This is a genomic window from Brevibacterium sp. RIT 803 (assembly GCF_016892625.1).
Lineage (GTDB): Bacteria > Actinomycetota > Actinomycetes > Actinomycetales > Brevibacteriaceae > Brevibacterium.
In genome coordinates, this window is sequence record NZ_JAFEMW010000001.1 from 1,548,597 (window position 1) to 1,605,566 (window position 56,970).

The window sequence follows — 56,970 nt, forward strand, 5'->3', positions numbered from 1 at the left end:
GACACCTCCGTCATTTATAAGATTTGCCAGAATGTAGTGCTCAACAGTATTTTCTCACGACACCCCGCGTATCTCCCAATCAATGAGGCCGTTCGCAGTAGTCATGATGAACACATTCTGTTCAGATTCCACGCCCACTCCACACAGGTTCTGCGCAAACCTGCTCGCATCAGCCCCTTCACCGCCGGCGAAGTCGACGTGGCAGAGAGCTGGGGCCTGGAAATTTCCACAACCGCCTGAGGCCTCGTCAGTTTCGCAACGGCCTGGGGGCGGCGGCCCGGGGACCGGAACCTGCGTCAGCTGCGGAGCTGGCTGCTCGTGACCAGGAAGCCGGTCTCATCCAGGCCGGTGCCGTCACAGCCGATGAGCAGTTCTGCTCCGATGCTGTCGACAAGGCCGGCCACCGTGTTGCGCATTCGCCGGAAACGACGGGTCTGGACCGGCTGGTAGCGCTTCGAGTCGGTATCCATCCAGTGCACGTGGTACTCGATCAGCGGCATCTGAAGATGCTTGCCGATGATCGGCGGCACCCAGTCGGACTCCGATACGCGAATCTCAATCATGCCTGCCTTCTCGCTGATCTCCCCGAGAGGAACGAGGAGCGAGTAGCCGTCGAGGATGACCGGTGCCGAGGGGTCGAAGAGCGGATCGTCGATCGTGGCCTGGGCCAGGACAGCCTCGTCGGGTGTCGGCAGCGCCTGCTGGAAGGCATGCGGAGCGTGCTTGCGGACTAGCGACAGCGCCACGTCGGGCTCGAGCCAATAGGACGAGTAGAGGTAGAGGTCGATCTTCGCTTCCGGGTCGGGCACGATGACCCGAGTCGGCAGGCCCGCTTCGTCCGCGAGGCGGACACCGGTGTGCAGGCGTGATGCGACACCCAGGATGAGGCTGAGCATCCGCTCCTCCTCCCGGTCGGGCAGCCCTTCTGGGAACGCCTCATGAAGTCCGTCTGCGTCACTGAACCAGTCCGGCGGCGGGACCGGTTCGCGGTCTCGGGGGCAGTCGATGACAACCGCGTGATGAGCCCAGTCGGGAACCTCGAGCGCGGCGATCGCGGCAGCATCGAGGTCGACTCCCTCGCTCAGACGCGAATGTCGGCTCAGCTTCAGCTGACCTCTTTCATCCAGGCGGGGAGCGAGGTCGGGAAGCCTGTTGTGCACGAGCGCGAGCACATCGGAGACCTCGACCCCTTCGTCGAGGAGAAGCAGATGGAAGCCACGCAGGTCCGCCGAGACATCCGTGTCACTGACACGCTCGGCGGCCTCACGCTGCATCCGCAGCTCTCGGCGAGTGGTCACATGCCCCTCCGATAGAAGTTGAGGTGAGAACGGGAGGCTGTGGGACCCTGCTGCCCCTGATAGCGATTGCCGGTGGCCTGCGAACCGTAGGGGTTGAGCGCAGCCGAGCTGAGGCGGAAGAAGCAGAGCTGACCGATCTTCATTCCCGGCCACAGGGTGATGGGCAGAGTCGCGACATTCGAAAGCTCGAGAGTCACATGACCGTTGAACCCGGGATCGATGAAGCCTGCCGTGGAGTGGGTCAGCAGCCCAAGGCGCCCCAGCGACGACTTGCCTTCCAGCCGCGCGGCCACATCATCGGGCAGGGTGACGAGCTCGTGCGTTGAGGCGAGCACGAATTCGCCCGGGTGCAGCACGAACGGCTCTCCCGGTGCCGCCTCGACGAAGCGGGTGAGCTCGGGCTGATCGAGACTCGGGTCGATGACCGGGTATTTGTGGTTGTCGAACAGACGGAAGTAGCGATCCAGGCACACGTCAACGCTGGCCGGCTGGATCAGAGAAGGGTCATAGGGGTCGAGGGCGATGCGTCCGGAGTCGAGCTCGGCGCGAATGTCGCGATCGGAAAGGAGAGTCACGTAACCGATGGTAGTCGCCCAGGCCCCAGGAGTGCAGTGAGCAGCACTCACGAGGGGGCGAAATTGCTCACAGACTCCGCGACACACCGGTATTTGGTAACGACTCTATAACGATCAGTGGTGTTTTTGCTGGTTTTCTCCCGTGTGTCTCCCCACAGTCGATCGTGAATGCCTTAGAGTTAGGAGCTGTACGAACCCGCGCACGATGGTGCCTTCCTCTTCTTAAGCCAAGGAATGCCGGGAGTCCATCGTCTTTCGTGGGTTGACAACGAACGAAAGGCATTACTGTGAAGACCTCGCGTCTTGTGCTTGCCCCCGCAGTAGCCGTTGCATTGACAGGTCTTGCTGGCGCTCCCGCGTTCGCAGCGACAGCGTCCGCTCCGGTGCCGGCAGGCCCGCTCTGTGCACATGAAGATGCACAGCAGTCAACCGACCCAGATTCCAAGGTTCCCGACAGCTCGGACCCACAGGCGACACTGTCTGATGCACAGGTCACCCGGGCCGATATCGCGGACCGCAAAAAGGGCATCGGGTTCTCCGGTACCGGATTCACCCCCGACAGCAAGGCGACCGTCACGGTCGTCGGCACCGACGGGTCCAAGTACTCGCCGGAGACCAAGCTGACCGTGGACGAGAAGGGCAAGGTGTCCGGCACCTACTTCTTCTCCGTCACGGACAACGCCAAGGTTCCCTCTGGCGAATACTCGCTCTACCTCACCGATGAGAAGACCGAGAAGGACTCCTCGAAGGTCTCCTTCGAGGTCGTGGCCAGTGACTCGGACATCGACGAGGACGCCAAGGGCTCCGATTGCTCGCCCGCAACCGGAGCGGCCCCGGCGCCGTCCGAGACCGCCACTGATGAGCCATCCGCGACATCGACTCCGACCGAGACCAAATCGGAAGAGCCGAGCGAAGAGCCCACGGAAACCAAGGAAGCCCAGCAGCCCGCTGCTCCTAAGCCGACCGAGACTGAGACGAAGACTCCGGAACCGACGGAGACCGAAACTCAGACTCCCGAGCCGACCGAGACGGAATCCGAGACTCCCGAGCCGACGAAGACCGACGATAAGTCGGAGGCCCCTGCTCCCACCGAGGCCGAGTCCGAAGCTCCAGAGTCGGACGCTCCGAAGGCAGAACCGTCGGAGACGACCGCTCCGGCCAGCCCCGGCACCGATGACGGTGAGAAGAAGGCCGCGGCAACTGCGACCCAGGCGCTCATCATCGACCCGACCGAGATCAGCTCCGAGGACTTCCTCAACGAGGGCATCAAGCTCGGCATCACCGGCGCACAGCCAGGTGAGAAGATCACGATCACAGTCGAGCACGCTCAGGGCAAGGTCGATCGCTACACGATGACCAAGGAAGCCGACTCCGAGGGCAAAGCCACCTTCGGCGTGCAGGCGAAGGTGAAGGCTGTGCTGGGAACGTACAACGTCACCGCCCAGGCCGACAGCTTCGACAAGGCACAGGGCGGCAGCTTCACGGTCGTCACCAACGGCACCTCGGTCGATGAGGGCGGACAGAACGGCAGCGACAGCGGCAGTGACCTGCCCCGCACCGGTGCGGAGATGACCGGACTGGCGCTCGGAGTCGGACTCCTCGTCGTCGGTGCCGCAGCAGTCGTCATCACTCGTCGGCGGATGACCGCCTCCGACGATCCTGCGGAGTTCTAAGATCCGTTGAACGATGAATTGTCCCTAGCGGGGCTGCACCTCGGCAGACACCAGATCGATCTCGGTCGTCTCCGAGCAGGGACAATGCTCGGTCTCATGGGCAGCACGGACAGCACCACTGAGGTGGTGCTGTCCGTTGCTGCGCGCTCCGACGTCGCTCCTCCGCCGCAGTTCCCGACCGGACTCCGGTCGGGTCTCACACGTGTGCGCAGGTGGGTCAGAACATATCTTCGCGAAGCCGATGCCGGATCTGGGGAGGCGGCATTGGCTCTGGCGTGCACGGAGTTCGGGGTCAACCCTGACGTCCTGAGGCGCCGGATCGGTGAACTTGATGCCGGTGAGCGTGCGCGACTCGGCCTGGCTGTGGCTTGGGCGAGCGGCTTGCCCTGGCTGACCTTCATCGACCCCTTCGCAACCGTCCCCGGACACGTGCGCGCTGGACTGCGCGGTCGTCTGGCCGATCTGGCCGCAGCGCACGGCCGTGGGATCGTCTTCACCTCGAACACGCTGACCGACTTCACCGTCGCCGAGGCGGGGGTGGCCGATATCGAAAAAGGCGAGCTCGTATCGTTGGGCACTGTGGAACAGGTCGTCACGGAGCCCAGGGGTTCCCTTCCGGCCGAACTCAGCAGGGTCAACGTCTACTCCGGGCTGGCACGCAAAGGCTGGCTGTCCATCGGCCACTCTGCGGTGAAGGCTCGGACCGAACTCGATGGGAAGGTCTTCGTCACTCTCGGGTGGCGCAGCGCTCTCCTGTCGTTGGACGAACACGACCCGGCGTTCACCTCGGCGACGGTGTTCGAGGCAGTCGTCATCGGACTGCGCGATCACGGCTCCTGCCTGCAGGCGAAGCTGTCGCCGGTGGACACCGAGATGGGACTCGCTCTCGACGTGGACCTGGCCGACCTGGCCGGCGTGCCCGGCAGCGAGAGCGGATTCGGCGTGCTCCACCCCGGCCTCGGCGACTCGATATCTGCCCTGCGTGCCAACGTCAAGGTCGGCACGCACGTCTTCGTCGAGGTCGACACTCAGGCACTGCACGCATACTCGGTGGAATAGACCCCACCGGCACGCATCTGGATCCCCTTCCCGCGCGTCCTCGCCGTTCATAGAGCCACGTGCCGGGCAATTGGCATTACACTGAAATTCCTTCATCCCCCACCGAATCAGGAGAAGCAATGCGAACGTCGCGCAAGCTTCTGATTTCGGCGCTCCTGGTCATCGTCCTCACCGTGGCAGCAGTTCCCCTCCTCAACCTGACCGTCTACACTCCTGCCCGCGCCGCTGAAGCCTATATCTCCGCGATCGAGGACGGCAACGCCGAGCGTGCGTTCTCCTATCTCGCCTCCCCCACCCCATCGTCGACTCTGGCGCTCAATCATGATGTGCTCTCTGCTGCCCCTGACCTGCCGCGCGATGCTGAGGCGACGACGGTATCGATGGACGGCGACCATGCGAAGGTCTCGCTGAGCTATGTTCTGTCCTCGCAGACGCAGACCGTGGATCTGTCGATGGTGAAGCTGCCGGCGACTGCCGGGCTGTTCGACCGCTGGGCGATCGAACAGGAGGAGTGGCCGACTCTCGACCTGCAAGTCGAAGGGTCGTCAACTGCCACGGTCAACGGCTACGGAGTCGCCGCCGGAGAGGTTCCCGTGCTGTTCCCGGCCACCTACCTCGTCGGCTTCGATGCGACCTACCTCAAGTCGAAGCCCGAACGCGCCGAGGTGATCGCCCCGACCGACACCGCCCAGATCGCGCTCTCGCCCGAGCCCACGGCGAAGTTGGAGGAGTCGGTCGGTGAGCAGGTCAACGAGCATCTGGCGAAATGTGTGAAGTCGACGACCCTCTACCCCTCGGACTGCGTGTTCGGCTATGAGACGGACAACGAGATCCTCGGCGATGTGAAGTGGTCGCTGGCTCGCGAGCCAGAGGTCAGCCTGACCGCCTCGGGCAACGATCTCGAGCTCACCCCGTCCACGGTCGAGGTGCGCATCCAGGGACGCTATCGCGACATCGTCACGGCGGCCGAGCACGACTTCGACGAGACGCTCTCATTCGACATGGGCGGCTCCGTCATCGTCAAGTCCTCACAGGTCCGCTTCGATCCGCGCCGCCTCGGCGACGTGACCGTGAAATAACTCCTCCGAGGCCGGTTGCAACGACAGTTTGTCGAGCGTCCAGGGCTACGACGGCCGCCGAGCTTCAGGCACTGCGAAGGCCGAGTCAGGCTCCGCGGAGGTCGAGGGTGAGTTCGGCCGGAGCGGTGGCGACGAGGTCGACCGGAATGCCCCAGTCCTGCTGGTAGAGATGGCAAGCGGCGTGCAGGGGGATCTCTCCGCCTGGTTCGCCGTCGCAGGCGGCGGCTCGTGCGGTCACGTGCAGGACCCCTGACTCGAATTCGGGGTTGATGACGATGTCGCGCTTCAGTCCTTCTGCGCCGCCGTCCCCGGAGACGATCAGCTCTGGCGGTGTCGACGAGACCTGCAGATACGTGGGGTCTCCCCACCGGTCATCGAGTTTCTGACCTGCTGGAACAGTGAAGCTCACGGACACTGCCACTGGGCCCGAGGAGATCTCGGTCGAGGGGCGCTTGCTGGTCAGCGCACCCTCGTCGATTCTCTGAGCGTCTTTGGGCAGTTTCACTCGGGTCAGGGCGTGCGAGGCCGATTCGACGATGAGGAGCTCGGCCGGCGCGGAGTCGGCAGCTTCGAGGACGTAGATGTCGGATGGTTCGCGCAGTCCGCGGGCCAGGGTCGAAACCTCGTTCGTGGTGAAGTCATAGCGGCGGATCGCCCCGTTGTAGGTATCGGCGATCGCGATCGATCCGTCCGGCAGGCTCCGCACTCCCAGAGGGTGCTGCAGTCTGGCTTCTGCGGCGGGACCGTCACGGAAGCCGAAGTCGAAGAGACCTTCACCGATGAGCGTGGACACAGCTCCGGTGTTCGGGTCGAGACGTCGGATCGCCGAGGTCTCCGAGTCCGCGATGAGCACGTCTCCATCGGAGGTGAGGTCGAGGCCCGATGTCTGCGCGAACCATGCGCTGTCCGCATCACCGTCGGCCAGACCTTCGTTCATGGTGCCCGAAAGCAAGCGGATCGATCCGGCTTCGGGGTTGAACGACCAGATGGTGTGATTGCCCGCCATCGCCACAACAACCTCGGCGGTGGAGGAGACGTAGAGGACATCCCACGGTGAGGACAGCTTCACGTCGAGGGCGGGGCCGTCGTAGCGGCCGAGTTCGCCGTGCGTGCCGACCACGTTGTCGATCGCGCCGACCATGTGCTGTGCTCCGGTGCCGGCGACCGTCGTCACGGTTTCGGTCTCGAGGTTGATGCCGCGCAGGGTGTGGTTGACGGTGTCGGCGACGACGAGATGGTAGCCGGCCTTCGCTGCCACGTCCCCGGGAAGGACGGTGATGCCGCCGGGTTCGCTGAAGGACGCCTGGGAGAAATCGCCGTCACCCGCACCGCGTTCGCCGGTGCCGATTCGCCGGATGATGGTCTGGCCCGAGGGGTCGTACTCGACGAGGCTGTGGTGTCCCGAATCGGCGACGAGGAGATTGCCCGATGGCAGTTCGGTGACCTTGCCGGGGTAGAACAGCTCAGTCTCCGGTGCTGGCGGCGGCACGTAAGGTCCGTCGCCGGAGTGCAGTGTGCCCTTCGCCGAGTGCTCCTCGATGAGTCCTTCGATGATCTCACCGAGGCCGGCACCGTGACCTTCGCCCGACAGGGTCGCGACCAGGTAGCCCTCTGGGTCGATGACGGCCAGCGTCGGCCAGGCACGGGCGGTGTATGCCTGCCAGGTGACGAGGTCGGGATCGTCGAGGACGAGGTGTTCGACCTGGTAGCGTTCGACCGCCTGGTCGACGGCCTCGACGGTGCGTTCGAACTCGAACTTCGGAGAGTGGACGCCGATGATGACAAGCTCCTGTGCGTACTTCTCCTCGAGCGGACGCAGCTCGTCGAGCACGTGGAGGCAGTTGATGCAGCAGAAGGTCCAGAAATCGAGGAGGATCACCTTGCCTCGCAGATCGGCCAGGCTCAGCTCCTTGCCGCCGGAGTTCATCCACCTGCGGCCGATGAGTTCAGGTGCACGCACCTTGACCTGGTGGGACGGCGCGGCGGCAGGCGCTGCGGACGCTTGGGAATCCTGCGGACTGGTGTTCATAGCTCCATCTTCACAGATTCACCGCCGCGGCGGGAGGCCCGGTGTCATCATGTGACCAATGCCCCAGTCCTCGAACGTGAGTGTCGCCTGCGGACGTCTCAGGTGCGGCTACGGCTTGGCTCAGGTGTGGTCGCGGCTTGAGTCAGGAGTAGTCGCGGCTTGGCTCAGGTGCGGTCGCGCGCGCCGAACACAGTGGAACCGACGCGGACCATGGTCGCGCCTTCGGCGATAGCGAGCTCGAAGTCGCTGCTCATACCCATGGACAGCTCAGTGGCGTCGGGCGACATGACTCCCGAGGCGATGAGCTTCTCGCTGAGTTCTCGCAGGTCAGCATAGCTGGGACGGATCTCTTCCGGTGTGCGTCCGGGCAGACCGATCGTCATCAGACCACGCAGCGTCATCCGTGTGTGATCGTGCAGCGCCGCGATGAGCGCCTCGGTCTCCTCGGGCGCGATCCCGGACTTCGAGTCTTCCCTGGAGGTGTTGACCTGCACGAAGAATTCCACAGTCTGGTCGAGTACTTCGAGACGGTTGTTGATCTTCGTCGCCAGTTCCAGATTGTCGACGGACTGGATGCAGTGTGCATGGCGCAGGGTGTGATTGACCTTGTTCTTCTGCAGAGGGCCGATGAGATGGGCCTCGTGATCGAGATCAGCGAGATCGTCCGCCTTGCCGACCAGCTCCTGCACCTTGTTCTCCCCGATGAGGGTGAATCCATGTTCGAGGGCCACTCGGATCTTCGCGGCCGGTTGAGTCTTGGTCGCGAGCAGAACCTTCACATCAGCACTCGTCCGACCGCTCGCCTCGGCGGCGGTTGCCGCACGAGTGGCCACCTCATCGAGATTGCTTCTGATGGAGGCGATGACCTCCGGCGAAAGCGCTTCAGGAGTGTTCTGGGGCTCGGACGTATTCTGTGGTTCAGGAGTGTCTGGGGAACTCATGCTTCCAGTCTTACACGGACCCTCTGAAGTTGCAGGTCTTCCCCTCCGAAGCTGCAGGACCCACTCGACGAAGCTGCAGGGCCTACTCGACGAAGTCGTATGTCGTGCCCCAGGGCGACCTGGGGCACGGCGACCTGGGGCAGGGCGACCTGGGGCAGGGCGACCTGGGGCACGACGACCTGGGGCACGGCTAACGGTTGGTCAGTTCTCTTCGAAATTCGTTCGTGGATCGAAGAGAACTGACCAACCGTTAGCCGTCTGTCCGGCGGGACGAGGCTGCCAGCAACCGCGCTCATCACTGCACCTGGCTGCAACGGCGCTCGTCACTGCAGTTGGCTGCAACGGCACTCATCGCAGCCAGGTTGCCTCAGACCAGCTCGCTCGTCCTTATTCGGGCAGGCCCTTGGCCTTGGCGTCGATGTTCTTGATCAGCGCCGAGGTGTCGAGCCCTTCGAGGCCCGAGTCGACGAGCTTCTGGAGCTGAGCGTGGACGAGCTGCGCTGCCGGCAGGTCGAGACCCTGCGTTTCTGCGCCTGCAAGGGCGAGGCCGACGTCTTTGTGCATGAGAGCCGTGGCGAATCCGGGCTTGAACGAGTTGTTCGAAGCCGCTGTCTCTGTCACGCCAGGAACTGGGTACCAGGTGCGCAGCGGCCAGGAATCCCCGGAGGAGACCGTCGCGATGTCATAGAAGACCTTCGGGTCGAGCCCGAAGCGATCGGCGAGTACGGCCCCTTCGACGACGCCCTGCAGGCTGATCGAGAGCATCATGTTGTTGACGATCTTGGCGGCCTGACCAGCGGCCTCGCCACCGGCGTGGAACATGTTGCCGGCCATGGGTTCGATGAACGTCTTCGCTTCGGCCACGTCCTCTTCGGTGCCGCCGAGCATGAACGTCAGTGTGCCTGCCTCGGCACCGGTGACGCCGCCGGACACGGGGCCGTCGACGAACCGGAAGCCGGCCTTGGCCGCTTCTGCATGCAGTGCACGGGCGGAATCGAAGTCGATCGTCGAAGAGTCCACCAGGAGTGTCTTGGTGTCTGCATGGGCCAACACACCGTCGGCCTCGAGGTAGACAGCCCGGGCGTGCTCACCTTTGGGCAGCATCGTGAAGACGATGTCGGCTCCGGCGACCGCCTCGGCGATGGACTTCACAGGGTTCACCCCGTGCTTGGCTGCCTCTTCGACGGCGATCTCGACGAGATCGAAGCCATTCACAGTGTGACCGGCCTTGACCAGGTTCGCTGTCATCGGACGACCCATATTTCCCAGGCCGACCCATCCAATTGTCGACATAAAATGCCTCCTCGCATCATGTTCTTCAGGTGGTGCAGTGTTCCCACTCACATTACGCCAGTCGCTCGGCCAACACCTGTCGCGCAGAATCACATATTCCGCACCAGATATGTGCGTGCACGCAGATAGTATGGAAGCACTATGGCTTCATATGCACCAGGCGGTTCCGGTTCGCAGATCTCACCCGAAGATCTGCTGACGCTGCTTGCCGTGGCTCGACTGGGCAAGTTCACCGCCGCCGCGCACAGCCTGGGCCTCAACCACACGACGGTCTCCCGACGTATCTCCGCCCTGGAGAAGGCCTATGGCGAGCGTATGCTCGTGGCCTCACCCGACGGCTGGGAACTCAGTGCTGCCGGACGTCACCTGCTTCCGGTGGCCGAGGACATCGAGTCCGCCCTGGGGCGCATCGACGCCCACGCCAGCTCCACTCTGTCGGGAACGATCCGTTTGGCCTGCCCGCAGGCCTTCGCACTTGAGTTCGCGGTCCCAGCCCTGACCCAGCTGCAGCGCAGCCATCCCGGCCTGCAGTTCGAACTCATCACTGCCACTCAGCGAGCCCGGCAGTACCGCTCGGGGGTCGATATCGAGGTCGTCGTCGGCAGGCCGGACGCACCACGCAGCGTCGCAAAGCACATCCGCGACTATCGGCTCCAGCTCTACGCCTCCCGTGAGTACCTGGGGTCCCACACGATACCGACGACGCTTGAGGATCTTGCCGAGCACCGGCTCATCTACTACATCGAGAACTCGCTGCAGGTCGATGACCTCGACGAGGCGGGCAATGCGCTGCCGCGCGGCAAGGGATTCTTCCGCTCCACCTCGGTGCATGCGCACGTGCTCGCCACGTCGAACGGAGTCGGGATCGGTATCTTGCCCGACTTCCTCGCCGCGGGCAACAGCCGCCTCGTACAGGTGCTGCCCGAGGAATTCTCGAAACCGGTCTCCTACTGGGCCTCGGTCCGCCACGAATCCCTGCGCAACGCAGGAGTCCGCAGCGTCCTCGAGGTCCTCTGAGTCAGACCCGGACGATCCCTCCATCAGGCCTCGGCCGACCTGGCACGTCTGGCCTCGGACGGCGCTGTACGCCTAGCCTCAGGCGGCGGACCAGCCGCCGTCGACACTGTGTGCGCTGCCGTTGATGACGGCGGCAGCATCGCTGGCCAGGAACAGTGCCAGAGCGGCGATGTCGCCGGGTTCAGCAAGCTTCGGCACGGCAGAATGTCCGAGGAAGACCTGTTCGAGGACCTCGTCCTCGCTGATGCCGTTCGTCTTCGCCTGATCGGCGATCTGACCCTTGACCATCGGTGTCATCACATAGCCGGGATTGATCGCGTTGCAGGTCACACCGTGAGGACCGGCTTCCAAGGCGGTCGTCTTCGTCAATCCCATGAGCCCATGCTTGGCCGCCACATAGGCTGACTTGTTCGCCGAGGCGCGCAGCCCGTGGATCGAGGAGAGGTTGATGACCCGGCCCCATCCCTTGGCGAACATCGCTGGCAGCGCTGCCTTGGTGAGCACGAACGGTGCTTCGAGCATGAGCGTGTTGATGAGTCGCCATTCCTCGAGCGGGAATTCCGTGATCGGGTGGATCCGCTGGATGCCGGCGTTGTTGACGAGGATGTCGACGTCAAGGTCGACTCCATCCAGCGCCGAGGTGTCCGCGAGGTTGACCGTCCACGCCTCTCCTCCGATGTCGCTGGCTACGGCTTCCGCCGATTCCGCGTTGACGTCGGCGACGATGACGTGTGCTCCGGCTGCGGCGAAGGCTTCGCTCATCGCCTTGCCGAGGCCGGAGGCTCCCCCCGTGACCAGGGCGCGCTTCTTGTTGAGATCGACCATTGCAGTCCCTTCGATCGTGTCATAGTTCGGCGGTGTTGTCCGCTGTCGTGATGTCCGCTGTCATGTCATCAGGCGGTGCCGACGATCATCGGCACCGCCCGATTGCCGAACTCACTGTTGTGCATTCGAGTGCTGAGGTGTGAGTATCAGCGCTTCGCCGCGTGACGGCGGTCCTTGTCCACCTGGTCCAGTGAACGCAGATCGATGCCCTTCGTCTCCTTTGTGAACAGAAGCGCGACCATCGAGATGATGGCGGCAGCCAGGAGATAGAACGCGATCGGCACCGAGGAGTCGAACTTCTGCAGCAGCGCAGTTGCGATGATCGGAGCGAACGATCCGGCCACGATCGCCGTGACCTGGTATCCGGTCGAGACACCCGAGTTGCGCATGCGGGTGGGGAACATCTCTGACATGATCGCCGGCTGTCCGGCATACATCAGTGCATGGAAGATGAGCCCCAGCAGCAAGGCGAGGAAGATCATCGCACCGCTGCCGGTGTCGTACATCGGGAAGGCGAAGAAGCCCCAAGAAGCGGTGAGCACGATTCCGATGCCGTAGGGCAGCTTGCGCCCGACCTTGTCCGCCATCGCCCCGACGAAGGGCACGAGCACAGCGTGGATCGCGTGGGCGCCGAGTAGGAGCCCGAGGATCTCTGCGGCTTCGATCTTGACCGCGATCGCCAGATAGGTGATCGAGAAGGTCACCACGAGATAGTAGTGGATGTTCTCGACGAAGCGCAGCCCCATCGCGGCGAAGACTTCACGCGGGTAGCGCTTGAAGACGGCCTTGATTCCGTAGTCCACGCCCTCTTCGATCTCCTCAGCCTGGACCTGTTCGAAGATCGGAGCGTCGGAGACACGGGTGCGGATGTAGTAGCCGATGAGCACGATGACGGCTGAGAGCCAGAAGGCCACACGCCAACCCCACGACAGGAAGTGCTCTTCGGTCAGTGTTGCGGTGAGGACGAAGAGCACGCCAGTGGCAAGCAGGTTGCCCAAGGGCACGCCCGACTGCGGGAATGACGACCAGAAGCCGCGTTCCTTGTTCGGTGCGTGTTCGGCGACGAGGAGAACCGCTCCGCCCCATTCGCCGCCGACTGCGAACCCTTGGACGACTCGCAGAAGTACCAGAAGGATCGGGGCGAAGGGCCCGATCTGGTCGAAGGTCGGCAGACATCCCATGAGGAATGTGGCCACGCCGACCAGGACGATCGACAGCTGCAGCAGCTTCTTGCGTCCGTATTTGTCACCGAAGTGGCCGAAGACGATTCCGCCGATGGGTCGGGCGATGAAGCCGACCGCGTAGGTGGCGAAGCCCGCCAGGATCGGTGTCAGTGGGTCGTCCGACGGTGGGAACAGAATGTGGTTGAACACCAGGGTGGCGGCCGAACCGTAGAGGAAGAACTCGTACCACTCGACGACGGTTCCGGCCATCGAAGCGGCGACGACCTTGCGCAGCTGTGCGCGTATCGTCTTCTTCTCCGCATTGTTCGAAGAACTCATGACTCTCCTTGATTTCCACGATCCGCATCACCGTTGAATGCGCGGATCGACTCGCTGTGGCGTCTCGGCCCGAGCGGAGGTGAGCCTGCATGCCCCTGCAATGCGGCTTCAGGTCCACGTCATCGGCGCGGGTCGCGTGACGCTGTGGATAAAAATGATCCATGCAACAGTCTGCGCCATCCGGCACACGATTGGGTGCAGAAAGGGCTCGAATCCGGGAATTACCTGTGCACATTACCGCACACGAGGTGTGCAGTCATCTGCTTCTCTGACCACTGTTCGCGTCGCGCTGGGCCATGTTGGCGAGCATGTCGTTGTAGGCGCGAAGTTCCGCGTCGTCGGTGCGCGCTTCACTGCGGTCGATGCGCTTAGCCTCTCGATCCGAGGATTTCGACCATTGGAAGGCCACCATGATTGCAATGAACAGGGTGGGGAATTCGCCGATGCCCCAGGCGATTCCTCCGCCCATCTGTTGGTCTTCGATCGCCGAATAGCCCCAGTCGGCGCCGATGTTGCCGAACCAGTCGCCCTCAATGAGGACTTCCGAACTCATAATCGAGATTCCGAAGAACGCATGGAAGGCCATCGTGATGAGAAGCATGAGCAGGCGCAGCGGATATCCCGGTCGCTCCACGCCGGGATCGATGCCGATGAGGGCCTGCGCGAACAGATAGCCCGCGCCGAGGAAGTGGATGATCATCAGCTCGTGTCCGAGGTGCCATTCAAGCGCGTACTTCATCACGCCCGAGTAGTAGAAGATGACGAGGGAACCGGCGAAATTCACGCTGGCGAAGATCGGGTTCGCGAAGAAACGCATGTACGGAGTGTGGACGAGCCAGAGCACCCACTCGCGGATCCCGCGCGAACCGTCCGTGCGAGCTTTCGTTCCACGCATGAGCATGGTGATAGGTGCGCCGAGAACCATCGGCAGGGGCACCACCATGATCAGGAGCATGTGCTGGATCATGTGCCCGGAGAACTGGATCTCACCGTAGACCCTGGCGCCGCCGGACGTGACGTAGACGAGGAAGATCATGCCGAGCAGCCAGCAGATCAGGCGATGGACCGGCCAGGAATCACCTCGACGCCGGAGATTGACGAAGCCGACGGTGTAGGCCGTGGCCAGACCGACGGCCACGACGACCCACAGCGGGTCCAAGGACCATTCAGTGAAGTATCGGGCAAAGCTCGGCGGCGGCGGAAGCGGCTCGCCGGTGAGGATCTCAGCCGGGGACGGGTCACCCACAGGCTCCTGCGAAACCGGGGGCTGGGACCGCGAGAGTGCGACCGCGAGACCCATCGTGGCACCGAAGATGACGAACTCGACGATGATGAGCCGCCAGAACTCCCTGGTCACTGAGGCTGCGGTGCCCAGACGGCGAATGACGAACTGCCGGTGCCAGAACCCGATGAGACCGAGCAGAATCGTCGCGAAAGCCTTCGCCACGATCACCTGCCCGTAGGGAGTCATGACGTCAGCGAGGCTGTGGACGCGCAACAGCGAGTTCACCACACCGGAGAAGGCAACGAGGGCAAAGGCGATGAGTGCGAACGAGGAATAACGTTCGATCGTGGTGCGCAGCTGGTTGGAGCGGGCAAGGTCCGAGCCCAGGAGGGCGATGACGAAAAGGCCGCCCAGCCAGATGGTGACGCCCAGCAGATGCAGACCGATGCTGTTGACGGCTTGGGTGTGTCCGGAGGCTTCGGCGGAGTGTCCCATCAGTGCCAGCGGGATCATCACGCCGACGCCGAGCACGCCTGCCACCGCGATGCCGAGGTAGCTGCGTGTGCCGAAGCACAGAGTCGAGGCGACGGCGATGAGGACGACGATGAGCGTCCAGAGCTGACCGAAGGCGATCTGGGTCAGAAACACGCCGAGCTGATTGGAGAAGTCGAGATAGGCCTGTGCGCCGACAGTATCGGCGAAGGTGAGGACAAGGACGGCCACTGCAGAGATCGTCCAGACCACCGATGCCACCTCGGCGATCTTCAGGGTCTTCTCCCAGAGCGCATTGAACGGGATCTCATCGGTCGTGCCCGACTTCGCGCCTGCAGGACTCGTCTTCCTGTTCCGGTCTCGCCCCTGGGTGCGGGGCAGGATGAGGAGGGCGAACATCAGTGCGCCCAGAGTCAGTGCCATCGAAATGTTGAAGACGAATTTCGCGGCCGGAAGACCGAATCGCACGTAGGGGCCGGGGTCGTTGAGGAGTGTCGCCTCCGCCGCTCCGGTGAAGAGCATCGCGGCCATACCCACACCGAGTCCGCCGATGACGACTAGGGGAACGGCCGCGCGAGACGTGAATCGGGTGACCGATTCGAAGACTTGAGTGCTCACTGGTGGCAGACCGCCGCTTCATTCATGGTTCAAGGGTATCGCCGGAGTCTGAGACCGAGCCAACTGCGAGGCCCGGACGTGGTCGAGATCTCGGCGAGCAGACAAGAAATGACCCGGACCAAAAGGCCCGGGTCATTCCATGCTGATGCGCGAGGCTCAGTTAGGGCTGCCAGCGGCAGCTTTCAGCTTCGAACCAGCGGACAGCTTCACGGAGTAGCCGGCCTTGATCTGGATCTCTTCACCGGTCTGCGGGTTGCGTCCCTTGCGAGCGGCACGTTCGGTGCGCTCGACAGACAGCCATCCGGGGATGGTGAGCTTTTCGCCCTTGCCGACGACGTCTGAGAAGACATCGAAGACACCGTCAAGAACGTCCGAGACCTGCTTCTGGGTCAGTCCGGAATTCTCTGCAACTTCTGCTACGAGCTCACTGCGGTTCTTAGCCATAAAAGTGTCCTCCTTAGGACAAGTCGGTCGGTTACCGGTCCGTTTTTCCGATAACGAACTTCCTCGAGATTACCAGCTTGACTTCGTGATGCCGGGCAACTCGCCGTTATGTGCCATTTCGCGGAAGCGAACACGGGAGAGACCGAACTTGCGGAGGTAGCCGCGTGGACGGCCATCCACCTGGTCGCGGTTGCGCACACGCACTGGTGAGGCATCGCGAGGAAGCTTCTGCAGTCCGAGGCGTGCTTCTTCACGCTGCTCGTCGGTGCTGTCTGGGTGTGTCAGCTGGCGCTTGAGCGTCGCACGACGCTCCGCGTAACGCTCAACAATGACGCGACGCTGCTTGTCGCGTGCGATCTTTGACTTCTTAGCCATATGCGCTCAGCGCTCCTCTCGGAAATCGACGTGCTTGCGGACAACTGGATCGTACTTCTTGAGCACCATGCGATCCGGGTTGTTGCGGCGGTTCTTGCGGGTCACATAGGTGAACCCGGAACCAGCGGTCGACTTGAGCTTGATGATGGGACGAATGTCCTGTGCTTTAGCCATCAGAGCTTCACTCCCTTGGCAATGAGTTCGCCGACGACGGCGTCAATTCCGCGCACGTCGATCACCTTGATGCCCTTGGCGGACAGGTTAAGGGTGATGCTGCGACGCAGAGACGGAACGTAGTAGCGCTTTTTCTGAATATTCGGGTTGAAACGACGCTTGGTGGTTCGTTTCGAGTGGGACACATTGTGTCCGAAACCAGGGACGGCCCCGGTTACTTGGCAGTTTGCTGCCATGACTCTCCTCCAGTTCACAAGTTACCGACTCTCGAAACAAGCGGGTCTGCGTGGGATCCACGCTCGCTTGCGCCGATGTCGGAAGACATCAACAAATTTTCACGAATGCTGCTCGGTCGGACTGGTGTCCGACCGCTGACCAGGCTGCTGCCCGGCATGAGGCGTTCGCAATGAAAATTGTGTACGCCAAAACAGGTTTGCCCGTTCGGGCGAGATGTCTCACCAGCGCTGAAGCCGTAGCCTGTGAGAGATTGGCCGAAGCTGGAGTGCAGCGGTGGGTGAGCACCATGTTGGCCTGAGCAGATCAATCAGTGATCGAACTGCTACGACACAACAGATAACAATCTTAGAGAGAAACAGGCCTTCAGAGCAAATTCACTGAAACAGTGTCGCAGAACCTCGTTGGACGTGCTGCCGCTGAGGGCCTCAGAACGCCCCGCGCCCGGATTCGCGGGCCCAACACCACTTCCCCACTGATACTCATCTCGCACGCATCTTCGCGCGCGCAATGCACACACCATCCAGCAGACAACGCGTCCTGCTCTGACTCGTGTTGAAGACGTGCCGATGACGTGCCAAGGTAAGAAGATGATTGCCACCACATCTGGCACTCAGGAGGACCGATGAGCGACGTTCCACCGAGGCCGCGAATCCGTCCAGCGACCAGTGATGACTGGCAGAAGGGCCAACCGGATCGCGCCGGTCCGACCCCGTCGCCGGGCCACGAGTCCACCCAGAGTGCTGCCGACTTCGACAACTCGACCTATTACGAATACCTCGAGAAGCACACTGGCGACGTACCCGTATCCAAAAGTCGCACGCGCAATGTCTTCGCCCCCGTAGGCGCCTCCCCGTTCCAAGAACAACCTCAGAACTCCACCGGAGCATCACTGACAGGACAACGGGGGCAAACCAGTACCCGCGGTCAGACAGAGTCCTCCGGCCACATGGGCGATCAGCCCGCACATTCGGCACACACCGAACACGGCTCCGATGGTCCAGCTTCGGGGCAGGTCCCGCTCCAACCGGCTCCGGCCCCGAAGAAGGGCAACGGGGCCAAGATCACCGTCGTCATCATCGCCATCGTCATGATTCTCGCGCTCCTGGCCTTCTTCGGAGTGCGCTGGCTGGCACCGTCGACGGGAACGGTGCCCGTCGACTTCGGCGGCGATGAAACCGGATCTGCCTCTCCCTCCCCTTCCGAGCCCCTGGTGCAGCCGACAGCGAGTCCGCAGGAGGCACTGTCGACCTACACGAACGAAGGCAGCGCGGAGGCCGAGGACCTCGAGGGGCAGTGGGTCACGCAGGTCAGTGCGAAAAACGTCGGCCTGGAGGCCGACGGTCAGACGTGGAGTGCTCAGGACATCGTCGATGAGTACGAGACCAACCGCGTCAAGTACCCGGGTGCGATCCTCATCCACAGCGGCGATTGGGACTCCTACAAGGACGACAACTACTGGGTAACCGTCATCGACACCCCCTACAGCGATCCCGAGCCCGCACTCGATCAGTGTCGCTCCTGGGGCTTGGACCGCAACCACTGCCTCGCCAAGCGTCTGGTCACAGACGGAAGCCCCACCGACAACAGCGCCTACCTCGACAAGTAGCTGCTCTTCGCCCTCACCGCGACAACACCAAAGCACGGCGCCAGCACCCGGGCGCAGCGCTGAGCCAACGACGGAGCTCCGAGACACTTATGTGCGCACAGGTGTCTCGGAGCTCCGTCGTCGTCTCGAAGTCAGGGCGACGCCTACGGTGACTTCTTCTGGGGAAGTCTGAGCCAGCCTCAGGCCAGCAGCAGCGTCGGATCCTCGAGTCCACGACCGACATCGGCGAGGAACTTCGAAATGATCTCGCCATCGACGACACGATGGTCAGCGCTCACCGACAGCGTCGTGATATCACGTGGAACGATCTCGTCGCCGACGACCCATGGCTTCTTCCTGATCTGCCCGAAGGCCAGGATCGCGGCCTCGCCGGGATTGATGATCGGAGTACCCGCATCGACGCCGAAGACGCCGACGTTCGTGATGGTGATCGTTCCACCCGACTGGTCGGCTGGAGGCGTCTTGCCTGAACGAGCCAGCGCAGTCAGATCCTGAATTCCCTGAGCCAGGTCGGTCAGGCCCATCGCGTGGGCACCCTTGATGTTCGGCACGATCAGACCACGCGGAGTGGCTGCGGCGATGCCGAGGTTGACGTACTTCTTGACGATGATCTCTTCGCCCTCGAGGCACGAGTTGATCCGCGGGTTGCGGGCAACAGCCCAGGCCACAGCCTTGGCCACGAGCAGCAAGGGAGACACCTTGATGTCCTCGCCCAGGAACTTCGTGGACTTGAGCTTACGCACAAAGGCCATCGTCTCGGTCACGTCTACGTCGAGGAACTCGGTGACGTGGGGCATCGTGAACGCGGATTCGACCATGGCCTTGGCCATCATCTTTGCCACGCCCTTGAACGGGATTCGCTCTTCGAGTTCGTCAGCGGTTACGGCCCCCGCCGAGGCGGTTGCGGCCCCGACGCTCGAGCCTGTCGCTGCGGTGGCTGCCGCGCCGGTGCCGCTGGCCGCGGCCTTGACGTCGTCTCGGGTGACTTCACCGCGGGAACCGGTCGGAACCACCGCAGCCAGGTCGATGCCGAGATCCTTTGCGAGCTTGCGCACGGGAGGCTTGGCCAAGGGTTTGTTCGTCGAGGCGGCTGCCGGTGCCGTGGAGTCAGCCGATGCCGAGGCTTCAGACGGTGCCGCTGCAACTGGTGCAGCAGGAGCCGTTGGCACGCCAGGGGCAGCCGGCGTCGGGGCCGCAGGCGCTGGAGCTTCTGGTGCGGTGGCCGAGGTTGTCGGCGCCGGAACGCCTGCACCCTTGCGGGGACGGCGTTTCGACGACGCCGCTTTGGCGCCGTAGCCGACCAAGGTGGCGCCGCCTTCGGCTTCGCCTGCACTTTCGGTCGAGGCCTGTGCATCTCCTGCCGCAGGCGACGATGTTCCTGCGGACTCGGAGGTGCCGGTAGGATCGCCGCCGCCGAAGCGGATGATCGGTGTTCCGACTTCGATGGTCTGGCCCTCATCGACCAGCAGAGCCTCGACCGGTCCGGCCTGTGGGCTCGGCAGTTCGACCAGAGACTTAGCCGTCTCGATCTCGACGAGGATCTGGTTGACGGTGACTGTGTCGCCGACGGCGACCTTCCATGACACGAGGTCGGCCTCTGTCAGACCCTCACCGACGTCAGGAAGAGAAAATTCAAAAGACATATCAACTCTCCTTGAGTCAGTAGGCCAGGGCCTGGTCGACACCATCGAAGATGCGATCCAGATCAGGCAGATAGTGCTCTTCCATCCGCGAGCCAGGGTACGGCGTGTGATAGCCGCCGACTCGGATGACCGGAGCCTCGAGGTTGAAGAAGCAGCGCTCAGACAGGCGTGCCGCGATCTCGGAGCCGAGTCCCAGGAACTTCGGCGCCTCGTGCGCCACGACCAGCCGACCGGTTTTCTGCACGGACTTCTCGATCGTTGCGAAGTCGATCGGGCTCAGGCTGCGCAGGTCGATGAGCTCGACGCTCTTCCCTTCGTCGGCCGCGGCGGCGGCGACGTCCTTGGCCGTGGGCACCAGCGGGCCGTAGGCCACCAGGGTGACGTCGGTGCCCTCGGAGACGACGCGGGCGTCGTGCATTCCCAAGCTGCCTCGGTTCGCGGTGTCGACGTCTCCGCGCAGCCAGTAGCGGCGCTTGGGTTCGAAGAACATCACCGGGTCGTCGCTCTTGATCGCTTCCTGCATCATCCAGTAGGCGTCGTGGGCGTTCGACGGTGAGACCAGTCGCAGTCCTGCGTGGTGAGCGAAGACCGTCTCGGGGCTCTCCGAGTGGTGTTCGGGCGAACCGATGCCGCCGCCGTAGGGCACGCGGATGACGATCGGCATTCTCTCCTTGCCCAGGGTGCGGTTGTAGAGCTTGGCCACCTGGGTCACGATCTGGTCGTAGGCAGGGAAGATGAATGCGTCGAACTGGATTTCGATGACCGGGCGGTAGCCGCGCAGCGTCATGCCGATCGAGGTTCCCACGATTCCGGATTCGGCCAGCGGCGCGTCGATGACCCGCTGCGGACCGAAGTCCTTCTGCAGACCCTCGGTGACGCGGAAGACGCCGCCGAGCTTTCCGATGTCCTCACCGATGAGGACGACCTTCGGGTCGTCCTCCATGGCTTTGCGCATTCCGGCCGTGATGGCTTTTGACAGGGGAAGTTTCTCCATCAGGCCTCACCTGCATCGGCGAATGAGGCCTGGTATGCGAGGAATTCCGCACGTTCCTCATCGACGAGGGGGTGAGGTTCGGAGGTGACATGGGCGAACATCTCGACGGGATCGGGATCTTCCATGGTCATGCAGTTGTGCCGGATGCGCGCGGCGAGAGTATCGGCCTCAGCGTCCACCTCGGCGAAGAATTCGTCTGCGGTCTCGGTATGGTTGTCGAGGTAGGCCTTGAGCCGTTTGAGCGGGTCGCGATCCTCCCAGATCTCTTCTTCTGCCCGATCACGGTACTTCGTCGGGTCATCGGCCGTGGTGTGGGCACCGCGACGGTAGGTGAAGGCTTCGATGAGCATTGGGCCGTTGCCGGCGCGAACCGAGTCCAGGCTGGCTCGGGCCACCGCGTACATCGCGATGATGTCGTTGCCGTCGACGCGCAGGCCGGGAACGCCGAATCCCTCTCCGCGCTTGCACAGTGGTGCTGCCGACTGGACGTGGGTGGGTTCGGAGATCGCCCACTGGTTGTTCTGGCAGAAGAACAGCACGGGTGCGTGGAAGGCTCCAGCGAAGGTCAGCGCCTCTGAGACGTCGCCCTGCGAGGTGGCCCCGTCGCCGAAGCAGGCGATGGCCACGGTGTCGCGTTCCAGGTCACCGGTGCCGACGTCGCCGTCCATGGACACACCCATGGCGTAGCCGGTGGCGTGCAGCGTCTGCGAACCGATGACGATCGTGTACGTGTGGAAACGGTGTTCCTGAGGGTCCCAGCCGCCGTGGTCCTGGCCGCGGAACATGCCGAGGAGGGTTTCGGGTTCGACACCGCGAGTGTAGGCGAGGCCGTGTTCGCGATAGGTGGGGAAGACGAAGTCTTGGGGGCGAGCCGCCCGTCCCATTCCGATCTGGGCTGCTTCCTGGCCGAACATCGGCGCCCAGAGGCCGAGCTGTCCTTGGCGCTGCAGGGCCGCACCCTCAGCATCGATGCGACGCACCAGGACCATATCCCGGTAGAAGCCGCGCAGATCCTCATCGGTGAGTTCTGCCGCAAAAGCGTCATATTCACCGGATTCGACGCGATTGCCGTCTTCGGTGAGCATCTGGATCATCCGAGGTTCCGATGACTGACTGTGGGCAGTCCCGGTTCCCACTGAAATGTTGGAAGTCATTCCAGTTCTCCTTTGTTCAAGGTCCAAGCGCACCGGAGGTGACCAGTGGCGGACGGTGTCCTGAGGACGGGACCTCTGGTGTGAGTTCTCGCCCTCGAGTGATGTGATTCACAGGTGATACCACGATACCGAATCCACTGACCGCATGCCACATCGGCAACGTGCGTCGAGCGCCAATTGTTATGGTCGGAATCAGCCTAGGATGCGAAGTTCGGGCGTGTGGTTCACGTCCAAAGGCGTCCACGTCGAATTGTCGATGGTCGCAGAGTTGCTCCACCGTCCGACAAACGCACGTCCGAGCACTTCAGAGCGTTACCGCGCCGAGGAAAGGCTCGGGTTTCGCCGAGGCGGCCCCGGGTTCCGTGCCCAACCTTCATCGCCGCCGGCCCCGTCCCGGTCAGCGGCATCTTCATCTGCGTTTGCCCTGGTAGTCCCTCGTCTGCTTGATATCCCCGGTGAAGAATCCCGAGTTCTTCGCAGTGAATCGGTTGAGACCGGCATGGCCGCCTGCGAGCATCAGCCCGATCGAGGCGGAGTAGGCGGCCGAAGAATGCGCCGCCCCGGCGGAGGAGAACAGGTCGTCGAGTTCGGCATCGGTCTTGTCCTTCAGGTTCGGAGCCTGGCGCAGCTGCTCGGGATCGTAGTCGACTGTGATCGTGGACCAATGGTCTTCGGCTGGATTCTCGTTGCCGTCGAGGTCGGGAACCAGGTCCTGTTCATGCTCGATCGAGAGCACGTCGATTCCCTCGTCAACCGGGAAGTCTGAAATCGGTGCGCCCACGGTCACCAGCGCGGTGACATTCACATCGGCCAAGAACGCCGGGTCGGCCGCCAGGGAGCCGGCAGTGATTCCACCCTGTGAGTACCCCACCAGCATGACCTCGGCATCAGAGCCGATATTCGCATCGGCAATGGCCCGGCGGACCATCTCGGCCATAACAGTGTCGTTGCCGGCCATCGCCTGCACGTTCGTCGTCAGATCGGTGGTGTTCTGCCCGGGTTCAGGCGACCAGTCGGTCGTTGCGGGAACGTAGACGATGTAGCGGGTAGTGCCGTCGGGCGAGGTGATCTCCTCAATCCGCACCTGCCCGGAGTCGGCTCCGCGGTGGCGGTCTGCCTCTCTGCCGTAGAGGTCCTCGATGTCGCGCGGCGGTTGGTCATCGGCCGGAGTGATTCCCTTGGCCCTCCACACCTCCACGTCCGAGGGCAGGAGCAGTCCGAACATGTTCGCACCTCCTAGGATCCACGCCGTCATCGATGACGAGTCGTGTGGCCACAGCGCGTGGTCCCCCTCTGCGGCCAGTACCATCGGCGGCAATCCCACGAAGCCGACGACGATTCCAGGCAGCACGTGTTCGATGATGGCCCCGGAGACATCGGAGTTCTCGAACACCAGGGCCACGAAGGCTTCCTTGGCCGCCGCCTTCGTCTGCGCCAAGTCGATGCCGAAATGCTTGGCCACGACATCGTCAAGGCCTGTGGCGTCGAGAAATTTCACTCCCAGGCAGATCGGTGCACCGACCGCGATTCCGATCGGGATGGATACGGGCAGAGTGATCGCGATGACGCGACCGGTGACGTATCCGAAATAGTCGAGAAGTCCGCCGAATGTGTCGCTGATGCCCTTCTCAGCCTGCCGGTAGGCAAGGGCTGCGGCTCTGACTGCGAGGACGGTAGCTTCGAGTTCGATGAGCGCGCGCGCCGACTGATGGAGGTAGGCGATCCGGGCGGCGTCGAGATTGAGCGCCGTGAGAGGAGCGGGGACCTGGGTCAGGAGCGTGGCCAGGTCGAAGTCGGCCAGTGATCCTTCCGCGGTCAGATCACCGATGGTGCCGCAGATGCGCTGCAGATCGTCTCCGCTGGAATCTGCCCGGTCATCGATCTTCAGCTGCGGGCCGCCAGCGGTTCGGGTCGCGATCACGGCCGGCTGCCAGTCGTCGTCTGGAGGCGAGTCAGAGTCGCCGCAAGCAGGACTCGCACAGCATTGGCGTCGAGGCTGCTTTCGGTCCCCACGGTGATCGTGTCACCATCGCGCTCCAGCGTCGGTCGGGTCCAGGTACCGTCAACCCTGTGCAGGAACTCCATCCCGGCGACTTCGGCCTCGCTCAGATAGGTCAGGGTGAGCACGCAGTCCTTCTCCACCAGAGAACACAGCTCCTCGGTGGCCCGCCCGAGCTCGGAAGGCTTGAGGCGCCTGAGGAGTTCGAAGCCTTCGAACTCCTCGAATCCCTCACCATGCAGCACCAGAATGGCCAGGCAGATGTCATCGCACAGGGATACCTCGAGATGGGCAGCCTCATCCCCGGAGCTGATGACGATGGCGATCCGGGAACGGGTGAGATTGAGCTCGGCCGTGAACCCGGTCAGCCAGGCCGTGAGCACATCGGGCCCACGTTTTGAGTCCCTGCCTGCGGATTCCCCCAGCATCACCGTCTCCGTGATCCCCCTTCCGATATCCGACTTCACGCCCATTGCCCTCACCCCCGCCGAGGTGGTTTCAGATTCCGTACGTGGCATCAGCTCATGGGGCCAGAGAGTTCTCAACCGCTCGGGAAGGCCCATGATCCGTGCGATGTCGACAGCAAACCACGTGCTGCCCGATCCGACGGCAGAATCGCCTGGCCTCGCGGTCGACCCGACGGCAGACTCGCCCGGACCCGCGGCAGCCCCGCCCGACTCGGCGACAGACCTGCCCGCCCGTGCCGCTGCCTTCGCCCTGCCTCTCATATCTGGATCCGACCTCCCACTGAGACGACCTGCAGATGCAGGTCATAGGCTTCGGCAAGCTTGTCGGCCCTCTCCGCGAGGATGCCGATCGAGCCCGAACATGTCAGCAGACGATCAGCGAGCATCCGCCCTGCGGGGGAGTCCCAGCCCTCTACCTGCCGACAGGTCTGCGCCAGGCTGCGCAGCTCGTCTGCTCGCCGCCTCCACCCGTCCCTGTTGAGTGCCAGCTCATCGGTGATCACTGCCATCCTCCCCTTTCGAATCGGTGTCGGCTCTCACCGTACGAATCGGCATCTGCCACCGGAAGCGCCTCAGTTCGTCCTGTGGAAACCGGTCGTCGCTCCACAGGGTTCCGACGTCGAAGTCACGACCGAATCCACAGTGGCAGTAGCACGAGTCTCGCTGCGGATCTCGGGCCATAGCACGACCGCCTGGTGGTCAGTTCCGCGTCCTTGCCCGGCTCATGAGAAAATGAGGCCATGCCGACCGTTTCGCTTGCTGACATCTCGCCCGCCATTGCTCTCGGACCACTCGATGGCCGCTACCGCAAAGACACCGCTGACCTCGTCGATCACCTCTCCGAGGCGGCCCTGAACCGCAACCGGATCACCGTCGAGGTCGAGTGGTTCATCCACCTCGCGCAGAACTCCGTGATCGAGGGCGTGCGTCGCCTCACCGAGGATGAGGTCACCGGGCTGCGTGCCTTCGCCCAGAACTTCGACGCCGAAACGATCGCCACCCTCGCCGCCCATGAAGCCGTCACGGTTCACGACGTCAAGGCCGTCGAGTACACAATCAAAGAAGCGCTAGTCGTCCTCGGCGCCGAGGACCTCAGCGAGCTCGTCCACTTCTGCTGCACATCGGAGGACATCAACAACCTGTCGTGGGCTCTCGGCATCAAGGGCGCCACCGTCGATGTGTGGCTGCCCCGCGCGAAGGCACTCATCGACTCATTGGCAGATACCGCCTCGGCGCTGGCCGAGGTCCCGATGCTCTCCCACACCCACGGTCAGCCGGCGACGCCGACGACGATGGGCAAGGAGCTCGCGGTGTTCATCCACCGCCTGCGCCGCCAGTACGAGCGGATCGAAGCAAACGAGTTCCTCGGCAAGATCAACGGCGCGACCGGCACCTACTCGGCCCACCTGGCCGCCGTGCCCGGCGCGGATTGGCCGAAGCTGGCCAAGACCTTCGTCGAAGGCAGCCTGGGACTGACGTTCAATCCGCTGACCACGCAGATCGAATCCCACGACTGGGATGCGGAGCTCTTCGCCGATATCGCACGGTTCAACCGCATCGCCCATAACCTGGCGACGGACATGTGGACCTACATCTCGATGAACTACTTCAAGCAGATCCCCGTCGCCGGTTCCACCGGATCCTCGACGATGCCGCACAAGGTCAACCCGATCCGCTTTGAGAACGCCGAAGCGAACCTCGAACTCTCCTGCGCGCTGCTCGACTCGCTCGCGTCGACCCTGGTGACCTCGCGGATGCAGCGAGACCTCACGGACTCCACCTCGCAGCGCAACATCGGCGTGGCCTACGGACACTCGGTACTGGCGCTGAACAACCTGGTCAAGGGCCTCGAACGGCTCGCGGTCAACGAAGACGCCCTGACCGCCGACCTCGACTCCAACTGGGAGGTCCTCGGCGAGGCAATCCAGTCGGTCATGCGCGCCGCCGGGCTGCAGGGTGTGCCCGGCATGGACAGCCCCTACGAGAAGCTCAAGGAACTCACCCGGGGCAAGCGCATCGATCAGGCCGACCTGCAGTCCTTCGTCGCGGGTCTCGGACTGCCCGAGGCAGAGACCGAACTGCTGACTGCGCTGACTCCTGCCACCTACGTCGGCGTCGCCGCGCAGCTGGCAGGATCGGAAGTCGCCGACTGGAAGGCGCGCACACAGGGCTGATCCCAATGCACGGAACTCACTGTTACCGAACAGTAGATAATATGGTCGATCTTCACTAACCTTGTGCTCATGACGAGCACAATGATGAGTTCCGTGCGCATCCCGGTCACGCGCGGCACGCACACCGATGCCGCCGGTGACAGAGGTCCCGACGGAAGCGAATCCGACCGGCAGAGCTACATCGTCGGCACGCTTCTGATGCCTCAGGAAACCCCGGTCGGGCTCCTCACGATCCATTCCGCCACGGCGACGCCGGCCCGCTTCTATACGAATTTCGCCGACTACGCGGTCACACGCGGCCTGGCCGTGCTCACCTATGATGTGCGAGGGGTTGCGGCCTCTGGTCCGGCACGGGAGCACACCCGACTGCGCATGCGCGATTGGATGCAGCAGGATGCGAATGCCGTCTCCGCCTGGGCCGCGAGCGAATTCCCTGAACTGCCGAAGGTTGCCCTCGGGCACAGCCTCGGCGGGCATGCCCTGCTCCTGGGAAACGCCGCCGAAGATCTGCACGGAATCGTCACCGTGGGCACTTCACGAGCAGCATTGCGCGATATCAACCCACTGGCCGAACGGCTGAGGGTCGGTCTCATCCTCCGGGTACTCGGGCCCCTGATCAGTCCCCTCGTCGGCTACGCACCAGGCAGACGTCTCGGCCTCGGCGAAGACATCCCCACCGCGGCCATGCTCGAATGGGGCCGGTGGGTGCGCATGTCCGAGTACTTCTTCGACGATCCGACGCTGGGAGCTTCCACTCGGATGGCCCGCCTGCGCACCCCGGTGCTCGCAATCGGGACCAGCGACGACAACTGGGCATCACCGGCGCAGGTCGACGCGCTCCTCGACCACGCCCGTCTCGCCGAGGTGGAACGACGCACGTTCACGCCGCAGGAACTCGAGGTCTCCCGAATCGGTCATCACGGCCTGTTGAGACGCTCAGTCGCCGAAAGAGCCTGGCCCGAGATCATCTCCTGGCTGCTTCAGCGACTCCCCCGGAACTGACCTCACGCCGGGACGAGGTCCCTGTCGCGATCGACCTCCGCCAAGGGCCTACCCGCCATATTGCGCGCCAGGAACAGCGTCGGAACGCCTGCCACCACGACGATGACGGTCGCATAGATCGCCGGAGCCAGCGTCAGACCGGTGGAGGACATCAGTGCGGTTGCAATCAGCGGGGAGAGACCACCGAAGAGGACCGTGGCCACGTTGTAGCCGATGGCCATTCCGGAGAAGCGGCTGGTGCCGGTGAACTGCTCGGGAACCATAGCAGCCGCCACAGCGCTCCAGCCGGCGGCTGGCACGGCAAGGAATGCCACGCCGAAGATCGCGACCCCGGAGTTCCCGTCGGCCAGCAGCGCGTACGCCGGGACGGTGGTGAGAATGAAGACGGTCATCAGCACGGCCAGCGTCCTCTTCCGCCCGAACCGGTCCGAGGCGATGCCGAAGAACGGGGTGATGACGATCGCGACGACGGCGGCGATCGTGCCCAGTGCCAAGGACCCGGAGTTCTCCACCTGCGAGACCTCTTCGATATAGGTCGGCACGTAGGTGATGTTGAGGAAGTAGCTGACCGAACCGATCGAGGAGATGAGGAACGCGACGAGGATTGCGCGGGGCTGCTGGATGAAGGCGATGAGCAGCGGGGAGCGACCACGCGAGACGACGGGAGCGTCACCCCTCGTCTGCAACTGCTTCGCCTGGAGCTTCTTCGCCTTCTCCGCTGCCTGCAGCCGTTTGAAGGTGTCGGTCTCCTCCATCATTCGACGCAGCGGGATCATCAGTGCAGCGAGCAGCGCACCGAGGATGAACAGGACTCGCCAACCCCAGGAGCTCATCGCCTCGGCCGAAAGGGTGCTTGCCAGCAGTGCTCCCGACCCAACCGCGAGCAGAGCCCCGACCTCGCTGTTGGCCGCCGCCCAGCTGGCTGCGAGCCCGCGGCGCTTGCTGCCGGCCGACTCCATCAGGAAGACCATGATGCCGGTGTATTCGGCACCGACGGAGAATCCGGACAGGCAGCGGAAGAACACCATGCCGATGCCTGCCCAGATGCCGATCGTGTCGTACCCGGGCATGACGGCGATCCCGAGCATCGCGACGGCCATGAGCACAGCGGAGACAACCAGTGCGGACTTACGGCCGACTCTGTCACCGAGGTGCCCGAAGACCATGGCGCCGAGCGGCCGGAACAGGAACCCGGCGGCTCCGACACCCAGGGTGAGCAGCAGCGAGTCAGGCCGATCGCCGAAGAACTCCTTGGTCAGGATGGTCGCGACGTAGAAGAAGATCGAGAAGTCGTACCACTCGACGATGGTGCCGAAGGCCGCAACCATCATCGATCGACGACGCCCTTTATCCTTCTCCGGACTGTTGGAGGCTGCGGGGTCCGACTGGGCCTGCGATTCGAAATCTGACATCGAGGATTCCATTTCTTTGGGAATGCTGCGGCACTCTCCCAATGACTCCGGATAGGGCAAGCCATCGAGACTTTCCTGCTACTTTACTGCTGGTGAGCGCCTGGAGTCAGGTGAAACGGAAATTCTCAGCTCGCGCGCGAGACCGACCCGAACAGGGAGTCGGTGAATCGGTTTCCGAACATCGCCTGCGGATCCAGCCGGCTCCGCAGCTCGCAGAAGTCCTCGAATCGTGGATAGAGCTGACGCAGATCGCCGGCGCCCAGACTGTGGATCTTGCCCCAGTGCGGTCGGCCTCCGTGGCTCCTGCAGATCCCTTCGACGACACGGAAGTACTCAGCGAAGTCTTCCTTCACGAATCGGTGCACAGCGATGTACATCGTCTCTCGCCCGTAGGCCGTCGACAGTGGAACGTCATCGGCCGCCGCCGACCGGACCTCGATCGGGAATGAGATCGTCCATCCTCTCGACTCGATGGCGGCTCGGATCTCCCGGATCACCTCGGCGCCGGAGGCGAAGGGGACGGCGTACTCCATCTCGTTGAACCGCACCCGCCGAGGTGTCACGAAGACGTCGTATCCCGGTGCCCGGTACGTCCGGTCCGAGACCGCGGATTGGGCCAGCCGATTGATGTGCGGCACCAGTTTGGGCACTGCGGCGCCGAGCTCGACGGCAAGACGCAGGGCACCGTTCTCCACGACTTCCTTGTCGAGGAGGTTGAGTATCCGGTTGCGCACCCCAGCCTCGGCGAGGTGGCCCGGGCCGATCTCACCCAGACCGACTCTGGTGTTCGTCTTGGTCAGGGCGGTATCGGTGTGTGGGAACCAGTAGAACTCGAAATGGTCGGCCGCACGCATCCGCGGCTCAAGGTCGGCCAACAGTTCGTCGACATCCGTCACGAGCTCCTCGGCGATGAGGTCGAAGGCCGGCACGCACTGCAGCTCGATCTCCGTGACGATGCCCAGTACGCCGAGCCCGATGCGGGCCAGGTCGAAGATCTCCGGCTCACTCGTCGCGGACAGGTTGCGGACGGCACCGTCGGGACCCATCAGCGAGAGACCGGTGACGGTTCCGGCGAATCCGGTGAAGCCGAGCCCCGTCCCGTGCGTGCTCGTCGAGATCGCTCCGGCGAGCGCCTGCGGGTTGACGTCGCCCTGGTTGGCCAGTGCCAGTCCGAACGGTGCGAGCAGGGCCGGGATATCGCGCAGCCGGGTGCCGGCGTGGAAGCGCACCCGGCGGCTCGCCTCGTCGACGGTGACGATTCCGCTGAGATGGTCGAGGTTGATCATGACGTCGTCACCTGCGGCGACGGGGGTGAATGAGTGCCCGGCACCGACGGGTCGGATACGGTGACCGGCGGCGGCCGCGGATGTCAGGACCTCGGCCAGCGCCCCCACCGAGGTGGGCCGGAGGAAGGTGTGCGGATGGGCGTGGACGTGGCCGGACCAGTTCCGGAACAGCCTTCGAGGACTCATCACGCGCCCGCTCACAGCGCCCACCCCTGTCCGCGGTAGGTCGACCAGGTGTCGATGACCTGCGAACCGGAGACGACGAGGGATTCGTTGAAGTGCTCGGCGAGTTCACCGGCCTTCGCATGCCGGAACCAGACCAGGTCGCCGATGCGAAGGTCCTCGGTGCCGGGACCGGTGAGCGGGGTCTGGACTTCGCCCGCGCCCTCGAGACCCGCGTAGTCAAGTCCCCGCGGCCAGGCGATCGTCGGGACGCGGTCCGCTCCAGGCACGCCGGAGGCGATGAAACCGCCCTTGAACACCGTGACCCAGCCGGGTCCTGGCCGGCGCACCACGGGGGTGGCGAAGTACGCGGCCGGCGAATGGTGGAAGTGGGTGTAGCCGTCGAAGAGTCCCGGGGAGAAGAGCCCCGAGCCGGCAGCCAGTTCCGTCAGCGTGCCTTCGGCAACACTGGATTCGACGGACCCGGTGCCGCCACCGTTGACGAATTCGAGATCGGTCAGCGCACGCACTGCGTCGATGATGCCTGAGCGCCTCACCCTCAGCTCTGCGATCGAGCGCCTCTGCATGGCGCGCACCATCACCTGTCTGGCCGTTGCTCCGGCGTCGGCGGTCCCGGCGATCTGTCCTTCATAGGACATCAGCCCGACGAGGTCGGTGCCGGGGCGAGCGATGACATGTTCGGCAAGATCGACGGCAGAGGCCGAATCTCGGATCGGCGAGCGCCTGGCCCCGATGTGGATCCGACTGCCGAGCACCCCCTCGCCGAGGCGGTAGGCCGCATCGATATCGAGGCACACGCGCACTGTCTGCGCTGCACTGTCGGCCACCACGTCGCTGCTGGCCGCGCTGCCGCCGGCCACCTCAGTGACGTCTGCCGCCGTGTCGTCACCAGCAGCCGCCTTGACGTCTGCTGCCACGTCGCCACCAGCAGCTGCAGCCGCACGGGCACTGTCGATGATGTCGAGATGGGCGGGGCAGTCGATCATCAGGGTGATGTTCTGCGTGGCCCCCGCCTCGGCGAACATCCGTGTGAGGTTGCGCCGGTCCACGGTGGGATAGCCGACGAGGATGTCACGGACTCCGCGGGCGTGCAGGACCAGAGCCTCCGGCAGAGAATAGGCCAAGACACCCGAGTAGCCCCGATGAGCGAGCGCGCGGTCGATCGCAGCGGGAGTGCGCAATGACTTCGTGGCGACGCGGATCGGCAGGCCCTGAGCCCGCTGGGCCAAGGCGGTGACATTCGCGTCGAACGCCTCCAGATCGATGACAGCGACGGGGGCCTCGACTCCGATCAGGGCGTGACGCAATTCACGTGAGACCATGAAGATACTGTAGCGTAAGTTAGTGGTTCCACAGGCCGTATTCCACCCATTCGCTGACGACACGGAGGCATGATGCACATGAACGCCACCAGCACCGCCACCCCTTCGGACCACATCACCCATGTCACCGATCGGCTCCGCGAATTCCTCGACAGCGACCCTTACGCCGAGGCGTCAGGCAGCGGCGACCCCATGGTCAGCCCCGACCCGTTCACCGGCCTCGAACTCCCCCGCTTCTCCATCAACACCCCGGCTGATATCGAACGGGCCTATGCCACCGCGCGCATCGCCGGTGAGGCCTGGGCCGCAAAATCCCCCGAGCACCGCGCCCGGGTGCTGCTGCGCCTGCATTCTGCATTGCGCCGGCACGAGGATCTCCTCCTCGACATCATCCAATACGAGACCGGCAAAGCCCGCATCCACGCCTATGACGAGATTCTCGATACTTACAATGTGTGCCGTCACTATGGTGTGACCGCTCCCGCCCGTCTGCGGCCGGAGCGTCGCCGCGGTGCCGTTCCGGTCCTCACGCGCACAGAGGTCAACCGCACTCCCCTGGGCGTCGTCGGGTTCATCACCCCTTGGAACTATCCGCTGACTTTGGGCGCGACCGACCTGCTTGCGGCTCTGGCCGCCGGCAATGCGGTGGTGCACAAACCTGACAGCCAGACGACCCTGACGGCCATCATCATGCGTCGCCTGGCCATTGCCTGCGGCCTGCCTGCGGAGGCCTGGCAGCTGGTTCCCGGACCCAGCAGAGAGGTGGGCCCTGCCCTGATGGCCGGCGCCGATGGAATCTCCTTCACCGGCTCGACCGCTGCGGGACGCTCCATTGCCGCCGAGGCTGCTCGACGCCTGCTTCCGACCGCCCTTGAACTCGGCGGAAAGAACCCGATGCTCATCCTCTCCGATGCCGATCTTCCTTCGGCCGTCGATGGAGCGGTGCGCGGGTGCTTCTCCTCGGCCGGACAGCTGTGCCTGTCCATCGAGCGCATCTATGTCCATGAGGATCTCTACCCCGAGTTCTGTGCCCATTTCGCCGAGGCGACCCGGAACCTCGAGCTCAGTGCCGACTACGCGTATGGGCCCGGAATGGGGTCTTTGGCTGGACCGAAGCAGCTTGCCCGGGTCAGCGAGCACGTCGAACAGGCACGAGCCAGCGGAGCTCGGATCATCGCAGGGGGCCACCCGGTCCCGGAGCTGGGCCCGTACTTCTACTCGCCGACCGTGCTCACCGAGGTCACCGAGGACGCTGAGCTGTATGCTGAGGAGACTTTCGGGCCTGTCGTCGCCGTGTATCCGGTCGCCAGTGATGCGGAGGCGATCAAACGGGCCAACGCTTCCGAATACGGCCTCAATGCCAGTGTCTACTCCCGGTCCCGTGGGGTCGAAACAGCTCGGCGGCTCGAATCCGGGATGGTCAATGTCAATGAGGCATACGTAGCCGCCTGGGGGTCGATCGATTCCCCTGCCGGCGGCGTCAAGGCTTCCGGAATGGGCCACCGGCATGGCGTTGAGGGTCTCTACCAGTTCACGCACACGCACAGCATCGCCGAGCAGAATCTGGTTCCCATCGCCCCATTCGGCCCGATCGATCAGTCCCGGTTCGCTCGCACGCTGACGACGGCCTTCGAGGTCATGCGTGCCCTGCGGATGAAGTGAGATTCTTCCGCCTCGCGGGCAGGGTGAGGCCCTTCCTCAGTTGAGCTCTGTGAAGAACTTCTTCGCTACCGGCACAGCCGCCTCGGCGCCGAATCCGCCGTCCTCGACGAGGACGGCCACGGCCACGTCGCCCTGATACCCGGCGAACCAGGAGTGGGTGCGCGGAGGGGTCTCGCCACCGTATTCGGCGGTGCCGGTCTTGCCGTGGACCGGTTCGCCGGGGACGTCCTGCAGCGCATCGGCGGTCCCGTCGGTCACTGCGCGGCGCATGAGCTTCTGCATCGTCGTGGCGGCATCGGCGTCGATCGCCTGTCCGCTCTCGGTCTCACTGCCCCTGCCATCCTCGCTTTCACCAGAGACGACGAGGAGCGGATCGACCGTGTCTCCTGCGGCTACGGAGGCGGCCATCACCGCCACTGCGAGAGGGCTGGAGTTGACCTTGCCCTGGCCGATCATCTGCGCCGCGTGCGTCACCGCGTCATCTTCGCTCGGAACGGTCGCCATCTTCGCCTCGATTCCGAGATCGATGTCGTCCATGCCCAGGCTCGATGCCGCATTCGCCACGTCCGAGGCCGAGACCTTCTCCGCGGCATCGACGAATGCGGTGTTGCAGGATTCGGCGAAGTCATCTTCGAAGGCCACCTCGCCCAGGACATGGTCTTCGGCGTTCTTGAAGCTCTTTCCATCAACCGTCGTGGTCTTCGGGCAATCGAGGGTCGTCTTCGCAGCTACTCCTGACTCCAGGAGGGCCAGGCCCGAGGCGACCTTGAACACCGAGCCGGGCGCGTACTGCCCGGTCAGCGCCCGGTCCCAGGCGGCACCTTCGGGATCCTGGTTGGCCACAGCGATGATGTGACCGTCGCTGGGTCGGATCGCGACGAGAGCAGTGGGCTTCTTGCCCGTCGCGGCCGCTTTGTCTGCGGCCTCCTGCACGCCGACATTGAGTGTCGTGGTGATGTCCTCGCCGTCATGGCCGGGGAACTCGTGGACCAGCACGGGCTCGGCGGCCTTGCCCTCGTCGCCATCGCTGGCGTCTTCGTCGCTGCCCTTCTCCTCGTCGGCGTCGGCGATGTAGATCGCTTCGCTGCCCGGCCCGCTCAGCTCTTCGTCGAAGGCCTTCTGCAGTCCGCTTTTTCCCACGACGGACTCTCCGGTGAGCTCTCCGTCCGAGGCCTCGACCTCCTCGGCGCTGGCGGCTCCGGCCGTTCCCAGCGTCGGACCCGCGAAGCCCTTCTTCCGGCTCAGTGGCTGAGTGTGCGAGTTGAAGACGGTGCCGGGAAGGGAGTGAATCGTGTCCTTGACCCGTCTGTAGTCGCTTTCGCGCAAGGTGATGACGGGAACGAACTGCTCGGGTTCGGCCTTGTCGATGCGCTCCTTGAGCGCCTTGAGATCGATGTCGAGTTCGTCCTGAAGCGTGGTGAGAGTGTCCTGGCCGCCTTTGCCGTTGCCGTCGGCTGCCTCGAGTTTGGCAGGGTGGATGCCGATATCGACGACGGGCCCCTCGGCCATCAGCTCTTCGTCGTCCTCACCGAGGATCGCACCGCGTGCGCCGGGCTTCTTCTGCGAGACGAGGACTCGTCCGTCGTCGAGGTCCGGGTGAAGCACCGTGGGGGTGAGCTCAGCCGACCAGAGCAGACCCTTCTTGCGCAGAGGAAGCTCGGAGGTGTATTCCCAGGGCTCCCCATCCGAGTTCGTCCAGGTCCACTTCAGCTGCGCGACCACATCATCACCGTGCTTCTCGGTGCCGGTGAGCTCGACCGAGCGCTTCTTCATGCTCTGAGCGACAGTTCCGAGGACCAGGTCGTGCAGCTTCTTCGCCGTCTTCTCATCAGACCAGACACTCGATTCGATGGTCCCGCTGTCGAGGTCGGCGGTGGCGTCTTCGGCTGCCGTCTCTGCCTTGAGCGGCAATGTGAAGAAGGCGAAGGCGCCGGCGCCGGCCAGCAGCACGAGAACGATTGCGATGGCCAGCCAGGTTGTGGACTTCTTTGTCATAGATCAATCATCGATGCAGTCACTCGGGAAGTCCACTTGCCGGGGCGCGAGCGGGGATGGGGGTCCGGGTGTCGAGGGGTGGTTCAGGCGTCCTCGGTGACGACGGTGTACTCGAGCACCGGCCGGCCAGCCGCTCCGTACCGGGGTCGGCGGGCGAGCATGCCCGCGTCGGCCATAGCCTCCAAGTACCGACGTGCGGTCACTCGGGAGACACCGAGGCCAACGGCGACCTCGGCGGCGGACTGTCCGGGTTTGGCGTCGAGGACGGACCTCACTTCGGTCTGCACGGCATCCGGGACGCCTTTGGCGGTCGCAGTCACCGTGTGGGTGCGCAGTGCTGCGATTGCAGTGTCGACGTCGGTCTGGGTGACCTCACCCTCGGTGCTGTCCCCGCCGAGGCTGTTGCGGAAGGAGGAGTATGCCTCAAGTTTGGATTTGAAGACCGGGAAGGTGAACGGTTTGATGATGTATTGGGCAACACCGTAGGACAGTGCCTCCTGCACGATCTGCATGTCCCGGGCCGCGGTGACGGCGATGATGTCGACGTCGACGCGATGACCGCGGATGGCCCGGCAGACCTGCAGTCCGTGGCCGTCGGGGAGGTTCATGTCGAGGAGCACGAGGTTGATGCAGTCCGCATTGAGACCGTAGATCTTTCCGGTCAGAGCAGCCATCGCCTGAGTGGCGTTCTTCGCCACGCCGGCGAGGTGGTAGCCGTCGATGCGCTCGATGTACTTCGCGTGGGCTCGGGCGGCGACTGCCTCGTCCTCAACCACGAGCACACCGATGCTCGACTCAGGCGCAGTTGTATCTGACATGCCGCCAGTCTAACCGTCGCCATTGCGGGTCTGCCGCTGTTCGTGTTACAGCCTGGGCACATCCGTGACACAGGACTGGAACGCTGTCAATCCTCAGGCGCGTTCGAAGATTGCGGCGATGCCCTGGCCTCCACCGATGCACATGGTCTCCAGCCCGTAGCGGGCGTCGCGGCGCTCCATCTCGCGCAGCATCGTCGCCAGGATCCGGCCGCCGGTCGCACCGACCGGGTGGCCAAGGGAGATTCCGGAGCCGTTGACGTTGAGGCGGTCGAAGTCGTCCTTGGCGAATCCCCATTCGCGGGTCACGGACAGCGCCTGAGCGGCGAAGGCCTCGTTGAGTTCGATGAGGTCGATGTCGGCCAAGCTCAGCCCGGCCCTATCGAGTGCCTTGGCGGTGGCAGGGACGGGGCCGATGCCCATAGTCTTCGGCGGCACGCCGGCCACTGCCCAGCTGACCAGGCGGCCGAGCGGCTTGAGCCCCTGCGCCTCGGCGGCGGCACGGGTGGTGACGATGCTCGCGGCAGCTCCGTCGTTCTGCCCCGATGCGTTTCCTGCGGTGACTGTCGCCTGGTCATCACCCTTGCCCAGGATGGGACGCAGCGTGGCGAGCTTGTCGAGGCTGGTGTCGGGACGGATGTGCTCATCGGCGTCGACCTGGTGTTCGGCGACTTTGCGGGTGCCGGGGATCGTCACCGGCACGATCTCCTCGGCAAAACGTCCGTCCTTGGCAGCTGCGGCTGCACGCTGGTGCGAGTTGTATGCGAGTTCGTCCTGCTCTTCGCGGCCGATCGAGTACTCGCGACGCAGGTTCTCTGCGGTCTCGAGCATGCCTCCGGGGACCGGGTAGTTCTTTCCGCCCGGAGTGATGCGGCCGCGGCCCAGGGAATCGGTGAATTCGGCGTTTCCGCCGCGGACTCCCCAGCGGATGGTGTCGTTGTAGAACGGTGCGTGGGACATGGATTCGACACCGCCGGCGATGACGAAGTCTCCGTTGCCGGAGCCGACGACCATCGAGGCGTCGATGACCGCCTGCAGACCGGAACCGCAGCGGCGGTCGATCTGCTTGCCGGGCACAGTCACGGGCAGGCCCGCGTCGAGTGCGGTGACACGGCCGATACAGGGAGCCTCGGAGGTGGAGTAGCCCTGTCCCATGATGACGTCGGCGACGAGTTCGGGATCAAGGCCGGTCCTGGCGATGAGTTCGCGGACGACGGTGGCGGACAGCTCGTGGGCAGGGATGTCGCGGAACTGTCCTCCGAATCCTCCGATCGCGGTGCGCAGCGGTTCGCAAACGACGATGTCCTGATCCATAGTTCCTCCACTCGTATTCGCTTCATCCGGTGACACGTGGTCACCGGCCCGGCATTCCTGCACAGCCTAAGCCGGATCCACGCGATGTCGCGGAAATGTTTCATTCATTGGGACGTCACCCAGCACAGACGACCGCCCGGTGAGCGGCTCAGACTGCCGGGTGCCCGCGAAATCGGCTCGAACTGCCGGGCCGCCGAGCAGCTCAGTCGCGGTCCTCGCGCACGACCCGGATCGGCCCTGTGGGCGGATTTCCCGTCGGCGGCTGGTTCGATGCCGCAGTCCGCGCGGAGGGGAGCCCAGATGTCTGGCCGAGCGCACCAGGATCGACGTACCCGTCGTCGGGCAGCCACACCGTGAGCACAGCACCCTGGAAATCGTCGCAGTCTTCACCTCGCCCCTGCACATCCACGGCCCCGCCGAGGCGGCGGATCGCCTGAACGACCAGTGACAGACCGACCCCACGAGTGCCGGTCTCCTGCCGCCCGAGTCCCTTGTCGGTCTCGACGCCGTCGTGCTTGGTCGACCAGCCCCGTTCGAAGATCGCGTCGACGTATTCTTCGTCGATGCCCGGACCATCGTCGCTGACCTCGATCGTGAAGCCGCCTGCCCCGCCTGACCCGCTCAGGTGCACATGCACCCGCTTGTGTTCAGGCAGTACGTCCTGCCTGCTCAGGGCGTCGAACGCATTGTCGATGAGGTTGCCGAGGATGGTCGCCAGGTCACGGTCGTCCCCGCCGAGGCGGCCCGAGAGTTCCGCCGTGTCCACCGTCATGTCGATGCCGACCTCGGCGGCTTGGGCGATCTTCGACAGCAGCAGTGCAGAGAGCACGGGGTGATCGAAGCTCATCTGGCCATCGCCGGTGACCCGGTTGAGGTCATCGAGGTCTTTGGCCGCGAATTCGATCGCCTCGTCGATATGTCCGGTCTCCAGCAGGGAGACGACCATATGGAGTCGGTTCGCGTATTCATGGGTCTGTGCGCGCAGCGAGTCCGAGAACGATCGGACGGAGACGAGTTCGCCGGAGAGTTCGGCGAGTTCGGTGTGGTCGCGCATCGTCACGACCCAGGTGTCGCTGGCGGCGTCGGTGGGCTGCTGGTTGACGACGAGCACCCGATCGTCGGTGTAGTGGATTTCGTCGCGGGCCCACCGTCCAGACGAGAGCAGATCGATGAGGGCATCGGGCAGATGGAGGTCACGCAGCGCGATGCCGCCGATCGGCGAGGTCGCCCCGACTGGGTCGTCGGTGCCTGGAATCTCCTCACCCGCGGAGCCCTTGCCGGCAGAGGGAAGTCCCAGGAGTTCGCGTGCATCGGCGTTGATGAGAACGATGCCCGTCGAGCGGTCGACGAGCAGCAGGCCTTCAGACACGGCCTTGAGCACCGAAGAGTAGAACTCGAGCATGTTGCGCAGCTCCGTGGCACCGTAGTCGCCGGTGACTCGGCGCAGGCCGCGAGAGGTCGCCCAGGAGGCGGCGATGCCCAGGACCAGAGTCGTGATGGCGATGCCGATGAGCCAGTTGCTCTGGGCCAAGAAGCCCTCCCGCACCGAATCGGCGGAGTTGCCGACGATGACGGCACCGACGACGGTGTCGGGACCGACGCCATCGACGCCGAGGTGCTTGGCGAAGACCGGACTGATGACGTACATCGTGCCCCCGCCTGGACCGCCGTCGTCGAGGAAGCGGACGATGGACTCACCCTCGGAGACCCGCGGACCATCGACTGCCGCGGCGAGCTGATCGATGGAGTCATCGGGCACATCTCCCGAGTTCGAGGACACAGTATGCGCTTCATTGCGCTCCTGCCGGTTCGACGAACCCAAGGACGGAGGGGTGACAAGGTAGTCGATGGGGACGACTGCGGCCACATCGAAGTCGTATTCGCTCACGACGTTGTCGAGCATCGTCTCGACGTTGTCATGCGAGTCCTGGTCGATGAAATCGGCCGGATCGGCCTCACCGGACCCGACGAGGCTCAGCGAGATCGACATATTGTCAGCCGCGGAGCCCAGCAGGTCCTGTTCGCGCTTCTGGTTCAGCTGGGAGAGCTGGATGTAGAGGAGACTCGTGGTCAGCACCATGATGCCCACGAGCATGATCGAGTTCGCGAACATGATGCGTCCGGCCACACCGAGCTTCATTCGCCGGCTCACACGTCCCACTGGTCTTGTCAGTCCTCCTGACAATTTGGCACGCTGATCCTTGGGCATGGCTCCATTCTGCCACCCACTGCACCGAGGGCCGGAGCCGATCAGTCGCCGAGGGCCGGAGCCGATCAGTCGCCGAGGGCCGGAGCCGATCAGATCCCGAGGGCCGGAGCCGATCAGATCCCGAGGCTGATGGGTCCGGCCGGGACGGCGGAGCACACGAGCACCTCGTCGGCGGTGATCCGCGCCGCGGGCTCCACTGGGTAGATGACCGACCCGGCGGCCAAGGACACGGCGCAGGTTCCGCACGACCCGCCCCGGCAGGAGCTGTCGGCACGCAGTCCGCGCGCTTCCAGTGCTTCGAGCAGGGTCCCCTGCTGCGGCTCCCAGAGGAAGCTGGTCCCCGAATTCTCCAGGGTCACCTCGGCAGGCGGACACTGGGCGATGGCCTCGCTCATGCCGGTGTGCGGGGAGGCGAAGATCTCCTGGTGCACTGCCGGGACTCCGGCCTCGGCGCTGGCGTCGAGCACTGCGCGGGTGAAATCGGCGGGTCCGCAGACCATGACGTTGTCGCAGCCTGACAGCCAGTCGACGAAGTCTGCGTGACCCGGCCTGCCCTGACTCGCGGTGTCACGATGGTGGGCCTCGACCGGGACCGCCCGAGACTCGGCGCGCTTCTGCAGACGGTCCCAGAGGCAGGCTGTCCGGTGGTCGCGGTCGACGTGGACGAGCTTGATCTTGTCCGTTCCAGACAGTTGTGCCCCGCGCATCAGTCCGAGGCTCGGCGTGATGCCGATGCCCGCTGTGACCAGCGCGGTCGTGCCGCCGAAGACCCTGTCGGCGGTCATTGTCCCGTGCGGTCCGGAGGCGAGGATGGACTGTCCGGCACCGAGTTCTGCGACCGCTCTGGAGCCCTTGCCCTGGGTGCGCACCGCGACCCGGACGATGTCATCGGACACGTCCGTGATCGTATAGGTCCGCCAGAATGGTTCGATCAGTTCGAGATGGACGCGCAGGTTGGTGCCGGGTTCGTCGAACTCGCGGATCCAGCCCTGATCATCGCGCAGTGAGACCTCGACGATGTCGTTGCAGATCTGCTGGCTGCCCAGCACCGTCATGAAGCGCGGGGTCCGCGCGGTCTTGACGAGCTCACGTGGGGCCTCGCCTTCGATCTCGATCTCATCACCGGTGGTGACCAGTCCGGATTCGAGGATGCGGCCGTAGATGCCGCAGTGCAGGTGTCCGCATGCCGAGGCCAGGACCCTGGGGACGTTGACGTCGACCTCGGTGGTGGCGGGGTTGACAGTAGTCGCCGGGCAGCGTTCGATCGCCTGGGTGATGGCCAGGCGTACCCCGCCGAGGCGGACGACCTTTCCGATGAGTGCGAACTCCTCGAAGGGAGCGAGTCCCTCGACGAGCACATTGCCGCGGAAGCGCAGCGGATCGAGTTCGGCTTCGTCCGGCGCCAGGGCCGCCTGTCCCTCGGCAGTCCGGGAGATCGCGGAGACCGTGGCCGGGTTGATGATCGAGATTCCCGAGGCCTGCGAGTCGAACATCCCCTGATCCGCGACACTCAGTGCGCGAGGGAAGTCACCCTGCGGGGGTATGCGGGCAGAGAGGAAGTCCGCCGAGGCGGCCCTTGAGTCCCGGTCATCCGTGCGGAAGGTCGTGGACTCTCCCCTCGGGGACGTCAGGGTCACTGTCGCCGAAGACACTTCAGGCACCTCGGCGGGGTCGAGTGCCACCTGCCATTTCTGCAGGTCTGTGTTGTTCTTGAGCACGGTGAACGCGGAGTATCTGTGCCAGCTGTCGTCGGGGACGTCGAGGCTGCCGTTGGTGAACGCGGCGACCCGGTCGCCGATGATGCCCCGCTCGGTGCGCACATCCGCCTCGGAGATCTCTTCGGCGGGGAACCCCTTGACGGGGAATCGATACAGTCTGGCAACACGCATGATTCGATTGTAGGAGCTTGGCGATGCCCGGTGCCCACGGTGAGACCAATTGCACAATGGCCGAGGACGACCACGCGCCTTTGACTCATACCCTAAGGGGGTATAGAGTATTGCCATGACTGAGCATCATGGATATACCCCGCAGAAGGACGCCCTTGCGAAGCGGATGAAACGGATCGAAGGTCAGGTCCGTGGGATCGGAAAGATGATCGATGACGACAAGTACTGCATCGACATCCTGACCCAGGTCTCCGCAGCAACGGCCGCGCTGCACGCGGTCTCCATCAACCTCTTAGAAGAGCACATCGCTCATTGCGTGGTCGACGCCGCAGCCTCAGGGGATGACGACGCCGCCCGCAAGAAGATCGAAGAGGCTTCAGCCGCTATTGCCCGGCTCATCAAGAGCTGAGGCGACATCATCGGCAGACCTGCCGGTTGACGCGCGAAGACAGGAGACACATCATGACGACAACCACCATCACCGTCACCGGAATGACCTGCGGCCACTGCGTGGGCGCCGTGCAGGAGGAGCTCCGGGCACTGCCCGGAGTCACCGACGTCGCCGTCGAGCTCAATGCCGGAGGGGACTCCCCCGTGACCATCACCTCCGAAAGGGACCTCGACGACGATGCGATCAGCGCCGCCGTCGATGAAGCCGGCTATGAGGTGAAGTGATGTCACGCGAGGTCGAACTCGACATCACAGGGATGACCTGCGCATCGTGCTCGGCGCGCATCGAGAAGAAGCTGACACGTTTGGACGGAGTCAGCGCGGAGGTCAATCTCCCGCTGAATTCCGCCCACGTGGTCGTCGAATCCGAGCTCACCGACGCGGACCTCACTGCCGCCGTCGAGAAGGCCGGCTACGGCGCCACGGTCAAGTCCACCTCGGCGAGCGGGCCTGAGATCGTCGACTACGATCCCAGGCATCTGCGGCCTCGGTTCTTCGGATCCCTGATTCTCGCCGTGCCGATCGTGGCCGTGTCCATGGTCATGAGCTGGCACTTCCCCGGCTGGCAGTGGATCGTCGCGATCCTCGCCCTGCCCGTGGTGACCTGGGGCGCGTGGCCGTTCCACTCGGCAGCGTTCAAGGCCGCACGGGGCAGGTCCACGACCATGGACACCCTGGTCAGCGTCGGAATCATCGTCGCCAGCCTCTACTCCTACATCACCTTGGGTCGGGCGGTGGCCGAGGGCCACGGCTGGCAGATCCCCGGCGACTATCACGTGTGGTTCGAAGCCGCGGCCGCGATCACAGTGTTCCTGCTCATCGGCAAGCTCACCGAGGACCGCGCGAAGAGCCGCGCCACCGCCGCCCTCAAGGCACTGCTGGGACTGGGTGCCAAATCTGCCAGCGTGCTGCGCGATCACAGCGACGGCTCTCGGGCGGAAGTCCAGGTCCCGATCGACGAGCTCGCCGTCGACGATGTCTTCATCGTCCGTCCGGGCGAGAAGATCGCCACCGACGGCGAGGTGGTCGCCGGCCACTCCGCAATCGACCAGGCGATGCTCACCGGCGAATCCGTTCCCGTCGAGGTCGGACTCGGCGACTCGGTCACCGGCGCCACAATCAACACCTCGGGTGTGCTCGAGGTCCGAGCCACCCGAGTCGGATCCGATACGACCCTGGCCGCCATGGCCGATCTGGTCAGCCGTGCGCAGACGGGCAAACCGGCCGTTGCTCGGCTGGCCGACCGGATCTCTGCGGTGTTCGTGCCGATCGTCTTTGCGATCAGCGCCCTCACGCTCCTGGCCTGGGGCCTGATCACGGGCGACTGGGCGATGGGCCTGCATGCCGCGCTCACCGTCCTCATCATCGCCTGCCCCTGCGCGCTGGGCCTGGCCACGCCGACTGCGCTGGCCGTCTCGTCCGGACGCGGTTCCCAACTGGGCATCCTCGTCTCCGGGCCCGAAGCACTCGAGTCGACTCGTTCGATCGACACGGTCGTCCTCGACAAGACGGGCACCCTGACTACGGGCATCATGTCCCTGCAGGCGACGCAGCTCAGTGACGAGGACTTCGCGGTTCTGGCTCGACTGGAATCACAGAGCGAGCATCCCGTGGCCCGTGCGATCGTCGAAGCTCAGCCGGTCGCGCAGGCGAGCGCATCTCAGGAACGATCGGCCGCCTCGGCGGCAGATGATTTCGAGAACATTCCCGGCGGCGGGCTGCAGGCCACGATCGATGGCGCCGAGGTGATCGCCGGGCGCCCGGATCTGCTCCGGGAACGCGGGATCGACGTCTCGTTCTCGACTGTGGATGTGCCCACCGGCGCCACGATCGTCGCCCTGGCCATCGACTCTCACTTCCGGGGTCTGACCTTCGTCTCGGACGAGATCAAGGCCGGTGCCGCCGAGGCGATCTCCGACCTGCACTCGCTCGGCATCAACACCGTCCTCCTCACCGGGGACAATGCCGACGCCGCCGAGGTGGTCGCAAGCGAGCTCTCCATCACCGAGATCCGTGCCGATGTCCGCCCCGAAGGCAAGATCGCCGTGGTCAATGACCTGCAGGCACAGGGGCAGGCGGTGGCCATGGTCGGTGACGGCATCAACGACGCCGCGGCCCTGGCCGGTGCCGACCTGGGCATCGCGATGGGATCGGGCACCGATGCCGCAATGGCGGCGTCGGACATCACCATGGTGCGTTCGGATCCGCGTCAGATCCCGCAGGCGATCCGCCTGTCCCGGAAGACTCTGGGCCTGATCAAGGGCAACCTGTTCTGGGCCTTCGCCTACAACACGGCTGCCGTTCCGATCGCGGCATTCGGACTGCTGAGCCCGATGATCGCCGGCGCCGCGATGGCGTTCTCCTCGGTCTTCGTCGTCCTCAACAGCCTGCGCCTGTTGAGGTTCAGGTAGGACTTCCCGCGCGGAGCGCCCTCGCCGCGATTCGCCCCGGCGAAGGCCCTCCCTCGTCAGCCCTGGATGCGTGAGGGCCGGTCGCCCCACTCCTGGTTGCGGAGTTCGAACTTCTGGATCTTTCCCGTCGAGGTCTTGGGCAGGGCCTCGACGACTTCGACCTCGCGCGGGGCCTTGTACTTCGCGATCTGCGCGCGCACATGGTCGATGACCTCAGCCTCGGACACCGACTGCCCCTCACGCACGATGACGAATGCCTTCGGCCGTTCGCCCCATCTGTCGTCGGGGACTCCGATGACGGCGACTTCGAGGACTGCCGGGTGCGAGGAGATCGCCTGCTCGATCTCGACGGTCGAGATGTTCTCCCCGCCGGAGACGATGATGTCCTTCGACCGATCACGCAGTTCGATGTAGCCGTCCTCATGCATCACGCCCAGGTCACCGGAGTGGAACCAGCCACCCTGGAAGGCCTTCGCGGTGGCGTCTTCATCGCGGAAGTAGCCCTTCATCACGTTGTTGCCGCGCATGACGATCTCTCCGATCGTTTGTCCGTCAGCGGGAACGTCGACGAGCTCGTCACCGGACTCGAGGGTGACGATGCGCGCCTGATCGGCCTGGACCATGCCGACGCCCTGCCGTGCGCGGAGTCTGGCTCGGGACTTGTCATCCAGTGAATCCCACGAATCCTGCCACTCGCACACCGTGTACGGGCCGTAGGTCTCCGTGAGGCCGTAGACGTGCACGATCTCGAAGTTCAGTGCCTCCATCTGCCAGATGAGGGTCGGGCTCGGTGCGGCGCCTGCCATCGTTGCCGTCACTGCCCGGTCGAGGGAATGCGCCTGCTCGGCGTTGATGACCGTGCTCATCACGGTCGGGGCACCATTGAGGTGAGTGACCCTGTGACGATCGATGACATCCCAGATCACGTCTGCGCGCACCTCGCGCAGGCACACCTGGGTGCCGCCTGCTGCGGTCAGCGCCCAGCCCGTGCACCAACCGTTGCAGTGGAACATCGGCAGTGTCCACAGGTACACGCTCTTCTCGTCGTGTTCGGAGTGGATGACCTCGCCGAGAGCGTTGAGATAGGCGCCCCGGTGCGTGTACATCACGCCTTTGGGTCGTCCTGTCGTGCCGGAGGTGTAGTTGATCGACAGCGTCGCGCGCTCGTCCTCGACGCTCCAACTGAGTGCCTCTGTGTCAGCCTCGGCGCCGGACAGGTACTCGTCCAGGCCGGTCACGACGGGTGAGGACGAATCCGGGCGGACCGCCTCGGCGGAGGAATCGATCGTCGTGTCCTCAACGTCGACGATGCGCTCGACCGTATCGAGGCCAGCGATGACGGGGGCGACGCTGGGCCACAGCTGCGTGTCCACGACCAGCAGCTTCGCCTGGCTGTGGTTGCAGATGTAGCGGACCTCCTCGGGGGCCAGCCGGGTGTTGATCGGCACCAGCACGGCACCGGCCAGCGGCACGGCGAATTCGGCGATGAGTGCCTCTGGAAGGTTGGGCATGAGGTAGGCGACTCGGTCGCCGGGTTTGATGCCCGCTGCGCGCAGAGCATGCGCCCGGGTCTCCACGGCCGCGGCGAATTCGCGGTAAGTCATCTCCTGGTCGTTGTAGACCACGGCGCGCTTGTCGGGAAAGACGTCGGCCGAGCGGCGCAGGAAGGACAGCGGTGTCAGTTCTGTGTTCCAGGTCTCCATGGAAAAAGCCTACGTCACCGAGGTGGGCCTCAGTCGACAGGGGGCATGCCCGCTGACCGAGGGTCTTGTCTCCTGGCAGGGGGCATGTCTGCTGGCAGGGGTTACGAGAGGACCGCTGTGCTCATTTGAGGATCGGGTAGGTCTGATCGTCATTCTGGGTGTCATTGCGCATGACCCAATTGAGAATGCAGGCGCAGGCGCTGACCAGGACGAATGCGGCACCGGCATAGATGAAGGCGAATCCGAATGCGGTCGGGTCCTGCCAGGCGCGGGTGACGACGATCGACAGGAGGAGAACGACGACGCCGCAGACGAGCCCTACTTTGAACGCATCCTTGTAGGACACGGTGCTGGTGGACTTCTTCTCAGACTTCGATGCTGCCATGCCCCCAGCGTACCGACCTCAGCTGAGAATCGGTGCACCGAGGTCGCTCGGCAGCCCGGAGGAGAGGTGAGCAACCGGCCGTTCCTGATTCGCCCGAAACGGGACTCAGGTGGACTACCCGAGCAGAACAAGCAAAAATGTCTACGTGTCCACCCCCATTCGGCGCCCCTCTGATGAGGTGTCGCGCGCGCTCAGCTCGAACCAGGTCACCCCTGGTCAGAAGTCGCGCCCGCGCACAATCTGCACAACAGTGATCGCAGCCGTCCTTGCAACGCTCACGCTGGCGGGCATGACCGCGTGCGGTCCGGACAGGGGATTGCGGGTCGAACCTGAAGGTGAGACATCCCCCTCATTGTTCGAACCTGCCAACAAAGATTCGGGTCCACCTGATGACCCCTTCTCGCTCAAAGAGATCCGCAAGCTCATCATGGACGCTTCGGGAGTCGCAGTGACGGGGAAGGCGACAGAGTCTGCCCAGGTCGTCGCCGACTGCAAGGAATGTCTCAAATTCTCAACGCCCTTCCTCAGTGACGATCAGAGGTTCCAACTCGTCACCGTGGCCAATCCGCAGCAGAAGAGCGAGATCGTTGCGGGCGCCGTCATCAGCGAAAAGGACGGCGAACCACGCCTCGAACTGATCGCCACCGGCAACCAGCTGAAACTCAGCCCAGGTAAGAATGGGACACTGGTAGTGCAGGAGGCGATGTACGCCGACGGTGACGATGCCTGCTGCCCTTCGGGTTGGTCGGTGCAGGTCTTCCGCCTGCATGAAGGTAGGTTTGAACCGGGTCAACGCTTCACGCGGCTTAATGGAGAAACGTAATGCATATTGTTCTGGTTGAGGATGACGAGGTCATCCGGGAGACAACCCAGATCGGCCTGGAACGGTTCGATTACACGGTGTCGGCATTCGCCGACGGTCGTGAGGGGTACGAGTTCGTCGCTGCACATGGTGCCGACGTTCTGCTCCTCGACCTCATGCTGCCCACAATGAACGGCGCATCCATCTGCCGGGCCGTGCGTGAGCGGTCCACCATTCCCATCATCATCATCTCCGCACGCTCGGATGCGATCGACATCGTCCAGGCGCTCGAAGCCGGAGCCGACGACTATCTCACCAAGCCGTTCGACATGCAGGTGCTCAACGCCCGCATCCGCGCCGTCGTCCGCCGCTTCATCACCACCGGCACCGACAAACTCGGCTACTCCCCGACCACCGAGATGGACGAGGAGCACGAAACCGTCATCGGCCCCGGCGGCATGATCACTGGGGACGGAATCCCCGAGGTGCTCGGAGCCAGCCCGGGCATGGACACCCGCGACCGCCTCAAGGCTCAGCTCGAGTCCGATGACACGTTCCTGGGCGCGGGCGGAAAGTTCACCTCGGGTGACATGAACGACAGCGGCAACGAGCAGATGATCGGCGGCGAGGTCACCGTCCCTCCCCGCCCTGACAGCTCACCGGCCATGCAGTCGGGCTCCAGCCAGGGCGGCTTGAGGGGTACGGGCTCGAACAACAACGGCAGCGCCGATTCCGACCGTGAGCTCGGCCCCTTCCGGACGCGGCTGGGTTCCCTGGTCCTCGACACCGGTCGCCTGACCGTGGAGATCGACGGCGAGGAAGTCCACCTCACTCCCACCGAGCTGCGAGTCCTCCTGCTCCTGACCGAACAGCCCGAGCACGTCTACTCCCGTGAGAAGATCGCCTTCACTGTCTGGGGCTATGAATGGGCAGGCGACTCCCGTGTCGTCGACGTCCACATCCAGCGCCTGCGGAAGAAGATCGGCGCCAACATGATCGAGACCGTCCGCGGATTCGGATACCGCTTCGCGGGCTGATCCCATGTCACTGCGCTGGAAGATCTCCCTTCTCATCGTTGCCTCGGTCATCATCGCCGTGCTCTCCTGCTCCATCGTGCTGCGCCAGTCCGCGGCCCGTGCCGAGGACGACCGCATGCGCTCAACCGTGACCGAGCAGCTCGCGAACTCCGTCGCCATCTTCTCTGAGACCGGAGTGCTCACCCTCAACGCCCGCATCGATGACCCTGCCCTGCCCAAGGATGCACGCGCCCAGGCGCTCAAGGGCCAAAGCGTGACGATGCGCTCCGAGGTTGATGGTGAGGAGATCGTGTGGGCGGCCGCCCCAATCGAGGTCGGCACCTACACCGAGGTGATCTCCGTGCGCGCTTCGACCAAGGACAGCCAGGAGCTCATCGGCCGCATCGACCAGGCACTGCTGGTGGGAATGATCGGCTCCTCGCTGGTCGTCGGCGGTGTCGGCTCCATCGTGGCTGGGCGCATCTCACGCAGGCTGACTCTGGGCGCACAGGCCGCGCGGAAGATCGCGGCCGGAGATACGAGCATCAGGATCGCCGATGTCGTCGACGACACCGACCAGGAGGTCGCGGCCTTCGCCTCGGCGGTCGACACAGCCGTGACACGGCTGACTGAGCGCATCGACTCCGAGCAGCGCTTCACCGCGGACCTGGCGCACGAGATGCGGACTCCGCTGACCGGCCTCGTCAACGCGGCCAACCTGCTCGAAGAGGATTCGCGTCCTGCCGAGCTCGTCAAGGACCGGGTGAAGCGCATGCAGGTTCTCGTCGAAGACCTGCTCGAAGTCTCGCGCCTCGATGCGGGTCGCGCGAACCCCGAGTTCACCCGCGTCAACATCGACCAGACGGTCCAGTCGCTGCTGGGCACGATGACGGCCTCCGGCGCTCTGGGCGGCCACGAGATCGACACCCAGTACGCGGCTCTGAATTCGACGCTGGTCACCGATGTCCGGCGCTTCGAACGCATCATCACCAACCTGCTCGTCAATGCGATCAAGCACGGCGGGGACCCGATCCGCCTGGAGACGAGCACCCGGAGCATCACGATCACCGACTCCGGTTCCGGCTATCCACCCGACATCGTCAACACCGGGCCGACTCGCTTCGTCTCCGCCGGCGGCGGCGGCATGGGCCTGGGACTCGTCATCGCACAGGGGCAGGCCCGTCTGCTGGGCATTCGCCTGATCTTCAGCAATGATCCGATCACCGGTGGTGCACGCACCGAGGCGATCTTCCCGGACCCCGAGGCACAGGACTCGGCACTCCAGCAGTATCTCGAATCTGCCTGAGGTTTGAGCAGGGCAGCTTCGCAGGAGCGATCAGCTGGTCACCCGAGCAGGGTACAAGTCAGCTGGTCACCCGAGTAGGGCGCTCAGCTGCGCAATGCGCGGGAGTATCGCCTGCGGTAGACGATCTGGGCGAGGCGGACGAAGGGTTCGCCGAGGCGCCAGATCCCCATTCCCGCTCGCGAGACGGAGCGCAGCACGAGGAAGACTCGATCATCGTCAGCGTGGATGAGGATGAATGACTCCTCGCCGGTGATCGGGTGCCCGGGTTTCGTCCCGTAGGTGAACCCACGTCGTGTGTCGGACTCGAAGACCTCGATGACGCGTGCCGGCTCCGGCAGGCGGAACGGTCCGAGTCGCACGAAGATCGTCGGCTCCTGTCCGGCACGAACTCGAGGGGAGCCTGTGCCAGCGCTCACGGACCCGGTGTCGTCCTCCGAAGCCTGCACAGAGATGTCGAATCCGCTGCGGATCTTCACCTCCCAATGCAGGAGCTCCTCCGCGCAGCGGTCGAACGTCTCGCGGCCATGACCGACGAAGTAGGCCGATTCGAAGTGTCGATAGCCTGCCGGCCGGTCGACCCACCGGGGTGAGAGCGGCTGAGTCAGTGGTTCCATGCCACCAACGTCACCGAACTTCGGGCACATCATCGCAGTGCCGTTACCGAATCCCGGACACACCGGTGCCAAATTCGAGGCGAACAAGTAAGGTGCCAAGTACCGACATTCCTTCAATCGAATGTCCGCTAAGAACACGCAAGACGCTCGCTGCTGACGACCATCACGCACAAACGTCACGGATCAAAGGAGAACCAAAAATGCGCACCCTCAATGGAATCGATGAGATCACCTCGCTCGTCGGCACCGAGTTGGGCTCGTCCGAGTGGACGACGATCGACCAGGCCGCGATCAACACCTTCGCCGATGTCACCGACGACCACCAGTGGATCCACATCGACGAACAGCGCGCGGCAGAGGGCCCCTACGGCTCCACGATCGTCCACGGATTCTTCACCCTGTCCCTGATCCCGAAGTTCTCGAGCGAGATCTTCACCATCGAGGGAGTGTCCATCCGCGTCAACTACGGCCTCAACAAGGTCCGCTTCGCTCAACCGGTGCCGGTGGGCTCCCGCCTGCGCGGCACCGTCAGCGTCAACGAGGTCATTCCCGGAGACAAGGGCACCCAGGTCATCCTCAAACACGTCATCGAGATCGAAGGCGAAGAGCGACCTGCGTGCATCGCCGAGGTGGTCACCCTCCTCGTCGAGTGAGCACCCTCAGCTCGGGCGGTAGGCGTCGAGCATCTGCGCGACGCGGATGTAGCCGAGGTGAGAGTAGGCCTGCGGGTGATTGCCCAGGTGCATCTCCGCGACCGGGTCGTATTCCTCGGCCAACAGTCCGGTGGGCCCCAACAGGTTGTCCAGCTGACGGAACAGGTCCCAGGCGTCGTCGATGCGTCCAACCTTGATGAAGGCCTCGATGAGCCAGGTCGTGCAGATGTGGAAGCCACCCTCAAGACCAGGCAGACCGTCGTCGTAGAGGTAACGGAAGACCGTCGGTCCTACCCGCAGCTCACGCTCGATGGCGTCGACCGTCGAGACGAAGCGCGGATCATCGGCAGGCAGCAGACCCGAGAGCCCCACGAACAGGCAGGCCGAGTCGAGGTCGGCCTCGCCGTAGGCAACGGTGAAGGCCCCGACTTCCTCGTTGTACCCGTTCTCGAGCACGTCGTGAGCGATCTCCTCACGCAGCTGCCGCCAGGCACCGGGGAGTTCGCGGCCGAAGCGCTCGGCGATCTGCAGCGCCCGATCGACCGTCACCCAGCACATCACACGCGTGTAGACGTTGTGCTTCGGCGGACGCCTGGCCTCCCAGATCCCGTGATCGGCTTCGAACCACCGTTTGCTCACGGCTTCGACCATCTGACACGTCAGTGTCCAATAGGAATCCGGAAGATCGCCGAGGTGCTCGCTGAGTTCGTTGAGGAGCTCGGTGACCGGGCCGAAGACGTCGAGTTGGACCTGGTGTTCGGCCGCGTTGCCCACCCGAACCGGACGGGATCCCGCGTATCCGGGCAGGTGAGCCAGCACCGCCTCGGTGGTCAGTGCGGAGCCGTCGACGGCGTAGAGCGGGTGGAGCTGCTCGGGGGACACTGTACGGGCCAGGATTCCCGTCAGCCAGGACAGGAATCCTTCGGCTTCGCCGGTGGACCCGAGGGAGAGCAGCGCACGCACAGTCATCGATCCGTCGCGCAGCCAGGTGTAGCGGTAGTCCCAGTTGCGCACACCGCCGATGCCCTCGGGCAGGGAGGTCGTCGGTGCCGCGAGCACCCCTCCGGTCGGTTCGTGGCACAAGGCGCGCAGGGTCACCGCCGAGCGGATGACCTCTTCGCGATTGTGGCTGGGGATGTTGAGGGTGTCGACCCAGTTGGTCCAGAAGTTCAGGGCGCGCTCGCGCACATGGTGCTCACCGCCGGTGGCCATGTAGCGGGCATCGCCGGTGCCGGTGCCGCAGGCCAGAACGAGGACCACGACGCCACCTGGCATGTCAGAGGGCACGACAACCGCCTCGGCGGTGTGTGACTGTCCGGTCTCGCTGATCTCGAAGTCGAGACCGGGCGCGATCAGGGAGATGGGCTCGGAGGTGCCGAGCAGCTTCACGCCGTCGTGGGAGCGGATCATGCGCGTCGGAACGGTGGCGTAGTCCAGTCGTGGGGCGAAGCGGATGCGGGCGGCGGTGTCGCCGGTGAGCACGCGCACGACGATGGTGTCATCGCTGTTGGCGTCGACCGGGGCGAGGTAGTCGATGCAGTTCAGGCCCGGCCAACGGGTCTCCAGGAGTGTGGAGTGGGTGAGGTAGCGCTGTGTCAGCGGGGCGGTGCCGGCTTCGGTGCCGACGGCGAAGAATCCGGCAGCCTCGGCGCCGAGGATTTCGGAGAACATCGACGAGGAATGCGGCAGCGGGTGCGGCATCCAGCAGATGCGGCCGTTGGGGTCGACCAGGGCCGTCGACTGCCCGTTGCCCAGCAGACTGTGCCGGTGGATCGGGGTCGCGCGTCTGCCGAACAGCCAGGATTTGCGCAGCTCGTAGATCGCGGCGAGGACGACGGAGACCTCCTCCGGGGAGCTGATCGGGAAGTCCGCGTGCGTCTCTGCAGGGTCGCGGCCAACCTTGAGCCCCAGGTCAGCCTCCCCCAGCGTCTCGAGGGCGAATTCGTCTGCGGTGTCATCGCCGATGAACACGACCACCTCTGCCCCGGTCTGCTCTCGAAGACGCTGCAGAGCCTCGGCCTTCGAAGAGGGGACGACCGAGAGGTCGATGACCTGCTTGCCCCGAGTCGGGAAGATCGCGTGAGTGTCGACGAGTTCATCCACTGCGGATTCGACCTTGTGGCGTTCCGCCTCGTCGAGCCCGCGCAGGTGGACAGCCGCGCCAGTGGTCTTGTGTTCGATGATCGTAGTCGGCAGCGTCTGGAACAGGTCTCGCCGGAGGCCGTCAAGAGCCGTGCGCTGCTCCGGAATGAGGCTGTCGATGGCGACGGTGTCCGTCTCTCCGCCGTGGGAGCCGAAGAGGTGAACCTCCCGGGGCAGGCGTGACATCGCCGCGAGATCGCGGAGGCTGCGACCGGAGATCACCCCCGCCGAGGTGGACGGGAGCAGAGCGAGCGCGCGCAGTGAGTCGACCGAGGAGTCCAGCGGAAAGGCTTGGCCGGGGAGGTCGACGATCGGCGCGATTGTGCCGTCGTAGTCGGTGGCGATGAGGAGTGAGGGTGAACGTGAGACTTCGAAGAGTCGGCGGAAGAGCTCCGGGGAGAGTTCGCGACTGGCTTCGGCCAGGTCGCCCAGGAGGCCCGAGGAGCTGACGGAGGCGGCGATGGGAGTCAGTGGGGAAAGATTCTCGTAGTCGTGCTCGACAGTGCTCATCTCACCTCGGTCTTCTCGAGTTCGGCTGGGGGCGTCGGGTGACGTGGTCGTCGGCAGCTGCGCGGCGAGTGTCAGTTTTTGTCGTCGGGAGCGTCTGGTGTGTCGGAAGCAGTTGGATCATCAGTCTCGGCCGGGGGAAGGCCATCGACGAATGTCTCGTTGCCGGCGGCGATCTGCTTGGCTTTGCTGATGCGCGAGTATCCGCCGATGATGAAGATGACGCCGGCGATGAGCGTGGCCACACCGGTGAAGCCGAGGATCCACAGCGCACCGAATCCGTCTCCGAAGATGAGGATCACTCCGAGCAGCACATGGCAGGCCGCAGCGATGAGGAAGTCCGAGGCCATGGGGTGGGACCTGAGCTGACGGTAGTTGTACAGCTCGATGAGTCCGTGGAGCAAGGCCCAGATACTCATTGCCGCACGCAGTTCCGCGGGTTGGTCTGCAAGGAACAGGAAGACGATCGCGGGGATCGTGATGACAGCTTGGCCGTAGACCGCGGTGCGCACGCTCAGCGGCGAGCGGAGGGCTTGGTAGACAAGAGCGATAGCGAAGAGCACGAGGTAGCTGATGGACAGGATGTCGACGATGTCGACGCCCATCGACAGGTGTTTGGGGCTTGCCGCATCACGCGGCCAGAAAACCGTCGCGAAGCCGAAGGCGACGCCGAGGATTCCGCGGACGACCATCGGAGCACCGAGCGCTTTCGACTCGGAGATGGCCTGGGGCAGTGCTTCAGGTCGCGGTTGCGTGGGCTCGGTGCGCGGTTCGTCGGTACTCATCACACCACCAGTTTAGGTCTCTCACCTGAGTCTGTCTGGCACCGGGCACCACTTTGCCGTTCACGTATTTACGTAATTACGTATTCACTGTATTCTGAGGCCATGAGTACCCCGCCGAAGGATGGTTCGAGGAGCAGTGTCGAGGCCCGTCTGGCAAAGCTCGAACGCAAGGTCGCCGACCTGGGGAACGCAGGGGTCGGACCTGCTGCTCCTGCCGAGGCCGCTGCTGACCCTGCCCCACACCAACGCCCGGCCCGAGCTGCCGAGGACGATACCTTCTGGGCTCTCAACAGCCTGCTCGACCATGCGGGAGACGAAGGCGGTGTCGTCTATACCGGTCACATCACCCCGCCAGGCACCGAGTCCCCGGTTTCCTGGCAGATGGGCCTGCCCTCCGCTGCACTCGGAGACCTCAATTTCGCGCAGGCGGCTCCTGCCCTGGCGGCACTGGGCCACCCGGTCCGGCTTGAGCTCTTGCAGGCGGTCTACGAGGGCACGACCACTGTGTCCCAGCTGGGCCAGGATGACCGGTTCGGCACAACTGGCCAGATCTACCACCATGTCCACGCCCTCGCCGGTGCAGGCTGGCTCGAGAATTCTCGGCGCGGGCATTGGAGGGTCCCTGGTCAGAAGATCATCCCCCTGCTCACGCTCATCCTCATCGGCACCCACTGACACCGCACTGACCTTGGAACAGGACAGCAAATGGATACCAGTACCAACGCCTCGCACACGAACGAACCTCCCCCGCACCCGATCACGGCCACACCTGCACGCCGGCTGACGGCAATCATCGCCGCTGTGATCACTGCGGCACTCCTCGTGGTCCTCACGCCATTCCCCCGCGGGTTCCAAGGTCAGGCCACCGGCAATGCCGAGCTGGTCACACAGGTCGAGGAGACCCTCGGCAGCGCGCACTGGCACCATGTTGCGGCCGCGAAGGTCAACGGGGATGAGGTCACCTGGGGCGGGGTCGGTGCAGACGAGAATTCCGAGTTCGAGATCGGGTCGATCACGAAGACCTTCACCGCTGCGCTCTTCGCCGACGCCATCGAACGGGGTGAGATCGACGAGGATACCCGACTTGGCGATGTGTGGCCCGATCTCGAAGGAGATGTCGCCGAGGTGACCCTGACCTCGATCGCCACGCAGCGTTCGGGTCTGCCCAAGCAGGAACCGGCACTGGGCTTCGGAGACGGCCTTGCGAGCCTACTTTCGAGATACCTCCACACCGACCCCTATCGCGGGACTGCGAGGGACCTCGTCGGCTCGCTCAAGGATGCAGAGGTGGGTGAGAGGGAGCCGGAGTACTCGAACTTCGCCTTCGGGATCCTCGGCCAGGCCCTCGCGACGGTCACCGGATCCAGCTACGGAGATCTCGTTCGGGACCGGATCACCGAGCCGTTGGGCATGGACGGCACGTACGTGCCCGAATCGGCGCAGGGACTGCCCCACGGGTACACGGCCTCCGGGCTCAAGGCAGCCCCCTGGACACTGGGCGGGACGGCCCCGTCGGGTGCCGCCAGGTCGACTGTGCACGATATGAGCCTCTGGCTGCGAGCGACGATGGACGGAACGGCTCCGGGTGCGAAGGCGATCGAACCTCGCGAAGACTATGACGAGAGCGACCGCATCGGCTGGGCTTGGTTCACAACGAAGGATCGCAGCCCGAATCTCACCTGGCACAACGGCGGCACCGGCGGATACCGGTCCTACCTCGGTTTTGACCCCGAGTCACGCGAAGGGATCGTCGTCCTCGTCGACTCGGCGAACTGGGTCGACGATGCCGCCGATCTGATCTCATCGGCAGGAGACCGATCATGAATCCCGAACTCATCTCTCAGATCGCCAGCGCAGTCGTCGTCGCGTGGGGATCGTTCGCCGCCATCCGAGCAGCTCGAGCGACAACCCGAACTCTGCTGCTGAGCAATCTCCTCGTTGCCGCCGCCATGCTGTTGCTCGTCCGACTCATCTCCGATTTCGGCGGTTGGAACTCGTGGTTCCTCTACGTGTGGCTGCTCAGCCTCGGCGGCTATGTCATCGCGGTGTATCTGGCGGCAACAGCGTGGCCGAATCTCCCGTGGCGGGCAGCCAATGACAGAACGCGCCAGTCGGAGATCACCAATCTCAGCATCTCGAGCGTCCTCACGCTCGCCGCCTCCGGCGCCTTAGTGGTACCGGGGCTGCTGCTGAGCTAGGCCCGTCGGCAGCGGA

General features: G+C 64.3%; 50 protein-coding genes. 19 read left to right on the plus strand and 31 right to left on the minus strand.

Going from position 1 to position 56,970, the window contains the following annotated elements; all coding sequences use genetic code 11:
- Positions 1-296 precede the first annotated feature (296 nt).
- Positions 297-1,298, minus strand: a complete 1,002-nt coding sequence (locus JTF07_RS06960) for a hypothetical protein (protein WP_204233487.1) — start codon at positions 1,296-1,298, stop codon at positions 297-299.
- Positions 1,295-1,873, minus strand: a complete 579-nt coding sequence (gene dcd, locus JTF07_RS06965) for a dCTP deaminase (protein WP_198395748.1) — start codon at positions 1,871-1,873, stop codon at positions 1,295-1,297. Before dcd ends, JTF07_RS06960 begins: the two co-directional genes overlap by 4 nt.
- A 287-nt stretch (positions 1,874-2,160) precedes the next feature.
- Here dcd and JTF07_RS20835 point away from each other — a divergent pair, with 287 nt between their 5' ends.
- The 3 genes from JTF07_RS20835 to JTF07_RS06980 all read left to right on the plus strand — a co-directional run bounded on the left by JTF07_RS20835 (position 2,161) and on the right by JTF07_RS06980 (position 5,684).
- On the plus strand, positions 2,161-3,546 hold the full coding sequence (locus JTF07_RS20835) for an LPXTG cell wall anchor domain-containing protein (RefSeq protein ID WP_204233488.1): 1,386 nt from the start codon (positions 2,161-2,163) through the stop codon (positions 3,544-3,546).
- A gap of 96 nt (positions 3,547-3,642) precedes the next feature.
- Entirely contained in the window at positions 3,643-4,605 is a 963-nt protein-coding gene (locus tag JTF07_RS06975) for an ATP-binding cassette domain-containing protein (protein ID WP_252199373.1), read from the plus strand.
- A gap of 119 nt (positions 4,606-4,724) precedes the next feature.
- Entirely contained in the window at positions 4,725-5,684 is a 960-nt protein-coding gene (locus JTF07_RS06980; RefSeq protein WP_204233490.1) for a hypothetical protein, read from the plus strand.
- Between the two features lie 85 nt (positions 5,685-5,769).
- On the opposite strand, the gene JTF07_RS06985 is transcribed toward JTF07_RS06980, so the two are convergent.
- Together JTF07_RS06985 and JTF07_RS06990 are read right to left on the minus strand one after the other, a co-directional pair.
- A complete protein-coding gene (locus JTF07_RS06985; protein WP_204233491.1) occupies positions 5,770-7,713 on the minus strand; it encodes an NHL domain-containing thioredoxin family protein in 1,944 nt (647 codons plus the stop codon).
- 164 nt (positions 7,714-7,877) lie between these two features.
- Positions 7,878-8,654, minus strand: coding sequence for a YggS family pyridoxal phosphate-dependent enzyme (locus JTF07_RS06990; RefSeq protein ID WP_204233492.1), 777 nt, complete (start codon positions 8,652-8,654; stop codon positions 7,878-7,880).
- 29 nt (positions 8,655-8,683) lie between these two features.
- Between JTF07_RS06990 and JTF07_RS06995 the strand changes: the two genes are divergently transcribed.
- Positions 8,684-8,848: a hypothetical protein gene (locus tag JTF07_RS06995; RefSeq protein ID WP_204233493.1), complete on the plus strand. Its 165-nt coding sequence runs from the start codon at positions 8,684-8,686 to the stop codon at positions 8,846-8,848.
- 193 nt (positions 8,849-9,041) lie between these two features.
- Here the strand turns inward: JTF07_RS06995 and mmsB are convergent, their stop codons facing one another.
- Positions 9,042-9,998, minus strand: a complete 957-nt coding sequence (gene mmsB, locus JTF07_RS07000; protein WP_353843894.1) for a 3-hydroxyisobutyrate dehydrogenase — start codon at positions 9,996-9,998, stop codon at positions 9,042-9,044.
- A gap of 90 nt (positions 9,999-10,088) precedes the next feature.
- On the opposite strand from mmsB, the gene JTF07_RS07005 reads away from it, so the two are divergent.
- A complete protein-coding gene (locus JTF07_RS07005; protein ID WP_204233495.1) occupies positions 10,089-10,964 on the plus strand; it encodes a LysR family transcriptional regulator in 876 nt (291 codons plus the stop codon).
- Between the two features lie 78 nt (positions 10,965-11,042).
- On the opposite strand, the gene JTF07_RS07010 is transcribed toward JTF07_RS07005, so the two are convergent.
- The 7 genes from JTF07_RS07010 to rpmB all read right to left on the minus strand — a co-directional run bounded on the left by JTF07_RS07010 (position 11,043) and on the right by rpmB (position 16,855).
- Positions 11,043-11,789 (minus strand): 3-hydroxybutyrate dehydrogenase, encoded by a 747-nt coding sequence (locus JTF07_RS07010; protein WP_204233496.1) that lies wholly within the window; start codon positions 11,787-11,789, stop codon positions 11,043-11,045.
- Between the two features lie 146 nt (positions 11,790-11,935).
- Entirely contained in the window at positions 11,936-13,291 is a 1,356-nt protein-coding gene (locus JTF07_RS07015; protein ID WP_213018591.1) for an MFS transporter, read from the minus strand.
- 256 nt (positions 13,292-13,547) lie between these two features.
- A complete protein-coding gene (locus JTF07_RS07020) occupies positions 13,548-15,626 on the minus strand; it encodes a bifunctional copper resistance protein CopD/cytochrome c oxidase assembly protein (RefSeq protein ID WP_204233497.1) in 2,079 nt (692 codons plus the stop codon).
- Between the two features lie 156 nt (positions 15,627-15,782).
- Positions 15,783-16,070: an HU family DNA-binding protein gene (locus JTF07_RS07025; RefSeq protein WP_009882243.1), complete on the minus strand. Its 288-nt coding sequence runs from the start codon at positions 16,068-16,070 to the stop codon at positions 15,783-15,785.
- 69 nt (positions 16,071-16,139) lie between these two features.
- On the minus strand, positions 16,140-16,445 hold the full coding sequence (gene rpsN, locus JTF07_RS07030; RefSeq protein ID WP_009882241.1) for a 30S ribosomal protein S14: 306 nt from the start codon (positions 16,443-16,445) through the stop codon (positions 16,140-16,142).
- Positions 16,446-16,451: 6 nt separating this feature from the next.
- Positions 16,452-16,619 carry a 50S ribosomal protein L33 gene (gene rpmG / locus JTF07_RS07035; RefSeq protein ID WP_143923870.1) on the minus strand — a complete coding sequence of 56 codons (168 nt, stop codon included), beginning with the start codon at positions 16,617-16,619 and terminating at the stop codon, positions 16,452-16,454.
- Positions 16,619-16,855 (minus strand): 50S ribosomal protein L28, encoded by a 237-nt coding sequence (gene rpmB / locus JTF07_RS07040; protein ID WP_198395738.1) that lies wholly within the window; start codon positions 16,853-16,855, stop codon positions 16,619-16,621. The genes rpmG and rpmB overlap by 1 nt, the downstream gene beginning before the upstream one ends.
- A 623-nt stretch (positions 16,856-17,478) precedes the next feature.
- On the opposite strand from rpmB, the gene JTF07_RS07045 reads away from it, so the two are divergent.
- Positions 17,479-18,462: a protein kinase gene (locus tag JTF07_RS07045; RefSeq protein ID WP_204233498.1), complete on the plus strand. Its 984-nt coding sequence runs from the start codon at positions 17,479-17,481 to the stop codon at positions 18,460-18,462.
- A gap of 179 nt (positions 18,463-18,641) precedes the next feature.
- Here the strand turns inward: JTF07_RS07045 and JTF07_RS07050 are convergent, their stop codons facing one another.
- The 6 genes from JTF07_RS07050 to JTF07_RS07075 all read right to left on the minus strand — a co-directional run bounded on the left by JTF07_RS07050 (position 18,642) and on the right by JTF07_RS07075 (position 25,228).
- The gene (locus tag JTF07_RS07050) at positions 18,642-20,105 is read right to left on the minus strand and encodes a dihydrolipoamide acetyltransferase family protein (protein ID WP_204233499.1); all 1,464 of its coding nucleotides are present in this window, start codon (positions 20,103-20,105) and stop codon (positions 18,642-18,644) included.
- A 16-nt stretch (positions 20,106-20,121) separates the two neighbouring features.
- Complete coding sequence (locus JTF07_RS07055) at positions 20,122-21,099, minus strand: alpha-ketoacid dehydrogenase subunit beta (protein WP_204233500.1); 978 nt, start codon at positions 21,097-21,099, stop codon at positions 20,122-20,124.
- The gene (pdhA, locus tag JTF07_RS07060) at positions 21,099-22,253 is read right to left on the minus strand and encodes a pyruvate dehydrogenase (acetyl-transferring) E1 component subunit alpha (RefSeq protein WP_198395733.1); all 1,155 of its coding nucleotides are present in this window, start codon (positions 22,251-22,253) and stop codon (positions 21,099-21,101) included. The genes JTF07_RS07055 and pdhA overlap by 1 nt, the downstream gene beginning before the upstream one ends.
- A gap of 409 nt (positions 22,254-22,662) precedes the next feature.
- A complete protein-coding gene (locus tag JTF07_RS07065) occupies positions 22,663-24,174 on the minus strand; it encodes a hypothetical protein (RefSeq protein WP_204233501.1) in 1,512 nt (503 codons plus the stop codon).
- On the minus strand, positions 24,171-24,980 hold the full coding sequence (locus JTF07_RS07070; protein ID WP_204233502.1) for a hypothetical protein: 810 nt from the start codon (positions 24,978-24,980) through the stop codon (positions 24,171-24,173). The genes JTF07_RS07065 and JTF07_RS07070 overlap by 4 nt, the downstream gene beginning before the upstream one ends.
- Positions 24,977-25,228 carry a hypothetical protein gene (locus JTF07_RS07075; RefSeq protein WP_213018592.1) on the minus strand — a complete coding sequence of 84 codons (252 nt, stop codon included), beginning with the start codon at positions 25,226-25,228 and terminating at the stop codon, positions 24,977-24,979. The genes JTF07_RS07070 and JTF07_RS07075 overlap by 4 nt, the downstream gene beginning before the upstream one ends.
- 231 nt (positions 25,229-25,459) lie before the next feature.
- Here JTF07_RS07075 and purB point away from each other — a divergent pair, with 231 nt between their 5' ends.
- Together purB and JTF07_RS07085 are read left to right on the plus strand one after the other, a co-directional pair.
- Positions 25,460-26,893: an adenylosuccinate lyase gene (gene purB / locus JTF07_RS07080; protein WP_204233503.1), complete on the plus strand. Its 1,434-nt coding sequence runs from the start codon at positions 25,460-25,462 to the stop codon at positions 26,891-26,893.
- A 69-nt stretch (positions 26,894-26,962) separates the two neighbouring features.
- Positions 26,963-27,895: an alpha/beta hydrolase family protein gene (locus JTF07_RS07085; protein WP_252199376.1), complete on the plus strand. Its 933-nt coding sequence runs from the start codon at positions 26,963-26,965 to the stop codon at positions 27,893-27,895.
- Positions 27,896-27,897: 2 nt separating this feature from the next.
- On the opposite strand, the gene JTF07_RS07090 is transcribed toward JTF07_RS07085, so the two are convergent.
- The 3 genes from JTF07_RS07090 to JTF07_RS07100 form a co-directional block, all read right to left on the minus strand.
- The gene (locus JTF07_RS07090) at positions 27,898-29,307 is read right to left on the minus strand and encodes an MFS transporter (protein WP_204233504.1); all 1,410 of its coding nucleotides are present in this window, start codon (positions 29,305-29,307) and stop codon (positions 27,898-27,900) included.
- 125 nt (positions 29,308-29,432) lie between these two features.
- On the minus strand, positions 29,433-30,779 hold the full coding sequence (locus JTF07_RS07095; protein ID WP_213018593.1) for a D-arabinono-1,4-lactone oxidase: 1,347 nt from the start codon (positions 30,777-30,779) through the stop codon (positions 29,433-29,435).
- Positions 30,780-30,790: 11 nt separating this feature from the next.
- Positions 30,791-32,098: an amino acid deaminase/aldolase gene (locus JTF07_RS07100; RefSeq protein ID WP_204233506.1), complete on the minus strand. Its 1,308-nt coding sequence runs from the start codon at positions 32,096-32,098 to the stop codon at positions 30,791-30,793.
- A 78-nt stretch (positions 32,099-32,176) separates the two neighbouring features.
- Between JTF07_RS07100 and JTF07_RS07105 the strand changes: the two genes are divergently transcribed.
- Entirely contained in the window at positions 32,177-33,760 is a 1,584-nt protein-coding gene (locus tag JTF07_RS07105) for a succinic semialdehyde dehydrogenase (protein WP_252199378.1), read from the plus strand.
- Positions 33,761-33,796: 36 nt separating this feature from the next.
- Here JTF07_RS07105 and JTF07_RS07110 read toward each other — a convergent pair whose 3' ends face one another.
- The 5 genes from JTF07_RS07110 to JTF07_RS07130 all read right to left on the minus strand — a co-directional run bounded on the left by JTF07_RS07110 (position 33,797) and on the right by JTF07_RS07130 (position 41,982).
- Complete coding sequence (locus JTF07_RS07110; RefSeq protein WP_204233508.1) at positions 33,797-35,755, minus strand: penicillin-binding transpeptidase domain-containing protein; 1,959 nt, start codon at positions 35,753-35,755, stop codon at positions 33,797-33,799.
- 83 nt (positions 35,756-35,838) lie between these two features.
- Positions 35,839-36,573, minus strand: coding sequence for a response regulator (locus JTF07_RS07115; RefSeq protein ID WP_204233509.1), 735 nt, complete (start codon positions 36,571-36,573; stop codon positions 35,839-35,841).
- Positions 36,574-36,666: 93 nt separating this feature from the next.
- Entirely contained in the window at positions 36,667-37,884 is a 1,218-nt protein-coding gene (locus JTF07_RS07120) for an acetyl-CoA C-acetyltransferase (RefSeq protein ID WP_204233510.1), read from the minus strand.
- 202 nt (positions 37,885-38,086) lie between these two features.
- Entirely contained in the window at positions 38,087-40,093 is a 2,007-nt protein-coding gene (locus JTF07_RS07125; RefSeq protein ID WP_204233511.1) for a sensor histidine kinase, read from the minus strand.
- 113 nt (positions 40,094-40,206) lie between these two features.
- Positions 40,207-41,982, minus strand: coding sequence for an MOSC domain-containing protein (locus tag JTF07_RS07130; RefSeq protein ID WP_204233512.1), 1,776 nt, complete (start codon positions 41,980-41,982; stop codon positions 40,207-40,209).
- Positions 41,983-42,097: 115 nt separating this feature from the next.
- Between JTF07_RS07130 and JTF07_RS07135 the strand changes: the two genes are divergently transcribed.
- Genes JTF07_RS07135 through JTF07_RS07145 form a run of 3 tightly spaced genes read left to right on the plus strand, consistent with a single transcriptional unit; the run spans position 42,098 to position 44,843 of the window.
- A complete protein-coding gene (locus JTF07_RS07135; protein ID WP_204233513.1) occupies positions 42,098-42,391 on the plus strand; it encodes a metal-sensitive transcriptional regulator in 294 nt (97 codons plus the stop codon).
- A gap of 53 nt (positions 42,392-42,444) precedes the next feature.
- On the plus strand, positions 42,445-42,657 hold the full coding sequence (locus JTF07_RS07140; protein ID WP_204233514.1) for a heavy-metal-associated domain-containing protein: 213 nt from the start codon (positions 42,445-42,447) through the stop codon (positions 42,655-42,657).
- On the plus strand, positions 42,657-44,843 hold the full coding sequence (locus JTF07_RS07145; RefSeq protein ID WP_204233515.1) for a heavy metal translocating P-type ATPase: 2,187 nt from the start codon (positions 42,657-42,659) through the stop codon (positions 44,841-44,843). Before JTF07_RS07140 ends, JTF07_RS07145 begins: the two co-directional genes overlap by 1 nt.
- Before the next feature lie 56 nt (positions 44,844-44,899).
- Here the strand turns inward: JTF07_RS07145 and JTF07_RS07150 are convergent, their stop codons facing one another.
- Both JTF07_RS07150 and JTF07_RS07155 read right to left on the minus strand, forming a co-directional pair.
- A complete protein-coding gene (locus tag JTF07_RS07150; protein ID WP_204233516.1) occupies positions 44,900-46,546 on the minus strand; it encodes a long-chain-fatty-acid--CoA ligase in 1,647 nt (548 codons plus the stop codon).
- Between the two features lie 121 nt (positions 46,547-46,667).
- Positions 46,668-46,931, minus strand: a complete 264-nt coding sequence (locus tag JTF07_RS07155) for a hypothetical protein (RefSeq protein ID WP_204233517.1) — start codon at positions 46,929-46,931, stop codon at positions 46,668-46,670.
- 145 nt (positions 46,932-47,076) lie between these two features.
- Here JTF07_RS07155 and JTF07_RS07160 point away from each other — a divergent pair, with 145 nt between their 5' ends.
- From JTF07_RS07160 to JTF07_RS07170, 3 genes are read left to right on the plus strand one after another with little or no spacing between them, the layout of a single operon-like run.
- Positions 47,077-47,754 (plus strand): hypothetical protein, encoded by a 678-nt coding sequence (locus JTF07_RS07160; RefSeq protein WP_353843895.1) that lies wholly within the window; start codon positions 47,077-47,079, stop codon positions 47,752-47,754.
- On the plus strand, positions 47,754-48,770 hold the full coding sequence (locus JTF07_RS07165; protein WP_204233519.1) for a response regulator transcription factor: 1,017 nt from the start codon (positions 47,754-47,756) through the stop codon (positions 48,768-48,770). The genes JTF07_RS07160 and JTF07_RS07165 overlap by 1 nt, the downstream gene beginning before the upstream one ends.
- A 4-nt stretch (positions 48,771-48,774) precedes the next feature.
- Positions 48,775-50,055: a sensor histidine kinase gene (locus tag JTF07_RS07170; RefSeq protein WP_204233520.1), complete on the plus strand. Its 1,281-nt coding sequence runs from the start codon at positions 48,775-48,777 to the stop codon at positions 50,053-50,055.
- A gap of 83 nt (positions 50,056-50,138) precedes the next feature.
- On the opposite strand, the gene JTF07_RS07175 is transcribed toward JTF07_RS07170, so the two are convergent.
- Entirely contained in the window at positions 50,139-50,669 is a 531-nt protein-coding gene (locus tag JTF07_RS07175; protein WP_204233521.1) for a DUF1990 domain-containing protein, read from the minus strand.
- 200 nt (positions 50,670-50,869) lie between these two features.
- On the opposite strand from JTF07_RS07175, the gene JTF07_RS07180 reads away from it, so the two are divergent.
- Positions 50,870-51,322, plus strand: coding sequence for a MaoC family dehydratase (locus tag JTF07_RS07180; RefSeq protein ID WP_143924667.1), 453 nt, complete (start codon positions 50,870-50,872; stop codon positions 51,320-51,322).
- Positions 51,323-51,328: 6 nt separating this feature from the next.
- Here the strand turns inward: JTF07_RS07180 and otsB are convergent, their stop codons facing one another.
- On the minus strand, positions 51,329-53,974 hold the full coding sequence (otsB, locus tag JTF07_RS07185; RefSeq protein ID WP_204233522.1) for a trehalose-phosphatase: 2,646 nt from the start codon (positions 53,972-53,974) through the stop codon (positions 51,329-51,331).
- A 71-nt stretch (positions 53,975-54,045) separates the two neighbouring features.
- A complete protein-coding gene (locus JTF07_RS07190; protein ID WP_204233523.1) occupies positions 54,046-54,756 on the minus strand; it encodes an HdeD family acid-resistance protein in 711 nt (236 codons plus the stop codon).
- 102 nt (positions 54,757-54,858) lie between these two features.
- Between JTF07_RS07190 and JTF07_RS07195 the strand changes: the two genes are divergently transcribed.
- Genes JTF07_RS07195 through JTF07_RS07205 form a run of 3 tightly spaced genes read left to right on the plus strand, consistent with a single transcriptional unit; the run spans position 54,859 to position 56,954 of the window.
- Positions 54,859-55,431: a winged helix-turn-helix domain-containing protein gene (locus JTF07_RS07195; RefSeq protein WP_252199389.1), complete on the plus strand. Its 573-nt coding sequence runs from the start codon at positions 54,859-54,861 to the stop codon at positions 55,429-55,431.
- 30 nt (positions 55,432-55,461) lie between these two features.
- On the plus strand, positions 55,462-56,580 hold the full coding sequence (locus JTF07_RS07200) for a serine hydrolase domain-containing protein (RefSeq protein WP_204233524.1): 1,119 nt from the start codon (positions 55,462-55,464) through the stop codon (positions 56,578-56,580).
- Positions 56,577-56,954: a hypothetical protein gene (locus tag JTF07_RS07205; protein WP_204233525.1), complete on the plus strand. Its 378-nt coding sequence runs from the start codon at positions 56,577-56,579 to the stop codon at positions 56,952-56,954. Before JTF07_RS07200 ends, JTF07_RS07205 begins: the two co-directional genes overlap by 4 nt.
- Positions 56,955-56,970: the final 16 nt, after the last annotated feature.

Excerpts from the sequence above, each read along its gene's own strand:
- JTF07_RS07150 (WP_204233516.1), bottom strand. The coding sequence starts at position 46,546 with ATGGAGACCTGGAACACAGAACTGACACCGCTGTCCTTCCTGCGCCGC.
- JTF07_RS07095 (WP_213018593.1), bottom strand. The coding sequence starts at position 30,779 with ATGAGTCCTCGAAGGCTGTTCCGGAACTGGTCCGGCCACGTCCACGCC.
- JTF07_RS06985 (WP_204233491.1), bottom strand. The coding sequence starts at position 7,713 with ATGAACACCAGTCCGCAGGATTCCCAAGCGTCCGCAGCGCCTGCCGCC.
- JTF07_RS07025 (WP_009882243.1), bottom strand. The coding sequence starts at position 16,070 with ATGGCTAAGAACCGCAGTGAGCTCGTAGCAGAAGTTGCAGAGAATTCC.
- JTF07_RS07110 (WP_204233508.1), bottom strand. The coding sequence starts at position 35,755 with ATGACAAAGAAGTCCACAACCTGGCTGGCCATCGCAATCGTTCTCGTG.
- JTF07_RS07055 (WP_204233500.1), bottom strand. The coding sequence starts at position 21,099 with ATGGAGAAACTTCCCCTGTCAAAAGCCATCACGGCCGGAATGCGCAAA.
- JTF07_RS07105 (WP_252199378.1), top strand. The coding sequence starts at position 32,177 with ATGAACGCCACCAGCACCGCCACCCCTTCGGACCACATCACCCATGTC.
- JTF07_RS07125 (WP_204233511.1), bottom strand. The coding sequence starts at position 40,093 with ATGCCCAAGGATCAGCGTGCCAAATTGTCAGGAGGACTGACAAGACCA.
- JTF07_RS07070 (WP_204233502.1), bottom strand. The coding sequence starts at position 24,980 with ATGAGAGGCAGGGCGAAGGCAGCGGCACGGGCGGGCAGGTCTGTCGCC.
- JTF07_RS07010 (WP_204233496.1), bottom strand. The coding sequence starts at position 11,789 with ATGGTCGATCTCAACAAGAAGCGCGCCCTGGTCACGGGGGGAGCCTCC.
- JTF07_RS07130 (WP_204233512.1), bottom strand. The coding sequence starts at position 41,982 with ATGCGTGTTGCCAGACTGTATCGATTCCCCGTCAAGGGGTTCCCCGCC.
- JTF07_RS07170 (WP_204233520.1), top strand. The coding sequence starts at position 48,775 with ATGTCACTGCGCTGGAAGATCTCCCTTCTCATCGTTGCCTCGGTCATC.
- JTF07_RS06975 (WP_252199373.1), top strand. The coding sequence starts at position 3,643 with ATGGGCAGCACGGACAGCACCACTGAGGTGGTGCTGTCCGTTGCTGCG.
- rpsN (WP_009882241.1), bottom strand. The coding sequence starts at position 16,445 with ATGGCTAAGAAGTCAAAGATCGCACGCGACAAGCAGCGTCGCGTCATT.
- JTF07_RS07175 (WP_204233521.1), bottom strand. The coding sequence starts at position 50,669 with ATGGAACCACTGACTCAGCCGCTCTCACCCCGGTGGGTCGACCGGCCG.
- JTF07_RS07075 (WP_213018592.1), bottom strand. The coding sequence starts at position 25,228 with ATGGCAGTGATCACCGATGAGCTGGCACTCAACAGGGACGGGTGGAGG.
- JTF07_RS06990 (WP_204233492.1), bottom strand. The coding sequence starts at position 8,654 with ATGAGTTCCCCAGACACTCCTGAACCACAGAATACGTCCGAGCCCCAG.
- JTF07_RS07140 (WP_204233514.1), top strand. The coding sequence starts at position 42,445 with ATGACGACAACCACCATCACCGTCACCGGAATGACCTGCGGCCACTGC.
- JTF07_RS07120 (WP_204233510.1), bottom strand. The coding sequence starts at position 37,884 with ATGGATCAGGACATCGTCGTTTGCGAACCGCTGCGCACCGCGATCGGA.
- JTF07_RS07180 (WP_143924667.1), top strand. The coding sequence starts at position 50,870 with ATGCGCACCCTCAATGGAATCGATGAGATCACCTCGCTCGTCGGCACC.
- JTF07_RS07090 (WP_204233504.1), bottom strand. The coding sequence starts at position 29,307 with ATGTCAGATTTCGAATCGCAGGCCCAGTCGGACCCCGCAGCCTCCAAC.
- JTF07_RS07015 (WP_213018591.1), bottom strand. The coding sequence starts at position 13,291 with ATGAGTTCTTCGAACAATGCGGAGAAGAAGACGATACGCGCACAGCTG.
- JTF07_RS07045 (WP_204233498.1), top strand. The coding sequence starts at position 17,479 with ATGAGCGACGTTCCACCGAGGCCGCGAATCCGTCCAGCGACCAGTGAT.
- pdhA (WP_198395733.1), bottom strand. The coding sequence starts at position 22,253 with ATGACTTCCAACATTTCAGTGGGAACCGGGACTGCCCACAGTCAGTCA.
- rpmB (WP_198395738.1), bottom strand. The coding sequence starts at position 16,855 with ATGGCAGCAAACTGCCAAGTAACCGGGGCCGTCCCTGGTTTCGGACAC.
- purB (WP_204233503.1), top strand. The coding sequence starts at position 25,460 with ATGCCGACCGTTTCGCTTGCTGACATCTCGCCCGCCATTGCTCTCGGA.
- otsB (WP_204233522.1), bottom strand. The coding sequence starts at position 53,974 with ATGAGCACTGTCGAGCACGACTACGAGAATCTTTCCCCACTGACTCCC.
- JTF07_RS07135 (WP_204233513.1), top strand. The coding sequence starts at position 42,098 with ATGACTGAGCATCATGGATATACCCCGCAGAAGGACGCCCTTGCGAAG.
- JTF07_RS07145 (WP_204233515.1), top strand. The coding sequence starts at position 42,657 with ATGTCACGCGAGGTCGAACTCGACATCACAGGGATGACCTGCGCATCG.
- JTF07_RS07200 (WP_204233524.1), top strand. The coding sequence starts at position 55,462 with ATGGATACCAGTACCAACGCCTCGCACACGAACGAACCTCCCCCGCAC.
- JTF07_RS07050 (WP_204233499.1), bottom strand. The coding sequence starts at position 20,105 with ATGTCTTTTGAATTTTCTCTTCCTGACGTCGGTGAGGGTCTGACAGAG.
- JTF07_RS07100 (WP_204233506.1), bottom strand. The coding sequence starts at position 32,098 with ATGGTCTCACGTGAATTGCGTCACGCCCTGATCGGAGTCGAGGCCCCC.
- rpmG (WP_143923870.1), bottom strand. The coding sequence starts at position 16,619 with ATGGCTAAAGCACAGGACATTCGTCCCATCATCAAGCTCAAGTCGACC.
- JTF07_RS07165 (WP_204233519.1), top strand. The coding sequence starts at position 47,754 with ATGCATATTGTTCTGGTTGAGGATGACGAGGTCATCCGGGAGACAACC.
- JTF07_RS07005 (WP_204233495.1), top strand. The coding sequence starts at position 10,089 with ATGGCTTCATATGCACCAGGCGGTTCCGGTTCGCAGATCTCACCCGAA.
- JTF07_RS07155 (WP_204233517.1), bottom strand. The coding sequence starts at position 46,931 with ATGGCAGCATCGAAGTCTGAGAAGAAGTCCACCAGCACCGTGTCCTAC.
- JTF07_RS07085 (WP_252199376.1), top strand. The coding sequence starts at position 26,963 with ATGACGAGCACAATGATGAGTTCCGTGCGCATCCCGGTCACGCGCGGC.
- JTF07_RS07195 (WP_252199389.1), top strand. The coding sequence starts at position 54,859 with ATGAGTACCCCGCCGAAGGATGGTTCGAGGAGCAGTGTCGAGGCCCGT.
- JTF07_RS07115 (WP_204233509.1), bottom strand. The coding sequence starts at position 36,573 with ATGTCAGATACAACTGCGCCTGAGTCGAGCATCGGTGTGCTCGTGGTT.
- JTF07_RS07190 (WP_204233523.1), bottom strand. The coding sequence starts at position 54,756 with ATGAGTACCGACGAACCGCGCACCGAGCCCACGCAACCGCGACCTGAA.
- JTF07_RS06980 (WP_204233490.1), top strand. The coding sequence starts at position 4,725 with ATGCGAACGTCGCGCAAGCTTCTGATTTCGGCGCTCCTGGTCATCGTC.
- JTF07_RS07205 (WP_204233525.1), top strand. The coding sequence starts at position 56,577 with ATGAATCCCGAACTCATCTCTCAGATCGCCAGCGCAGTCGTCGTCGCG.